Raw genomic sequence first — 55,881 nt, 5'->3', positions numbered from 1 at the left:
GCCACCGGAGTAACGGGAGTAACCGGAGTAACGGGAGTAACCGGAGTAACGGGAGCAACTGGAGTAACCGGAGTAACCGGAGCGACAGGAATAACGGGAGCCACCGGAGTAACGGGAGTAACCGGAGTAACGGGAGTAACCGGAGTAACGGGAGCAACTGGAGTAACCGGAGTAACAGGCGCCACCGGAGTAACAGGGGCTACCGGAGTAACCGGGGATACTGGGATAACGGGAGCCACCGGAGTAACGGGAGCAACTGGAGTAACCGGAGTAACCGGAGTAACAGGCGCAACCGGGATCACCGGAGCAGGCGCGATCATTCCTTATGCTTCAGGTCTTCCAACTGCCGTGACGACCATTGCCGGCGGATTAATCGGAACGGTGAGCCTTGTCGGGTTCGGCAATTCTGTGACGGGCGTCAATGTCGGAGGGGGAGGTGCAATTGATCTTACCGGGGCTGGAGGAACTCTGCTGAACTTTGCTTTTTCTGCTCCGAGAAGCGGAACCATTACATCAATTGCCGCTTATTTCAGTACAACCGCAGCATTGTCGCTTGTCGGCTCGACTGTTACGATAACCGCACAACTATACAGTTCTACTGTGCCGAACAATACGTTCACGCCGATCCCCGGAGCATCCGTCACTTTAGCTCCTCCCCTCACCGGCGTATTGTCAATCGGCAGCATCAGCAACGGAATCACGACAGGGCTGAACATTGCGGTAACTCCTCAAACCCGGCTGTTAATGGTATTCTCCGCCACTGCGACAGGCCTTTCGCTTATTAATACAGTGGCGGGATATGCAAGCGCGGGAGTTACAATTTCCTGATAGATTGCAGACTGACTTCGGTCAGTCTTTTTTATGTGTTATATCAATTGTGTAAAAGTAAATATATACCTATCATCACCTTTTTGGTAAGCCGCAAGAGAAAAAGATCACGAAAATTCTCAAAAATGAGAAATAAAGATTTGAAAAATGGTATGATTTTAGGAGGAAAGGACGGCTGGTGCTGTGTTGGAAGCGAAGCGGTTTTATGTCTCTCTGCAAATGAAAATCGCCGGATTAATTACGGCTTTATTAATACTTGTTATCGGAACGCTCACGGTTATATTTGCCTTTCAGCAATTAAAGGAAGGGCAGAAGCAGGCTGAACAGCTGGCGGTGCAAACGGCAAAAACCATTTCATATATGCCTCCCGTAAAAGAGGCGTTCCGGCTTGCGGATCAAGAGGCTTTTACAAAGTTAGACGTCATTGAACAAATGAAAGAACAGGCAGGCGCGCACGCCGTCTACATCACTGATCAAAAAGGGCATGTTGCATTTCATTCGGCTCGAAGCAGTATTCCGAAAGAAAATCAAAATCTGCAAAACAAAACCGTCATGTTCGGCGGGTCTCCGGTTTCCGACGGAATGAAGGCCGTCCGGGGAAGCGCCCCGGTTATTTTGGAGGAAAAAAATCATAACGAAGTCGTCGGAACGGTGACAGTCGAGTTTCTACAAGATGAGATAGAAAAAGATATGAAAGCGCATCTGCGGCATTTAGGCTATTTTGCATGTTTGGTGTTTCTTATCGGCATCGGGGGAGCGGCGGCGCTCGCAAAAAGCATCCGTAAAGATACACTCGGCCTTGAACCGCATGAAATTGCAGCGCTGTACAGGGAACGCAATGCGATGCTCCTTGCGATTAAAGAAGGGATTATCGCCGTAAACAAAGAAGGCGCGGTAACCATGATGAATTTATCTGCGGCTGATATGCTGAATCTTCCGGAACCGATGATCGGAAGGCATATAAAAGAAATCATGCCGGGCGCAAAGCTCATGCCGGTGTTGGCAGGGGGAGAAATACCGCCGAACGTGGAGGTGCGTGCCGGAGATAAAGTATTTATCTTAAATGTGAAAGAAATGAAGCAGACCGGACAAGTATACGGAGCGGTGATCAGCTTCCGCGAAAAAACGGAGCTCAAGAAACTGATCAACAAGCTGACTGAAATGAAAAAATACTCTGAGGATCTCCGGGCGCAAACGCATGAATTCTCGAATAAGCTTTACGCGATACTCGGTCTGTTAGAGCTGGGAGAATATAATGAAGCCATTGAACTGATAAAAGAAGAGTACGCCATCCAGAATGAACAGCATGAAATCCTCTTTCAAAACATTCATTCACAGCGGGTTCAGGCAATACTATTAGGAAAAATGGGAAAGGCGTCTGAGAAGAAAGTGAAGCTTTCAATAGATGAAAACAGCTTTTTAGAATCGCTGCCGGAGCATGTGGGTTCATCCCAGCTCATTACGATCATCGGAAATCTTATTGATAACGCTTTCGAAGCCGTCGCCGAAAAAGAGAAAAAAGAGGTATCCTTTTTCATGACCGATATCGGCAGGGATATCGTCATCGAAGTGGCGGACTCAGGAGACGGCGTGCCTCAGGAAAAAACAGAAACGATATTTGAAAAGGGCTACTCTTCAAAGGGGACAAGGAGAGGATACGGCTTAGCCAATCTGAAAGAAGCCGTCAGTGAATTGCAGGGATCGATAGAGATTTCGCAGCAAAAGAGCGGCGGTGCTGTATTTACGGTGTTTATACCGAAAGAAAGGCCAAAGGGGGAATCGGTGTGATTAACATCGCGATTGCAGAGGACGACTTTCGAATAGCGCAAATCCATGAAAAATTTATCGAACATCTTGATGGATTCAATGTCATCGGCAAAGCAATCAATGCCAAAGACACTATATCGCTGCTTGAGAAACGGCAGCCTGATCTGCTGCTTTTGGATATTTATATGCCGGATGAGCTGGGGACAGATCTGCTCCCGCTTATCCGCGGCCGTTTTCCTTCCGTTGATATCATCATTATTACGGCTTCTGCCGAAACAAGGCTGCTGCAGGAAGCGCTCAGATCAGGCGTTTCCCACTATGTCATAAAACCGGTGTCGGCACATAAATTTACAGAAGTGCTTTTGCAGTACCGTGAAAAAAGAGAATGGCTGCACTCACAGCCGGAGCTCAGCCAGTCTGTGATCGACATGTTTTTCGGAAGCGGTCAGAAAGAACAAAAACAGCACAATGATCTGCCGACAGGCATTAATTCGATTACGCTTCAAAAAATCAAAAACGCGCTCAGAACGGCCCAAAAAGGGATGACGGCTGAAGAACTGGGAGAAAAAATGGGCGCCTCCAGAACAACGGCGCGGCGCTACGCCGAGTTTCTCGTTTCTCGGGAAGAAGCGCTCGCTGAATTAGAGTACGGCATTATCGGCAGGCCGGAACGGAAATATTATTTAGCACATGAATAAGGGATGGGAGAAATGAAGCGGTTGGGAGTGCTTCTTGTCATGCTGGCGGCGCTGGTTTCTTTTGACGGACGGCAGATGGAGGGCTTCCGCTCAGCTGAAGGGCCGGTTGAAATTGTCGTCCCGGCAGCGCCTCAAGGGGGCTGGGACGTAACGGCAAAAGCTTTGCAATCGGTAATAGAGCGGAAGCAAATATTAGGCCGGCCCGTAAAGATCATCTATAAACCCGGCGGAGGCGGAGACAGCGGCTGGAAATATGTAAACGAACGAAAAACGGATGTCATCAGTATGAATTCAAGCCTGCTGTTAAGCAATGAAATTTTGGGACAAAGCCGGCTGAAGGCAGCTGATTTTACGCCTTTGGCCATTATCGCAAAAGAGTGGCAGACCGTCGCTCTTCCGAAGGATTCAAAGATAAAAAGCGGAAAGCGGCTGCTCGGCGATATTAAAGCAAATCCGGGCGGCATAAAAATCGGATTTGCGCCCGGCCTCGGAAATGATGACCAGCTCTCCTTTGCGAGAGCGGCGGAAATGGCCGGAATTTCTCCGTTTGATATCCGCTTTTTTCAATACGGAAGCAGCAATGAAGTCATTGAAGCTCTTATCAGTCACGAGATAGACGCCGCCTCAATGACCATTTCAGAAGCGAGAGACGCCTATCGGAAAGGGAAAATCACATTGGCGGCCGTTACGTCTGACAAAAGGCTCTCCGGCTTCAGCGATGTGCCGACATGGAAAGAGCAGGGGGTGCCGTTTGTCTTTGCGCACTGGAGAGGCATCATGGGGCCGAAAGACATGACCGAAGGCGAGATCGCCTATTGGGATCAGGCTTTGAAACAGATTACTTCATCCGCGGAGTGGAAGCAAATGTTGAAAAAACGGGATTGGGAGAGCTTTTATAAAAACAGCAGCGGCGCAAAACGCTTTTTAGAAGAGCAGACCGAGTTCTATAAAGAGATGATGAGCAGCGAAAAATAAGCCTTCCGCATATTTGCGGAAGGCTTTTGATTTATAAATGAACAAAATGAACGAAAAGGTTATAAAAAATTAAAAATCTTTAAAATCCAAAATATTTACTTCAATATCCAATTCTCATAAGATAGCAAAAAGGCGGATAAAGGGGATCGGGCCTTTAAAATGTAAGCGTATTCATAATAAGGGGGACATACTGTGTTAGCAATCTTAGGCTTTCTTATGATGCTTGTTTTTATGGTGCTGATTATGACAAAACGGCTTTCAGTGTTAACGGCGCTCGTATTAACGCCGATCGTGTTTGCGCTGATTGCCGGGTTTTCTTTTAACCGGGTCGGCGAGATGATGATCTCCGGCATTGAACAGGTGGCGCCGATCGCAGTGATGATTATGTTTGCGATTCTTTATTTCGGCATTATGATTGATACCGGTTTATTTGATCCGATGGTGTCGCGTATTTTAAAGCTGGTTAAAGGCGACCCCCTCAAAATTGTAGTCGGAACAGCCGTTTTGACCATGCTTGTCGCACTGGACGGAGACGGCTCGACGACGTATATGATTACGACAAGCGCAATGCTGCCTTTGTATATCATGCTCGGAATCCGTCCGATTATTTTAGCGGGAATCGCCGGGGTCGGCATGGGTATCATGAACACGATACCATGGGGCGGCGCGACGCCGCGTGCGGCGAGTGCGCTCGGCGTTGACCCGGCAGAGCTGACGGGGCCGATGCTGCCTGTCATTGCCAGCGGAATGGTGTGTATGATTGTGGTCGCTTATGTACTCGGAAGGATGGAAAGGAAACGGCTCGGGGTGATCGAATTAAAGCAGCCGTCCCATACAAATGAAACGGCTGCGGCTGCGGAAGATGAATGGAAGCGGCCGAAACTGTGGTGGTTCAATTTACTGTTAACGCTTTCTTTAGTGGGATTTTTAGTGTCAGGAAAAGTGAATTTAACCGTGCTGTTCATCATTGCGTTTTGTATCGCGCTGATTGTCAACTATCCGAAACTTAACGATCAAAGGGAGCGCATTTCAGCCCATTCGAGCAATGTGCTTGCGATCGGTTCGATGATTTTTGCCGCAGGCGTGTTTACCGGAATTTTAACGGGGACGAAGATGGTTGATGAAATGGCCATTTCCCTCGTATCGCTTATTCCGGAACAGATGGGAGGTTTTATTCCGGCGATTGTTGCCTTAACGAGCGGTATCTTTACGTTTCTGATGCCTAATGACGCCTATTTTTACGGCGTGCTGCCCATTTTATCTGAGACCGCCGTGGCGTACGGTGTAGATAAGGTGGAAATCGCCCGCGCTTCGATTATCGGCCAGCCGATTCATATGTTAAGCCCGCTCGTGCCGTCGACGCATTTATTAGTCGGGCTTGCCGGGGTCACCATTGATGAACACCAGAAATTTGCGATGAAATGGGCGGTTCTTGCCGTTATCGTCATGACGGCCTTTGCGCTCATCATCGGCGCAATCACGATTTTTTAACATAAAACACCCGGTTCGTCGCACACTAAAGGCATCAGAGGAGGTGCCATGATGAGTGATCCGTTTATGCCGCTTTTTTCAGTGAGAAGCGGCGCCGGTTTTAAAGCGGCGGACGGCGTTTACGGACTGACCGTGCAGATTGCGAATGTTTACTTTATCGAAAATCCCTCAGCTCCGCGGGAAATCATTCTGGTTGACGCGGGAATGCCTCAATCGTCGGAGATGATAACAGAAGAAATGAAACGCCGATTCAAAGAGGGGTATGAGCTGAAGGCGGTCATTTTGACACACGGTCATTTTGATCATGTCGGTGCGATTGAAGAACTGCTTGAGCTTTGGGATGTGCCGGTTTACATTCATGAAAAGGAGCTCCCGTACGTCACGGGGAAAGCGGATTATCCGCCTGCCAGGCCCGATGCGAAAAAAGGGCTTGTCGCAAAGCTGTCACCGCTGTTTCCGCGCCATACGATCCGCATTCCGTCCGTTCAGGCACTGCCTTCAGACGGTACCGTTCCGTTTCTTGAAGAATGGAAATGGGTGCATACGCCCGGTCACACACCCGGCCATATTTCATTATTCCGGGATAAAGACCGCGTGCTGCTTGCCGGTGATGCCGTGATCACTGTTGAACAGGAATCGCTTGCGGACGTTGTCATTCAAAAGCAAGAGCTTCACGGTCCGCCCGCCTATTTTACAGCGGATACGCAGACGGCGGCCGCATCCGTTCAGAAATTGGCGGAACTGGAGCCGGAAGCGCTTTTGACGGGTCACGGAATTCCGATGACGGGAAAAAACTACCGTGAGGATTTGCTTACACTGGCTGAAAAACTGCATTCCGTTTTGTGAAACACCTGCGAAAATCACAGGTGTTTTTTCTTTGCAGTTTCCAGTATGATACAAAAAAACCATTGTGTTCACACCTAAAAACGATACAATGGGAAACAGATGTAAATTGAAGGAGAGAGTTTTTTGAAACATACGGAAATACTTTGGGATGAGGCGAAGGATTTTATTGATGTCTGCTATCACGAACTCGGAATGGAATCGCAAATCAACGCGCGACTGCACGCGATAAAAGATGAGATAGAGCGGACGGGAAGTTACGTCCATACGGCGGAAGAGCTTGAACACGGGGCGAAAATGGCGTGGCGCAACAGCAACCGCTGTATCGGGCGTCTGTTCTGGCAATCGCTGAACGTCATTGACCGGCGCAATGTGAACACGAAAGAAGAGGTGCGTGACGCATTATTTGAACATATTGAAATCGCCACGAACGGCGGAAAAATTAAACCGACGATTACGATTTTCCCTCCTGAGAAGAATGGGGAGAAACAAGTGGAAATCTGGAATCACCAGCTCATCCGCTATGCGGGATATGAGACTGAAAAAGGAAGAGTCGGTGATCCGGCATCATATGAGCTGACGGCTGTCTGCGAAAAACTCGGCTGGCGCGGGAAGCGGACCGATTTTGATATTCTGCCGCTGCTTTTCCGAATGAAAGGGGACGGGCAGCCGGTCTGGTATGACCTGCCTCAGACGCTCGTGAAAGAAGTGCCGATCACCCATCCGGATATTGAAGAGTTTGCCGATTTAAATCTCAGATGGTACGGGGTTCCGATTATCGCCGATATGAGGCTTGAAATCGGCGGACTGTCGTACAACGCGGCGCCTTTTAACGGATGGTATATGGGAACCGAAATCGGCGCAAGGAATCTTGCTGACGAAAAGCGGTATGATATGCTCAAAAAAGCCGCTTCGGTCATGGGGATTTCCGCCAGCCTGAATACTGACCTGTGGAAAGATCAGGTGCTGGTGGAACTGAATAAGGCAGTGCTCTATTCATACAAAAAACACGGTGTCAGCATTGTCGATCACCATACGGCGGCGAATCAATTTAAACGCTTTGAAGAACAGGAACAAGACGCGGGCAGAAAGCTGACGGGCGACTGGACCTGGCTGATTCCGCCGATCTCGCCGGCTTCCACCCACATTTTCCATAAATCATATGACGATACGATTGTGAAGCCGAATTATTTTTATCAGGACAAGCCTTATCAGTAACTGATGGAAAAGGTGCGGTACCCTTTCAGACGGTGTGATTCTTCGATGGTTACGTTTGTGACATTTGAGAAGGGGCTGCCTTTTCTGACCGCTTCGGCAAATTGTTTTAACGACTCTTCAGGGCCTTCGGCAAGGATTTCCACCCGGCCGTCATCACGGTTTTTTACCCAGCCGGCTATCTTATATCTGTCGGCTTCCATCTGGACGAAGTAGCGAAAACCTACGCCCTGAACCCGGCCGTCTGCAATCATATGATACTGAAGCATGGAAAAACCACCTTTTTCTTACTATGATAAAGGAAAGATAGGATATTTCGCAAAGGATGTGAACGAGATGACGCAAGACTATTCTGTCTTATCTATCAATCTCGGAAAGCCCGCAATTCATGAATTTGCCGGCAGACAAATCAATTCAGGCATCATCAAGCGGCCCGCAGATTCTCCCGTCATGCTGTATAAAACCCATTTTGACGGGGACGGGCAGGCTGATCTGAAGCATCACGGAGGTCCCGATAAAGCGGTGTGCGTGTATCCCGCCGAGCATTATTCATATTGGGAAACAACGCTCGCGAGAAAACTTCCCGCCGCCGCGTTCGGAGAGAATGTAACGGTCAAAGGACTGGCCGAACAAGACGTGTGGATCGGCGACGTCTTTCAGCTGGGGGAAGCCGTCGTTCAAGTAAGCCAGCCGCGCCAGCCCTGCGTCAAACTCGCGCTCAAATATGGCATCAAAGATATGGTGCTCCGTGTACAGCAGACGGGATTTACCGGCTTTTATTTCAGGGTGCTTGAAGAAGGATATGTCGATCCGCGTCCCGTCCTCAAGCGTCTGTCGAGAGGCAAAGAAAGCATTTCCGTCTGGTATGCGAACGAAGTGAAATACCGTGATTCAGGCAATCTGTCAGCGATTGAAGAAATACTGCGGGAAGAAGCGCTGTCAGAAAGCTGGAGGGAGTCCTTCCTTAAAAAAAGGGACAGGCTCACTAATGTATAGAAAAAAAGCCGTGCTGCACTGACAGCACGGCTGATTTACGTTATGCTTGTTTCTTTGTTTCCAGCAGATTGGCAAGGAAGTACTTTTTGAAGCTTTGAAGCTTTCTTCCTTCATAGTGGGTAATTCCTTTTTTCTTTAACTCTTCTACATACCAGCCTTTACTGCCATAATGCATGTCAGAAAACTCCTTTCTCCGTTCTCCCCTGGGGAGAGTTTCTTCAGTTTTTGCCAAACTTTTGGCATTGTAACATCTATAAAAAGACGCTGAAAAGGGATAACGCAAAAACTGAGCCTTTCGATTCAGAGATGTAAAGCTTTCTTACATATATATGTAAAGGGCGGTCTTTTCATGCTTAATGGCCGGTTAATTTTAACAGCACCGTTCCGAGTGTCATGATTCCGAAAACGACGCCGAAATAAATCAGCATCCCCTTCTTTTTCTTCACCCCGTAAACGGTAAGAATGATGCTTTCAATAAAGAAAATAAACCCGAAGATAATAAACCACATGTTGAAAAATGGCTCCTTTCACAGACATATGTCCAGTGTAGCACAACTCTTATAACGGAGCATAAAAAAGCCGGGCACTGTATCAGTGTCCGGCAAGTTTGACGAGAAGCTGGGCCAAATGCTGTTTTTCATTGTCATCCGCAATGTCCCACAGTTCTTGTAAAAGTTTTTCTTCCGCATTGCGGGGCTCCTCGTGTTTGGCGAGATAGTCCCCGAGGATGGCGGCGCTTTTAATGATTTTGCTGTCATCCAGACCCAGTTTTTTTCCGGCGGAAATTTTCTGATGAAGGTACGCCTTAAATTCCTCGAAATCCTCTAAAATCTGCTGTTTCGTTACGCCGTGCATGGCGTGTATTTCGTTTTCGATTTTGATTTTTTCTTTATCTTTTTTCATGCGTCTCCCTCCTTCGGGTTAGTTGTTGTATACCTGTTCGGGAGGGAGATGAAACATTACAATGCAGTTAAAATAATCGGTTTGTCTTTTGTAATCACGATGGTGTGTTCCACTTGGGCGACAAGGCTTTTATCCGGGGTTTTATACGTCCAGCCGTCTCCCGCTTCTACAATCGTTTCCGCTTTCGTGGAAATAAACGGCTCAAGCGCGATCACGGTTCCGTTTTTAAACAGCGCGTTATCAAACGGATCGTAGTAATTCATGATGTGGTTCGGCGCTTCATGGAGGTTTCTGCCGATTCCGTGGCCCGTCAGCGTTTTAATGACGGTAAATCCGTTGGAGCGGGCCTCATGGTAGACGGCTCTGCCGATCTGGTTTTGACGTTTGCCGGCTTTTGCCTGATCCAATCCTTTCTGAAATGCGGATGCTGCGCAGTTACAAAGCTTTTGCAGACGTTCATCGCCTTCTCCGAGCACAAATGAAATGCCCGTATCGGAATAAAAACCGCCGAACTCCGCCGAAATATCGATATTGACAAGATCTCCGGCTTTTAAGATTTTAGAGGCGCTCGGAATGCCGTGAGCGACTTCGTCATTTACGCTGATGCATGTCACGCCCGGGAAATCGTATTCCTTCTCCGGAGCGGAAGCGGCTCCGTGCTCGTCAAGCACCGCCTTTCCGATCAGGTCAAGATCTTTCGTGCTCATGCCGGGCTCGGCTTTTTTCTTCATTTCTTCACGCGCCAGCGCGACGATTCTGCCGATTTTTTTAAGGCCTTCTAATTCTTGATCGTTCGTTACAATCATTGTCATTCCCGCTTTCTATTTTTAATCATCTGATTCAAGCTTACCACAACTGGTTTATAAATAGAAAACCAACAAGCCTTATGTGAATAAATGAAGGAAAATTGGTATAGATCACTAGATAACTTATGTGGTATATTTAAGAAAAAAGAAGGGGGATGGGTAAAATGCTTCAATTTTTGCAAAAACTCGGAAAGTCTTTTATGCTTCCGATTGCCGTTCTGCCCGCCGTTGGTATTATTTTGGCCATCGGCAGAGAGGACTTATTAAATATTCCGTTCATTTACGCGGCGGGGACCGCGGTATTTGATCATCTGCCGCTGATTTTCGCGATCGGAATCGCGATCGGGATTTCCAAAGACAGCAACGGGGCCGCCGCTCTGTCGGGAGCCATTTCTTATATCATGCTGGACGCGGCTGTAAAATCAATCAATTCGACAAATAATATGGCCGTTTTCGGAGGGATTATCGCGGGGTTAATTGCGGGATACACGTATAACCGCTTTAAGGATACGAAGCTGCCCGAATATCTCGGGTTTTTCAGCGGGCGCAGGCTCGTTCCGATTGTAACGGCGCTGATTACCATTATTTTGGCGGGGATCTTCGGATTTGTGTGGCCGCCGATTCAGTCGGTGATTACGTCCTTCGGGGAATGGATGATCGGGCTTGGCGGGATCGGCGCCGGGATTTACGGGATTTTTAACCGGCTTTTGATTCCATTCGGTCTTCATCATGTGCTGAATAATATTTTTTGGTTCCAGTTTGGCGATTTTCACGGAAAAACGGGAGATCTGGCCCGCTTCTTTGCGAAGGATCCGACGGCGGGGACTTATATGACGGGATTCTTCCCGATTATGATGTTCGGGCTTCCGGCCGCATGTCTGGCAATGATTGCCGCGGCTAAGCCAAGTAAGCGCAAAGCGACGGCCGGAATGATGATCGGTCTCGCGCTGACGGCATTTATTACCGGAATTACAGAGCCGATTGAATTTGCATTTATGTTTTTATCACCGCTTTTGTACGGGGTTCATGCTATATTAACCGGGTTCTCTTTATTTATCGTGAATGTTCTCGGAATCAGGTCGGGTTTTTCATTCTCGGCGGGGGCGATCGATTATCTCCTCAGCTACGGCATTGCCGAAAAACCGCTTTTGCTGCTCGTTGTCGGGCTTTGTTATGCGGTGATCTATTTTGTCGTCTTCTACATGCTCATCAAAACGTTAAACTTGAAAACACCGGGACGGGAAGATGATGAGGAAGAGGAAGAAGTGCTTAGTGAAGATACGGCCGGTTCCGTCGAAGAACATGCCATGCTCAAGGGGCTCGGCGGCAGGCAAAACCTCGAAACGATTGATCACTGTGCGACCCGCCTCAGGCTGACCGTGCAGGATACGTCTCTCATTAATGAGGCGGCGCTTAAAAAAGCGGGAGCAAAAGGGGTTATCAAAACGGGGAATAAAACGGCGCAGGTCATTATCGGGCCGAACGTCGAATTTGTTGCGGAAGAGCTGAGAGAAGCCGTCCGCCTTGACGATCAGAAGCAGACTTGAAAAATCCGGATCACCTATGTGATCCGGATTTTTTTGAACATATATCAAGTTTCACATAATGTACAAAAAACAATGTTTTCTTCTATGTTAAGATTCATGTAGAACAAGTATGGAGATGATGTAAGGTGACATGGATTGCAGTTGTTTCAATTGTTGTCATAAGCCTGATTAAGATTGTGCTGACATGCCTTCCTACCGGAGCGGTGGAATGGATCCTCCGCAAGTTTGAAACCCATTCAAAGCTCAGTGACGAGTCCGCTGCCGTTTCCCTCGGCGGAAAACGTCTGGAAGGCGAAGACAAACGACGGGTGATTGATGATTTTAACGAAGCCGTGTTTATCGAACGGCATTATATATACCCAGGGGATGAAGAGCGTTATCTTCATCCGCAAAACGGAGCCGATCCGCTTGTCATTAAGACGAGAAAAGGAAAAAAAGATGTGACGGTGTTTGTATACAGCTACGAAGATCATGTAGATGTCGTCAAACAGCAGAAAAAGAAAGTCGTCGCTTATTCAGTTCTTTCCGACAGCCTGCAAAAGCGCACTATGGCCGCCGCCGGGAGCTGAACATAAAAAAGCCAGATCATATCAATGATCTGGCTTTTGTTTATTCTTTTTGATCGTCTGCTGAGGAATCTTCACGCTTCGTATAATCGAATTGTGACGGATCCACTTTCTTGAAGCCTTTCGGCTGATAGAAACGAAGCAGATCGCCGTTGATGATCTTATCAGACATTTCAAGCTCAGTCTTGACGAGAGAGTCTTCTTTTTTGTCGACTTCTGAATCATCTAAAAGTCTTCCGGTTTTCGTATCGTAATACTTGCCGGACACTTTCGTATAGTTCGGCGAGATGAAGTCTCCGTTACGGAACGGAATGACTTCTCTGTGCTCTTTCGATAAGATATCAGAACCTGACATGAGATAATCTTTCGTATCGACGCCGAGCAGATGAAGAACGGTCGGCGCGACATCGACTTCACCGGCAAATTTATGATTGCGGCCGCCTTTCACGCCGGGAGCGTGGATAAAGAGCGGCACCCGCTGAAGCTGGGCATTGTCGTATTCAGTGATCTCATCTTTGCCGAGCACTTTCGCCATCGCTTTATTATGGTTTTCGGAGATGCCGTAGTGGTCTCCGTACATCACGATAATCGACTTATCGTACAGGCCGTCTTTTTTCAGGTCATTAAAGAACTGTTCAATTGATTCATCCAGATAGTTCGCGGACTGGAAGTAATTATTGACGACTGAATCGCCAAAGTCTCCCGCCGGGAAGTCCGTGTCTTCTTTATCCATTCCGAACGGGAAGTGGTTGGACAGCGTAATGAACTTCGTATAGAACGGCTGCGGCAGGCTCTTTAAGAGCGGCATGGATTCTTTGAAATACGGTTTGTCTTTCATGCCGTAATTTTTCGTGTTTTCTTCGCTCATGTCATAATAAGCGGAATCGAAAAACTTATCGATGCCTTCCGATTTGTACATTTCGTTACGGTTCCAGAAAGTCTGCGTATTTCCGTGGAAAGCGGCAGACGTGTACTTTTTGCCTTTTAAGATCGCAGGAACGGACTGCAGCGTGTTTTGCGCTTTATTGACGAAAACCGAACCTTGCGAAAGCGGGTACAGAGAGTTCTCCATCATAAATTCCGCATCAGATGTTTTACCTTGTCCCGTTTGGTGGAAAAAGTTATCAAAGTAGAATGTTTGATTATCGTGCGCCAGTTTGTTTAAAAACGGCGTCACTTCCTTGCCGTTAATTTTGTAATCAATGATAAAGGACTGCAGAGACTCTAATGAGACGTAGATGACGTTTTTTCCTTCGGCTTTTCCGAAGTAGACGTTATTCGGCACGTCATAGTTGGCCTTCATATAGTTTTCCACATCCGTTACATCGCTTGAATCGGCAAGCGCGCGCTGGCTGTTTGATTTCACATTCTGCACGGCATCGTAAATCGTAAAGTTGTACGTGCCCAGGTATTTCACCAGATAGTTTCGGTCAAATGAGCGTGTCAAAAGCTCAGGACGGTCTGATTCCGCGACGGCGAGGTTGATCAGGAACACAAGCACGGCGGAAGCCAAAACGATTCTGAATGATTTCTTCGCCGGTTTTTCAGCCGGTTTTTTCATCTTAAGGGCCAAAATAATCAAAATGACGGTATCCAGGAAGTAGAAGGCGTCTGTCCATCTCATTAACGAGAACGCGCTGTCTCCGAGCTGGCCGCCGTTTGTCTTTGCCTGCATCATGACCGGGATGGTAATGAAATCATTAAAGAATCTATAATAGACGATGTTTGCAAAAAGCAAAAAAGACAATAAAAAATGAATCACAATAATGGCTGTCTGCTGTAATTTTTTCTTGAAAAGAAGCCCAAATCCAAGAAAGAACAAGCTGGAGCTCAGCGGATTCACAAAAAGCAATATTTTCTGGATCGTGTTGTCTATGCCGAGGTTAAAGTTTAAAATATAAGCGACATATGTTTTCACCCACAATAACACGACCGCTATCAAGAAGAAGGCAAGTCCTCTTTCTTTTATAAATGTTTTCATTGTTACACTCCTTTTTTCCGATCACGGTTTAAACGGAACGATAGAAAAAACGAACGTAATCAATATACCATGAAACCAGCAAATAGAAAAGGTGGAAAAGGCTCATCGGAAAAAGGGCGAAAAACGCTGTCGCAACGGCGGTTCATCTGTTGAATGACAGCTTTAAAAAACACAAATGGCACAAACTGGGATGTGAATTTCCGTATGATCACACCCGGTTCTATTGAAAAAAGAGGTGAACAGTGATGGATATTGCCCATATCGTGGCTGAAGATAAAATCAAGCGCGCCATTAAGGATGGAGAGTTCGCCGGCATCAATGGAATGGGAAAGCCCCTGCCGAAATGGGAAAGCCCCTGCCGAAAGACGATGCCGCACATCTTCCGGAGTCGCTCAGAATGGGCTACCGCATATTAAAAAACGCCGGGATCGCCGAGGATGAGGGCGCGCTGAAGAAAGAGCTGATGACGCTCGATTATTTGATCGCCAAGTGCCGCAATGAACAGGAGCGGGATCACCTGCGGAACAAACGGACGGAAAAACAAGTCAGACTCGACAAACTGACCGAGGAGAAAGCCATGTTCTCAAAACCCGCATCTTCTCATTATAAGGAGAAAGTGTACAGACGGCTGGGCCGCCCGTAAGCCGGCTCTTTAGATTTTTTTCTGAAAAGGAATGTGCTCCATAAGGCGCGGGTAGGAAATGTGGAGCAGGCCGTTTACGCACTGCGCCTGTAACAGGTGCGGCTCAGCCGGTTCAGGAAGCTCAATCGTCTCATCGATTTCCCCGTAATACCGGTTTTGGCAGACGCCCATGTTCTTCGGAAAAAGGGGTGTTATGTTTCCTCTTATATGCAGCCGTGTTCTTGACAGCAGCCTCAATGTCAATTCTTCTTCGTAAACGCCGGGCATTTCCACAATGACAAATGTGTGCTGTTCATCCTGATAAATATCATAAGTCAGGGTGTTTTTTTGTAAGGAGAAAAAATCTTCGGGAGATTTCCGTTTCAGGACATTGGTCCAAAAGTCGCTGGGCTTGTGCTCGTTCGTAATCTCAAGCCACTTTCTCATTTTTTCGATATCCACTTCGGCAGAACCTCCCTATATTTGATTTGCGATCGGCATTGACGGGTTGGCGATCTGATCCTGATCGCTCACGTCAGGGTCAAGATGGCCCGAATTCAAACATCCGGCGGCCGGCGAAAAATCCCCTAAAGAAAAGTTCGCGCCGACAAATTTGCTGTTGGCGGTGTGGCTGTTTTGTACGGTCTGACCGATATCGACGTTTCCGTTTTGCGTTGCTCCGTTTACTTTTATATTGACGACGTTAATTTGGTAAGGCATTCATAAAAACCCCTTTAATCTATAATGGGCGGCACCGGCGTAATATTTGCGGTATCTGCGGTTCCGATGGCTGTCTGGTCGTTGACATCAGGATCATTTAACAAGTTCTCCATCATCGATTCTATAGGTGACGTATCGCCGAATGAAGAGTTCAGTCCTTGTGATTTGTTATTTGTGGTGGGACTGTTGTATGCCGCTTCCCCAATCGTAATAGATCCGTTGCCAGAAATACTGTTAATCTTCAAATAGTACAGGTTGATAACAGTGGATGGCATCTCTTCACACCTCTTTAACTTAGTTGTACAGTACTGTATGCTTTTTGTGCTCCTGTTGTGAATTTCGCCCGGACATGTTCCCGACCAAACAAGAAGTCAAGGCCCGGTTCCGGCGGGGCTTTTTTTGTTTCAGGGTCTTTCGCAGTATATTTGTGATGAAAGCGCTATAAAAATAGATTGACGACATGTATATACATCATTACAATAGAGTCGTAAACATGTATATACAAGTTTTTTTGAGACAAAATGAAAACGGTTACGGAGGGGTTGGCATGGGTGAGTTTAACCGGGCTGCGCGGCAGATCGCTGAAGCTGTCGGCGGAATTGAAAATATTGAGGCGGCGACTCATTGTGTGACGCGTTTGCGGTTTGCATTAATAGATGAAACCAAGGTAAACCAAAAAATGCTTGATGCAATAGACATTGTCAAAGGATCTTTTGCGGTAAACGGGCAGTTTCAAGTCGTGATCGGGCAGGGGACGGTCAACAAAGTATATGCGGAATTAGTGAAGGAAACGGGGATGGGTGAAGCGTCCAAGGATGACGTGAAGAAGGCGGCAGCGCAAAAAATGAATCCTTTGCAGAGTGCTGTGAAAACGCTTGCGGACATCTTTATTCCGATCTTGCCGGCGATCGTTACGGCCGGGCTTTTAATGGGTCTGAACAATATCTTAACGGCGGAAGGCATTTTCTACAGCACGAAATCGATTGTCCAAGTGTATCCGCAATGGGCGGATCTTGCCAATATGATTAATCTGATCGCAGGGACGGCCTTCGCTTTTCTGCCGGCTTTAATCGGCTGGTCGGCAGTGAAGCGGTTCGGAGGAAGCCCGCTTTTGGGCATCGTGCTCGGGCTGATGCTGGTGCATCCTGATCTGTTAAACGCATGGGGCTACGGGGCCGCCGAGCAGAGCGGCGATATTCCGGTGTGGAACCTGTTCGGCCTTGAGGTGCAGAAAGTCGGGTATCAAGGTCAGGTGCTTCCGATTCTGCTGGCGTCTTATTTACTTGCCAGGCTTGAGCTCTTTTTGACGAAACGGACGCCGGAGGGCATTCAGCTGTTGGTCGTCGCGCCGGTGACGCTTTTGGTCATCGGTTTTCTATCCTTTGTTATCATCGGTCCGATGACCTTTGCGATCGGTAACGCGCTGACGGCGGGATTGATTGCCGTTTTCGGCCAATTCTCCGCCATCGGAGGCCTGCTGTACGGAGGGCTGTATTCGGCGCTTGTGATCACGGGGATGCATCATACGTTTCTCGCGGTCGATCTTCAATTAATCGGATCAAAGCTCGGCGGCACATTTTTATGGCCGATGCTCGCATTGTCAAATATCGCTCAAGGATCGGCGGCTCTGGCCATGATGCTGATTACAAAAGATAAAAAACAGCGGGGGCTTTCACTGACGGCCGGCATTTCCGCATATTTGGGCATTACAGAGCCGGCGATTTTCGGCGTGAATCTGCGTTACAAATTTCCGTTTGTGATCGCCATGATCAGTTCGGGGATCGCGGGGATGTTCATCTCCGTCAAAGGCGTTCTCGCAAGCTCGGTCGGAGTCGGCGGCGTGCCGGGGATCTTCTCCATTATGAGCCGGTACTGGGGTCCGTTTGCGATCGGAATGCTGATCGTGCTGATTCTCCCGTTTGCGGGAACATACGGGTATGCGCGGCTGAAACGGCAAAAATAGAAAACCTGCGGGGCGCCTTCTAACAGGCTGTCCCTTTTCCCTTTCCATTCAAAACAATACAGGCGGTGAAGAAAAATGAAAACAGACAGCACACCATGGTGGAAAAAGGCAGCGGTATATCAAATTTATCCGAAGAGCTTTAATGATACGACGGGAAACGGGATCGGTGATCTGAACGGTATTATCGAGAAGCTTGATTATTTGCAGAAGCTTTTGATTGATGTCATTTGGCTTACGCCGATTTACGATTCGCCGCAGAATGACAACGGTTATGACATTCGCGATTACTGCACCATTTATGAAGAATACGGAACGATGGAGGATTTTGAACGCCTTCTTGATGAAGCGCACAAAAGAGGAATCAAGGTCGTCATGGATCTTGTCGTAAACCATACATCAGTCGAGCATCAGTGGTTCAAAGAAGCGGTTTCGTCACCCGACAGTCCGTATCGGGATTTTTACATTTGGAAAGACGGAAAGGAAGACGGCCGGGCGCCGAACAACTGGGAATCAAAATTCGGCGGTTCCGCTTGGGAGCTCGACCCGGCGTCAGGCCAGCACTATCTGCATTTATTCGATGTGTCGCAGGCCGATTTGAACTGGGAAAATGAAGAGATGAGAAAACAGGTTTACGACATGATGCATTTTTGGTTCCGAAAAGGGATCGACGGCTTCCGGCTGGATGTGATCAACCTCATTTCTAAAGACCAATCGTTTCCTGATGCCGAGGATGGCCGTGACGGGCGCCCTTATTATACGGACGGGCCGCGCGTGCACGAATTTCTTCATGAGATGAACCGGGAAGTGTTTTCGAAATATGACAGCATGACGGTCGGTGAAATGTCTTCGACAACGGCGGACCACTGCATCCGGTACACAAACCCTGAAAATAAAGAACTCGATATGACCTTTAACTTTCATCATTTAAAAGTGGATTATCCGAATGGTGAAAAATGGGCGCTCGCTCCGTTTGATTTTCTGAAGCTGAAACGGATTTTAGCGTTTTGGCAGACGGAGATGCAAAACGGCGGAGGCTGGAACGCATTATTCTGGTGCAACCATGACCAGCCGCGGGCCGTATCCAGATACGGAGACGATGGCGTATACCGGACGAAATCAGCCAAAATGCTGGCGGCGGCCATTCATATGATGCAGGGCACGCCTTACATTTATCAAGGTGAGGAGATCGGCATGGGCAATCCGAAGTTCGATGACATCGGCTCATACCGCGATGTCGAATCACTGAACATTTACAAAAAGATGAAGGAAGAAGGCGTGTCAGAAAAAGACATTATCGCCATTTTAAAAGAGAAATCAAGAGACAATGCAAGAACCCCCGTTCAATGGAACAGCGGACCGCACGGCGGCTTCACGACGGGAACGCCTTGGATTCCGGCGGCGGATGATTATCGGGACATTAACGCGGAAGCGGCTTTGCGGGACCCGGATTCAATTTTCTACCATTATCAGAAGCTCATCAAGCTCAGAAAGGAATATGACATCGTGACTGAAGGAACGTTTGAGCTGCTTGCTGAAGATGATCCGGCGGTTCTGGCGTACGTCAGACACGGCAAGGATGAAAAACTTCTGTGCATCAACAACTTCTACGGGAAAGAAGCGGACTTTACGGTTCCGCTTAAAGACACGGACGGCTGGCGGTTTACGATGCTGCTGACGAATGATGAACCGAGGGAAGGGCGGCCGGAACGATTGACGCTCCGTCCGTATGAATCGATCGTTTATCATCTGACAAAAGCGTGATACACTAATCTGGGTGGTCATGAATGAAAGTGAATAAATATATCACAATCTATAAAGATATGGTGCGGCAGATTGAAAGCGGCCAGCGGAAGGCTGAAGACGTTCTTCCGTCTGAAAATGATTTGTGCGATCAATACGGCACATCACGAGAAACCGTCCGTAAAGCGCTCAATATGCTGGCGCAAAACGGCTACATCCAGAAAATCAAAGGCAAAGGCTCCGTCATATTAGACAGAGAAAAAATGCGCTTTCCCGTCTCAGGCCTGATCAGCTTCAAGGAGCTTTCGGAAACGCTCGGAAAAGAGACGAGAACGGAGGTTCACCGTCTCGGGCTGATCCTGCCTCCCTCAGAAGCCGCAAAAGAGCTTGGTACAGAAGCGGATGAAAAGGTGTGGGAAGTCGTCAGATCAAGACGGATTGACGGAGAACATATTATTTTGGACAAGGATTACTTTGTGAAAAAACATGTGCCTCAATTGACCAAGGCGATTTGTGAAGATTCGATCTATGAGTATCTCGAAGGAGAGCTCGGCCTGTCCATCAGCTACGCGCAAAAGGAAATTGTCGTGGAGCCGGCGGGGGAGGAAGACCGGAAGTATTTGGATCTCAGCGGGTTCAGCCATATGGCGGTCGTGAAAAACCGCGTCTTTTTGGAGGATACCAGACTCTTCCAATATACGGAAAGCCGGCACAGGCTCGATAAATTCCGTTTCGTCGACTTTGCGAGAAGAGAAAAATAAAAACGGACTGCCGCGGCAGCCCGTTTTTTTTGTCAGTATCAAAATGAATACTATCCAACAAAAATGTGCGTACTGGTACTTTCAAAAATAATGGCTACAATAGTACATAACGAGATGAAAAGGAGAGATCATGAATGTCAGATAAAAAACAGCAGATCATCGAAGCGTATCAATTCAGACACGCCACAAAGGAATTTGATCCTGAGAAAAAAATTTCAGAAAGCGATTTTGAATTCATTTTAGAAACGGGAAGATTATCCCCAAGCTCACTCGGTTTGGAGCCTTGGAAATTTGTCGTCGTTCAAAATCCGGAGCTTCGTGAAAAACTCCGCGAGTTCACATGGGGGGCGCAAAAGCAGCTGCCGACCGCAAGCCATTTCGTACTTCTGCTTGCCCGGACGGCAAAGGATATCCGTTTTGACGCCGACTATGTCAAAAACCACTTGCGGGAAGTCAAAAAAATGCCGGAAGATATGTATGAAGGCTATATCAGCAAAACGGAAGACTTCCAGAAAAATGATTTCAATCTGCTTGAATCAGATCGCGCGCTGTTTGACTGGGCATCCAAACAGACTTACATCGCCCTCGGCAATATGATGACAGCCGCTGCGCAGATCGGCATCGATTCCTGCCCTGTTGAAGGCTTCAACTACAAAGAAATCCACCGGATTCTTGAAGAAGAAGGGCTTCTGGAAAACGGAAGTTTCGACATCTCTGTCATGGCCGCATTCGGCTACCGTGTCAGAGAACCGCGCCCGAAAACAAGATCTGCCTCAAAAGACGTTGTAAAGTGGGTATAAGATAAAAAAAGCTGCCGGGCGTGTCCCGGCAGCTTTTACTGTTTATTTGGTTTTGCTAAAAAACAGGCGGTGATCCAGGACGTAACGGGAATGATGATGCCGATCCCGATTCCGGCGCAGAGAATGGTGACGGCTTCCGCACTGAATACTTTTGAATTCACTATTTTTTCAGCTGAGTATGATAAGTCTTTAAACCAGATAATTAAAGCCAAATAGCTGCCGAAAAAAGCAAAGAATAACGTATTCGTATTCGTTCCTAAAATATCTCTCCCGATGCTTAATCCGAATGTGTACAGTTCTTTTCTGCTCATGGACGGATTATGACTGTAAATTTCCCGCATGGGTGAAGTAATGGAAATCGCGACATCGGTAATCGCTCCAATCGTGCCCATGATGATCATAGCTGCGGTAACCTTCACAAAATCCACCCCGACAAACAGTGTGAATATGCCGATATCCCCCAATTCTTCTTCACCGAATCCCTGAATCGAAGTATGTTTTGTTACGGACATAATAAAAAACAGCAGCAATGCAATGGTCAGCATTGCAGAAATAAAGGCGGTTACGGTTTTGACGTTTCCTCCATTAATATAAAAAAGAGTAATGCTGCAAATCACGGCGGAAGAGAGCAATGTTAAAACAATCGGATTGATATGCGGGTCTGTCATGAAAATAATGGTGAGAAAGAGAACACCGAAATTTAAGAATAACGCAATAAAAGACCTCGCTCCTTTTTTTCCGCCGATGATGACCATTAATAGAAATAAAATCGCCGCGAGAATTACGATGACATTCATGAGCTTGCCTTCTTTCGTTTAATAAAAAAGACAGAAGCATACAGACTGGCGGGGATGGTCAATACAATTCCGATCCCTCCGGCCAATGCTCTGGCTATTTCCAAGGAAATGTTCATAGAAAGAGTGAATCCTATCGGGGAATCATTTTTCAAATACAAAAGCATCATCGGAATAGAGCCGCTTATATAAGCAAAAAACAGAATGTTGGTCATCGCCCCCATGATGTCTTTTCCGATCTCCATCCCGGAACGTCTGAGAGCTTGTAATGAGATACCCTTGTTTTCTTCATATAATCCGAAGACAGATGATGTCATGGTAATGGCTACATCCATGACCGCTCCCAGTGATCCGATAAATACCCCGGCCATGAACACCGTGTGATAAGGGCGGGTTAAATACTGCATTTCCTCATATCTGAGACCTTTCTCTCCGGTTGCCAGCATCACAAGATACGTAATCAGCAGGGAAACGAAAGTGCCTGCGAGCGTCGCGGCAATGGCAGCGTATGTTTTCGCGTGAAAACCGCTGACAAGCAGCAATGAGATGACAGTAAAGATGAGAATACAGATACCGCAGATGAAAATTAACCCTATATTAGGATGCTTCCTGTACAAATCTAATGCAAACGACAGTAAAACGGCGTTAAACATCAGGCTGACGATCGAAAAGAAGCCTTGTTTTTTGCCGACGATAAGCAAGGTGAAGATGAAAACCCAAGCGATCAGCAAAAGCTGTTTATCCCGTTTTTTATCTATAATGCTTCCCGATATATCCTTGTTTGATGGTTTCCCTTTATCAATAGAAACGAATACTTCATCGCCAATCGAATATTTCTGATCATTCGCTCCGGATGATGAATACTGATTGGACAAATGAATGAGCTGTCCTTTCTGACTGCCGTTTTCAAGTCTGGCAGTGATCGTCTGATTGAAAATCTTATCTTTGTTTTTATGCATGTCCTGTACGTCAGACTGATGTTCCAATGTTGTTTTCGTCACTTTGGCAATCGGCCGCTCATAAAAAGAAGCGTTGTGAGTGACGAAAATGAGCGAGCTGATAAAACAGAGCGCTGTTATCACGTAAAACAGCTTTTTCCTGTAAGACATGCGGTTTCGTTTGTGTCCTGTTATCTTCAAAAAAAGTCCTCCAAACAGGCGGCGCCGTATGAAAGAGAGGCCCTGCCGTGAAGTGTTAGACGATGCGGATGCAGTCTTTCGCAAATAACGTTCATATTTTATCACTCGGCCGTACGGCTGTCGACTCAGAGGGGGACCGGCAGAAAAAGCTCTCCTGATATCAGATCAGGAGAGCTTTTGGGATGAAACGCCCGTTAAAAGCGGTCTTTTTATGCTTCGTTCACTTTTTTTGTTTTTCTTCTTTGGTACAGATACAGTGCCGTTCCGAGCGCGCTGATGAGTAACCCGGCAAGAAGGATGGAATACATCGTTGTGGCCGTATCAGGAAGCAGGCCGCCCGGCGATACTCCGTCCTGCGCAGGGCCGGATGACGGTTTTTGTCCGCTTGGCTGCTTTCCGGAGCCTTGGTCTCCGCTTGGCGGCGGCGCGCTCTTCGTGTTTGCGTTTAATATGGTGTATTCACTGAAATGATTTGTATAGCCCGTGACGAGATCGTGTGAAACCGAACCGTTGTCTGTTTTTGTATAGACGTTCTTTTTCCGGTCTACATGGTAAATGCCGGGCTGCTTCGCCTTTTTCGTATTCTCAATGCGCAGGGTGAGCTTTACCGGCGCTTTAAATGTTTTGATGTCTTTGTTTTTCTGCTTCATTGTAAAGTCGTATACATTTGAAAGCGCCCCGCTTACTTTTCCTTTCGGCGTCACGCCGAATCGTGTATCAGCTGAAGCAGCGTTTGCCATCGGCATTTTCATGCTGAACTTGTCATGCAGGATCGTAAGGGAAGAATCCGATGTTCTGTCCTTTAACAGGCCGATTTGTTTTTTGGTCACGCTGAGATCAATCGGCTTTTTGGCGCCGTCATTCTTATCGTAATACACGATCGGCGTGTTTGCGTTTTTGGCATAGGCGGCAAATGCGCTGTCATCTTCAAGCGTCCACGAACCGTTTTTTTGTTTCGTCGGCAGGTACACTTCCTGCACGCGGCCGTCAACTTTCGGTTCCACCGCTTTTCCCGCTTTTTCAAGCTGCTCGGTGAAGACCTCATAGTCGACAAAGCCAAGGTCTTCTTTATGGGACGCTTCGTTAAAGACGGAATATCCGTCTCCGCCTTCACCGACAAAGTTACTGGTGGCGACTCTGTATGTCTTCTTATCAGAAATCGGCTTTACGCTGCCGTCATCCTGTACGGCCGCAGCTTGAAGAACGCGGTGTCCCGGCTTTTTATTCAGTGTAAACGTGTATGTTAAACCGGCAACTTGAGGGAAGGCGCCGCCTTGAGCCTCAATTCCGCTTAACCCTTGTTCCAAGGCTTGTTTGATCTGTTTTCCGGTTAAATCCGCGACGTAAAGCGTGTTGCCGAACGGCATCACATTCAGCACATCGCCGAGTGTGATGTCTCCTTTATCAATGCCCGCGCGGATGCCGCCCCCGTTTGTGATCGCGATTTGGGCGCCGGCCGCTTCCTTCGCTTTTTGCAGCATGCCGTCCGCGATGAAGTTTCCGAGATTGGTTTCTTTGGAGCGGACATGCTCGCGCTGGCCGTCAAGTGCGACCTTCGTTGAGCCGACTTTTTCATTTTTGACTGAGACGAGCTCTTTTTTAAACGGATCAAGCTCTTTTTTCAGATCCGGGTCTTCTTTCGTCTGCTCGTTCACCGGAATCGCCTGAAGAGAGGATTGTTCCGGCAGGACGACGCCGTTTTTGTCAAATGCGAGATCGACACGGCCTAAATATTCGCCGTATTCTTTTGCCTGGGCGACGATGGTCGGCTCTTCGTTTTTGACAACTTCCATTTTATCTACAAGCGTATGCGTATGTCCGCCGACGATCAAGTCGATGCCTTTTACCTTTTTGGCAAGATCGAGATCACGCTGATGCCCGATATGGGTCAGGGCGATAATTTTATTGACATGTTCCTTGTTCTGTATTTCTTTTACCGTATCTTGTGCGGATTGGAAGGCATCATGAAAGACAATGCTTTTTCCCGGGCTTGATGTGACGGACGTATCTTCTGTCGTTAAGCCGAATACGGCGACTTTTTCTCCGTTTACATCAAGCAGAATGTATGGATAGATGCCTGCTTTTTTCTTTTTCCCTGCAGTAAATGTGTCTGCTTTTTTCATGAATGGTCTGAGTTTTGACTCTTTGGACACATCGACATTTGAGCTGACGAGCGGAAAGTCAGGCGCTTGAAAATTGTATTTTCCGGACGGGTCAGCCGCGCTACCGTTCCCGCTCAGGAAGCTGGCGAGAGCACCCGGTCCTTTATCAAACTCATGGTTTCCGAAGGTCATTGCGTCGTAGCCCATGCTGTTCATCAATTTTAAATCAGCCAGCCCCTGCCACTTTGTGAAATAGAGATCGCCTGAGAAAACGTCTCCCGCATCCAGCAAAATGCTGCGGTCGGTTTCGCTTCTGATTTCTTTGATTTTCGTCATCCGCCTCGCCGCGTTATCAAGGTGGGCGTGCGTGTCGTTTGTATGCATAACGGTGAGTTTCCATGCGTCATCTTTCGGCGGATCTGTGCCCGGTTCATCATCTTTGAATTGGAGCTTGTACTGTCCGTAGCCCGCGTTTTGTGATTCACTGATATAGGCGACGTCATCTGCGCGGTCGGCAAACGGCTTTGCGGCCAAGGAAGATTCAAATGTCAGGTTTGTCCCTTTGACCGGAAGGATGGACCAGTTATGATCAGCCTGCGGATTAATCGTTTTCTGCTGGATGATGTAATCCATTAAGACCTGCCTGTTCTCATCGGCAGAAGAGTATACGATTTTATCATTGCTTAAGTGAGGGAATCCTCCGCCGCCTGAAGCGCGGTAATTATTTGTGACGATCAGAAATTCCTGCTTGGCGCTGACGGGCTTTCCTTGATAAGAAAGGTTGACGATCCGGCTTGCATCGGGATGAATGACTGTTCCGTTTTCGTTGTATTTCGCCGGTTTTGTGACATCGACCTGATAGGTGACACCGTCAATGACATCAAAATTGTATGAGCGGTAGGCGTCATTTAAAAGCGCTTGGCTGCCGCCTTTTGCCTGATCGATCTGATTAAATTGCCCCGCGGACATTTCGAGCCAGTCTTTCACTTCGCTTCCGTTCAGCTTGACGATCTGAACCGTGTTGTCATACAGGTACAAATCGCCGATGTTTTTGATGGCGAGGTCGCCAGCGGAAATGTTTGTATAGTAGTTTGAGCCGTTCCGCCCGCCGGCTTTAAACGGGGCGCCCGCCGAGAGGATAGGCAGATCTTTGTATTCCGTATCCTTCATCTTATTTTCGGCGTACCATTTTTGCGCATCCGTTACGATTTGAATGGACGGATCATCTTTGACTTGGGCGAAGAAACTGTTGATATCGGCTTTTGTCTGGCCGACGGGTTCTCTGATGTATTTCAAAGTGCCTTCGTGCGCTTTTTTGACGGTATTGACGACGGTTGCGTTTTCCGAAGTCACATTGCCGGCAATCGGCTCGATGCTGCCTTTTGCATCTTCCACATGCCACGCGCTGTCTGTTTTTTCAAGCCTAAGGTCGATGACGCCCGCATATTTGCCCCAGCTGCTTGACATAACAACGGGGATGCCGTTAATCGTGCCTTTATCGACGTCGAATTGAGCAGCGCCTTTGTATTCGGCATCAGGGAAAAGCCCGTGCTGATGGCCGGATACGATCGCGTCAATTCCGCTGACTTTCGTTGCCAGGTCAAAAACGGCGTTTTCCGCTCCGGAAGACTGCGCTTTTTTTTCGATACCGCTGTGGGCGAGGGCGATGACGATATCGGCTCCTTCAGCTTTCATTTTCGGAACGGTTTTCTTTGCGGATTCCACAATGTCCTCGACCTGAACGCGGCCTTCGAGATTTTTCTTATCCCACGTCATGATCTGAGGAGGAACAAAGCCGATGTAGCCGACTTTTAGCTGATGCTTGCCGCCGTTTTCATCCGTGACGGTTTTGTCTTTTATGACATAAGGCGTATAACGGTTTTCGCCGCTTACTGTTTTCACATTAGCATTAACGATCGGATAATCAGCGCCTTTGATTGTCCCGTCCAGGAATTCAAGCCCGTAATTAAATTCGTGATTGCCGAGTGTTCCTGCGTCATAATGCAGACTGTTCATCACTTCAATGATCGGATGGGTCTTTGCGCCTGAAATGATATCATTTTTCTCATATTTTACGGCGTATTCTCCGAGGGGATTGCCCTGAATCAGATCTCCGTTATCGACAAGCAGCGTATTCGGGTTTTCGCGCCTGTGCTTCTCAATAAGCTGAGCCGTTCGGGCCAGCCCGAATTCCGTTGTCGGTTTGTCGCTGTAGTAATCGTAGTCCATCATGTTAGCGTGAACGTCAGTTGTGGCTAAAATGCTGAGATTCACACTGGAGGATTTGTTTTTTTCTGCTTTAATGGGTGTGATTGGGAGGATTAGACTAAGTATCATAACTAGGGGCAGCAGAATACGGAGTGTCTTATTGACGCTGCATCGTCTTTTCTGTATTCTCACCTGTTCTCCACCTTTCAACAAATTTTGTCATGCAGTACCATTGTAAGAATATTTTGTGAAAGTTTGTATAGATTTCATGATGATTCTTGTAAAAAGATAAAAAATGAGGATAATGACCTATGTAAAACAGGCGGGCGGTAAACGCGTTACCTATGTTTGATGTTAGTGTGGCTGGGGTACATGGATTTATGTAGACTTCATCAAGCAGGAGGTAGTAACTATGGGTAAAAAAATTGCAGTTGTATTAACGGATTACTTTGAGGATGTCGAGTATACTGAACCTGCGAAAGCTTTTAAAGATGCGGGTCATGAATTAACCGTAATTGAACAGGAGAAAGGAAAAACAGTCAAAGGCAAACAAGGGGAAGCGGAAGTGAAAGTGGACGCGTCCATCGATGATGTGAATCCGAAAGACTTTGACGCATTGCTGATCCCGGGCGGATTCTCTCCTGACATGCTGCGTGCGGATGACCGTTTCGTCCAATTTGCCAAAGCGTTTATGGATGATAAAAAACCGGTGTTCGCTATCTGCCACGGACCGCAGCTTCTCATCAACGCGAGAGCATTGGACGGGCGCAAAGCGACAGGGTTTACATCAATCCGAATCGACATGGAAAACGCGGGCGCGAATGTTGTGGATGAAGAAGTCGTCGTCTGCCAGAACCAGTTGGTCACAAGCCGCACACCGGATGACATTCCGGCATTCAACCGCGAATCATTAAAACTGCTTGCGTAATATAAAAGCGGAGCGCCGTATCAGGCGTTCCGCTTTTTTTGTGAAGATTCCCGGATGACCAGCTCAGGCGCCAGAATAATGCGTTGTTTTTTGTGCTGGGCATTGGTGATTTTATGATGCAGCAATTGAGCCGCTTCTTTTCCCGACTGCCGCGGAAAGGAAGAAACGGTTGTAAGCGGGGGATAAGAAATTTCAGCTTCCGGCACGTTATCAAAGCCGACAATGTCAATATCTTCGCCCGGAACGAGCCCGGCTTTTCTGATCCCTTGCATGACGCCGAACGCGACCAAATCACTGAAGCAGAAAATCGCGGTCGGGCGCTCAGACCGGCGGAGGAGCTCCGTCACGGCCTCACAGCCTGCTTCGCGGGTCGGCGCGCTGTCAATGACATATTCATTTTTCACTTCCAGATCCGCTTCACGGAGCGCTTTTTTAAACCCTTTCATACGCTTCGTCCATGTTGATGAGTGCTTCACGCCGCCCAGAAACGCAATCTCCTGATGGCCTTTCTCAATGAAATGACGCACTGCCTTATAAGTGCCTTCTTCATAATCGGCTCCGACAAAATCACAGTCTGCATCGGCAATCTCCCTGACGGCGAGCACGACCGGAATGTCAAGCTGCTCAAGACGGGAAAGGGTTTCCTCAGCCGCACCTGAAACCGGACACAAAATCAATCCGCCGACCCTGTGCTCCAGCATGGTCGAAATCAGCTGCTCCTGTTTGGCGACGGAATCAAATGTCGTGCCTAACAGCACCGTTAATCCGACTTCCTCAAGCGTATTCTGAACGCCGATCAGAAACTCCGAGAAAAACGTATTGGAAATGTCAGTGATAATCAATCCTACCGTTGTGGACGTCTGTGATCGTAAATTCGCGGCGACCCGATCATATACGTACCCCAGCTCCCGCATGGATTGCAGCACTTTCTCACGGGTCGCTTCGGAAATTCGGGGATTGTTGCGGACAATTAATGAAGCGGTGGATGTTGAGACGCCGGCATGTTCGGCGACCTGCTGCAATGTCACCCGGCGTTTTTTTTGCTGTTTCATACGTCGCATTCCTCACTTGGTTTTTATTCGTTACATCCATTATAAGCGTTTTGGCGCATGAGAAGAAAGAGAGAGGAGGGGGAAAAAGATAAAGCGCCGGAAGACGGATTGTCCTTCGGCGCTTCTGTCACAATAGGTTATTCAAACATTTGCTCTTTAATATACTGAACCGGCATTTCACGGCCTGTCCAATATTCAAACGCCATGGCGCCCTGCCAAAGCATCATGCCGAGACCGTTAATGGTTTTGCAGCCGGCCGCTTGAGCTTGTTCAAGCAATTTCGACGTAACGGGGTTGTAAACGACGTCTGTCACAATCAAATCCGGACGGAGCATGGATGTATCTTCAATAACGCTCAAGCCTTCAAGCGGTTTCATGCCGACACCTGTTCCGTTTGTGAAAATATCGCTTGAAGCGATTTCAGCACGCAGCGCATCTTGATCTTCGAGCGGGAAGACTTTCGCTTTACAAGAAGATCCCTTCATTTCTTCATTGATGATGCGGACATTTTCTTCCGCTTTTTCGAAAAACGCGTCATTGCGGGCGAAAATAGAGATTTCTCCGAGGCCTTCCAATGCGGATTGAATCGCTATCGGAGTGGCGGCCCCGCCGGAACCGACCAGCGTCATTTTTTTCCCTGTGATATCGATGCCGTGTTCTTTTAAGTTGCGGACGTATCCCATACCGTCAGTGGAGTGTCCGATCAGTCTGCCGTTTTCATTAACGACTGTATTTACCGCGCCGGTGAATTTCGCTGAATCCGCGAGTTCATCGAGATAAGGGAGAATGTTCATCTTGTTCGGCATCGAGACATTGAAGCCTCTGACGTTTAAGGCACGCATTCCCGTTACCACATCTTCCAGCTGTTCATTGCCGACTTCAAACGCGAGGTAAGCGTAGTTCAATCCTAATTTTTTAAACGCCAGGTTGTGCATCGCCGGAGATAAAGAGTGTCCGATCGGTGTCGCGAATAATCCGATAAGCTGAGTTTTTCCGTTAATCCGTCCTAATTCTTTCTTCATGATGTATTCCTCCGTTAGTCCATTCATTTGTTTTTCAACCCGCTTTGAGGGCAGAAAAACGCTGATTACATATGTTTATTTAAAATGCTGAGTACGCTGCGCAATTCCTCAACGGGAATCTGCCCGGGCGCTGATGCTTCTTTGCCCGCGCCGAACGTGCACGCCGAGCCGAAGACTTCGCCGGCCAGGCGGCTGATCAGGCCTGTTCCCGCCATTGACATCGTGATGATCGGCCGGTCCGCGTATTGTGTTTTCATCGTGTGAGTGGCATCCAATAAGACGAAAACATCTTCAGTGCTTTGCGGCATCACCGCGATTTTCGGAATGTGCGCGCCGTACGCCTGCATGTTCCGCAGCCGGGAAATGATTTCTTCTTTTTTCGGTGTCTGATGAAAATCATGATTGGACATGACGACATATACGCCGTTATCTTCAGCGGTTTTCACAATGGATTTGACTTCCGCTTCTCCCGTAAACAGCTCAACGTCTGCAAGGTCAATGTGTTTTGTTTCGATGGCGGTTTTAAGCAATTCAATGTAAAAGCGGTCATCAATAACTTTATTTCCGCCTTCTTTATGGGTTCTGAATGTGAAAAGCAGCGGTGTTGCGCCTGCGGCTTTCCGCAGCTTTTCAAGCATGCCTTTTACGGCGTCCAGGCTGTCAACATGCTCGTATACATCCGCCCGCCACTCAATGATATCCGGGCGAAGCCCGTTGACGGCTTCAATTTCTTCGAGCAGTTCTTTCTCTCCGGCCGCCATCAGCGGCACAATGATCTTCGGAAGCCCTTCGCCGATGACCGTGTTTCTGATCGTGATAGAATGCATGATAAATCCTCTCCCTTAAAAAATAGTCAGGCTTTCATCACTTGCTTAAAGCGGATTCCGATAAACAATGCGAGAAGGGCGCTGACGGCCGCAATTCCGATATCAAGCAGAAAACAGGCGTCAGGCCGGCGGCTTTGGATATCGCTCCCGTTACAAGCGGAATGACAATAAAAGATAAGCTTGATGCTATATTAACAAAAGATGTGATCGTACCTTTATTTTTAGGGAATAAAACAGCCATAACCGTCATCGCCAATTGCAGAATGCCCGCAGTTGAAAGTCCGATGACAAAGGAACTGATGACTGATACGGCCGGCTGATGAATGAAAATCAGAGCAAGCAGCGCGATTGCCGCGATTACAGGGTACAGCACCATTACCGTAATCGGCTGAATCACTCTGTTTAACAGCACAGCCAGCAATAACACGGACACAAGCGCCCCGATGCTGTAATAGCTCAACAATTTGACGGCCTGCACCTCAGGCATGCCCAAAACGGATTGCCCGAACTTAGGAAGCCATACTTGAACGAGCATAAACAGCGCCGTTGATGAAAAGCCTAACAATATAATGGCAAGGCCTTCGCGCCATATCGACGGCTGTGATGTGAACGCGTCATCAGACGGAGAGGCTTCCGTCCGGCCGCCGTCTTCTTTTTGCTTATGATTCGGAAACGGAACTTTCAACAGGAAAAAGCCGTTCAGGAAGAAAATAATGCCCGGTACGAAAAACGTCCAGCCGTAAAACAAATGCCTGTCCGCAATAAACGCGATAAAAAACGGAAGCACTGTCGCGCCGATGGATACAAACGCTTTGATTAACACGGTTGCAGAGCTTGCGTTTTTCGGAAATCCTTCAATAAGCGCCGGATATGTCCCGGAATCCAAAAAGGAATTGGCGATCCCGGCGAAAATGGCGAAGATAAACGCGGCCGTATAGTTTGTCGAAAGCGGAATTCCGATTAAGAAAATCAGATACAGAAAGGCGCCCGACACGATAAACGGCCGTCTCCCGAATGTATCCGAAAGCTTCCCGGCAAACAGAAGCGAAATCAGCTTCCCGATCCCGATGGCGGAGACCAAATAGCTGACTCCGGCTGCGGAAGTATGAAGCTGTTTTGATAATGCCTCCATATTGGATGCGATAATAATATTGATCATGCCCAGCAGGAAATAGTTAATATAAAGACCCGCTGCCATTTTGGTGTATATGTTTTTCATGATGACATCCCCTAATGCGGTTAATAAAGAATTAAATTATTTTTTTAATTGATAAAAGCACAGCACCATTCCCCTTTATTGAACCACTGCCTTTCTTTGAAAACTGTTTGATAAAACGGTTGCATAGACAAACTTGAATAACGCTGATATCACAATGAGTATATCGTTCTACTAAACAAAAAAAGATAAGCAGCCCGCTCATTTAGTATATCGTTCTACCAAGTTCATAGTTACTATACTCCTTCTTTTTATATGTGTCAAACCGATGAACTTTTATTTTTTACTTTTTTAAATCAAAAAAGACCCGCCGTTTTTCGGCAGGTCTGACATGGGTTTATTTTCTGAGAGAGGCGAGCTCCTCGGCAATGGCCTGCATTTCACTCGGGCTGAATGATGCTTTTTTCATGACCATTTGATGAAGGTATGTAAGATCTTCTATTTTTTCATCACTGAAATCTTCCGCTCTGATGACGCCGACATTGAGCATGTTGAGCTTTTGCGAAATGTCTTCAATCATTTTGTTTAACGTTTCTGTTTGTTGGCTCGGCAAATTCATGCATCCTTTCATGACCGTTTTCGTACCCTTTATTCTAACAGAATTCATTTAGAATAAAAGCTTATTTCCACAGCCGCAGAAAAATTGCTAAGATGTTGATAAGGTTTTTGATCCTCAAAATGCGGGGAAAGAATAGGGAGGTTATCGATATGATACATGTGCTGTTTGTCTGTCTGGGAAATATTTGCCGGTCGCCTATGGCAGAGGCGGTATTTTCTGATATGGTGAAGAAAAACGGGCTGAACGGGCAGATTAACATTGATTCAGCGGGAATCGGCGCCTGGCATGCGGGAAATCCGCCGCATGAAGGGACAAAGGAGATCCTGAAGAAGAAAGGGATCAGCGCAAGCGGCATCACGGCGAGGCAGGTCCGTGAGTCTGATCTGACCGATTTTGATTACGTCATTGCGATGGATGCAGAAAATATCGGACATCTGCGCAGCATGGCAGGTTATAAAAAAGCGGCGCCGCGTATTGCAAGGCTGCTTGATTATGTACCGGAGTCGGACCTTGCCGACGTTCCCGATCCGTATTATACCGGAAATTTCAGCGAGGTGTACGCTTTGGTCGAGTCCGGGTGCCGTCATTTGCTGGAGACAATAAAGAAAGACCATCATTTATAAGGGGGATTGACCGATGAAGCAGACACGCATCATGGCAAAAGCGATTCTGATCGGCGCTGCCGCCGGCGGAGCACTGTCCTTATTACATAAGCCGACGAGAGAGGCATGTTTCCGGAACATGGACGCGTACAGGCGGCGTACGGCATTTTACCGAAAACATCCTGAAGCCCTGAAACAGCAGGCTTCTGCAAAACTGGATCAAGTGAAAAGCCTCGCCAATACCGTATCGGACGATCTGAGTTTTTTAAACGGGCAGATCACCAAGCTGAAGCAGACGACGCCGCAGGTCATTGACCTGTTAAAAGAAACGAAGGAGCATTTTTCGAAAAACGATCATTGAGGTGGGATGTCATGAGTTTTATAAAGGAGCTGTTTGCAAGGTTTTCTCTGCATGAAGGACAAAGTAAATCGGCGGAGCTGGCGTATTTTTTCCTGCTGTCATTGTTTCCGTTAATGATTTTCATGCTGACGCTCACCGCCTATCTTCCCATATCGGCAGAAGACGTGCTCGGGGCGGTCGATCAATACGCGCCCGACAGCGCCATGTCCATGGTGAAATCCATAACGGAGCAAACGCTGAACAAGCGCAGCGGTGGACTTTTGTCATTCGGGATTATCGCCGTCATCTGGTCGGCTTCGAATGGTATGAACGCGATTGTCAGAGCATTTAACCATGCCTACGAAGTCGAGGAAAACCGCTCATTTATCATCATTCGCCTGACCTCAATTTTTTTAACCATTGCGATGGTGGTTACGATATTAATCGCATTGCTTCTGCCGGTGTTCGGCAGAGAAATCGGAATGCTGGCCGCGGATTTTATCGGCGCCTCCGGCCTGTTTTTGCAGGTGTGGTCGGTTGTCCGCTGGGGTATCAGTCCGCTTATCCTGTTAATCGTGTTTACCGCGCTTTACATTTTCGCGCCGAATAAAAAGCTTTCCCTCCGTTTTGTGCTGCCGGGAGCCGTATTCGCGGCAGCCGGCTGGATTATCGTCAGTATGCTGTTCTCATTTTACGTCGGCACCTTTGCCAACTACAGCGCCACATACGGGAGCATCGGGGGAATTATCGTCCTGATGATCTGGTTTTACCTTACGGGAACCCTGCTGATTTTAGGAGGAGAAATCAACGCGCTTTTACATAAACGTAAAAAGCTTCCTGATGAAAATCCGTACCGCGGGAGCAAGCTATAGAGGAACGGATGACGTTCAAGCTGAAAAACGGAGGGAATCGGCTATGACCAAGCATACGAAAAAAGGCGGAAGCCATAATAAACAAAACTCAAAAAACGGCCCGAAGAATAAAACAAGCGGAAGCGCCAACGGGCAGAACGGATACCACTAGAAAGAAGCCGCCTGGCTCAGATCAGGCGGCTTTTTTATGTGGCCGGAAAAGAATGGGATTCGGAAGCGGGGCTGTGCTTTGTTTTCCCGAAGACGAGCGCAAGCCAAATACAGACCAGAATCACCGTAATAAAGTAAAACAAGTTGGCGCTTTCAAACCGCTGCATATACCAGCCGCCCGCCACCGGGCCGATCATGCTTCCGAGGCTGAAGGAAATGCCGCAGAGCAGGTTGCCCGCCGGCAGCAGATGGGACGGCAGCAGATCGCTCATATAGCTGATGCCGAGGGAAAACATACTGCCGACCGCCATCCCCGCCGTGAAAAAGCAGCAGCCGATGACAGAAGGCGACGGAAACAGTCCGGCCGTCAAAAAGCAAAGGGCACCCGTTAATAAGATGACGAGCAGAACACGTTTTCTCCCGAATCGATCGCTTAATAAACCGAGAGGGAACTGGAATACAATACTTCCGATGGCAAAAGCGGGCAATATCAGCGCGACGGCATCAACGGATATGCCTAAACGAAGGGCGTACACGGGAAAGCTTCCGTTCAGCGCCGTTTCTAAAAAACCGTACCCGAAAGCCGGGAGAAAAGCGACCCAGCCGAAAAGAAGGGCGCGGTAAAACCGTTTTGCGCTGTTGTCCCCGGATGTTTCATCCGGACCTTGCGCCGGGTACTCGTTACGTAAGGCAAACACAAACAGCCAGGCACAAAGACTGATACATCCGGATACGATAAACGGAAGGGACGGACTTGTTTTCACAAGAGGGACCATGAAAGGGCCGACAGCGAATCCAAGCCCGAAGGACAGTCCGTACAGCGAAATGTTTCTTCCTCTGTTTCGGGGCGTTGACTTTGAAGTCACCCACGTTTGGGTTGAAAAATGCAGCATATGATCCCCGATTCCGATAAGCAGCCGAAGAAAAAACCATAACCATATGGATTGAAGCCAAATAAAACTGAATAAGCTGATGATAACAAGAAATCCGCCCATGACCATCAGAGGTTTGAATCCGAGCTTGCGCAGCGGGGCCTCCATAAACGGCGACGCCAGAAGCACGCCGATATAAAGGCCGGTTGCGTGAAGTCCGTTTATGGCTGCGGATTCTCCGTTCGTTTCAAAAATGACGGAGATCACCGGCAGAAGCATGCCTTGGGAAAATCCGGAGATGGAAACAAGCAGAACCAAAATAAAGAAGTACAGTCGGGACATCGCGTATTTCTCCTTCTTCAGTATCTTTCTTGATCGTACACGGATTTTCCGCGTCCGGCAACCTGAAAATGCCAATTCGGGCTGCCGAGGAAGTGTAATTGAGGGAGTTTTTGAGAAGGATATAAAAAGACTTATTCGAAAAAAGGAGCCAGGCAGATATGAATCGGATTTTTTTCTTTACGGCTGCGGCGGGAGTTCCGCTTTCAGTCATCGGCGGCCTGATGCACTGGCCGTCAGCGGTTTTGTTTATTATTTATTGCTTGACGATTATTGCGCTTGCAAGTTATATGGGGAGAGCGACTGAATCTCTTGCCATTATCGCGGGACCGCGGATCGGCGGCCTGCTGAATGCCACGTTCGGCAATGCGGTAGAGCTGATTATATCGATTTTCGCCTTAAAAGAAGGGCTGACGGGCATCGTGCTTGCTTCACTGACCGGTTCGGTGCTCGGCAATCTTCTGCTCGTCGCAGGATTGTCGTTTTTTATCGGCGGTTTGAAATACAAGCGGCAGGAATTCAATATTCATGATGCACGGCATAATTCAGGCCTGCTGATTTTTGCCATTATCGTAGCTTTTGTCATTCCCGAAGTATTTTCCATGGATATGGGGGAGAAAAGCAAGCTAAATTTGAGTGTCGGCATCAGCATTATCATGATCCTTTTGTACGTGGCGGCTCTTTATTTCAAGCTCGTCACCCACCGCGGTGTTTATCAGCCGAATCAGCCGGAGGCAAAGAAAGAAGAGGAGCAGCCTGAGTGGTCAGGGAAAAGAGCGACGGCCGTCTTATTTATTTCAACTATTATTGTCGCCTACATATCTGAAAACCTTGTCCATACGTTTCATGCGGTGGCTGAACAGTTCGGCTGGAGCGAGCTGTTTATCGGGGTGATTATCGTCGCAATTGTCGGAAATGCCGCAGAGCATGCGTCGGCGATTATTATGGCGTACAAAGACAAGATGGATGTCGCCGTTGAAATCGCGGTAGGTTCGACTTTGCAGATCGCCATGTTTGTAGCCCCGGTTCTTGTGATCTGTTCCATCTTTTTTCCGGTCAATATGCCGCTTGTATTCACATTGCCCGAGCTTGTGGCGATGATATCATCCGTCCTTTTGATGACGATGATTTCAAATGACGGTGATTCGAACTGGTTTGAAGGGGCTACGCTCCTTGCCGCTTATGTCATTATGGCGATCGGTTTTTTCCTGCTTTAACCTGTAAAAAATGCGGATAACAACGATTGCGGAGGAAAAGACTAAAGGAAAATGCTATAGAAAGAGTGATATGATGAGAAAGCTGTTTCATGCCACACTGATTCTGCTGTTATCCTTTAGTTTTTTCGCAATGCCGTCTGCCGGTGCAAAGAAACCGTTTAAGGTTCCCAACTCTGTCGTAAGCATTTCAAAGGAAAATACGTATCCGAATGCTTCACAGGACCAGCCGATGCTTCAGCCGAGCAAACTGGCAAAGGAATTGTTAGATACATCCGAGATCAACATCGAAAATCCGCATCTGATAAAGATGCTGAATGAATCCTCGGTTTCCGGTTCACCGCTTGCCATCGGATATCGGGCGACAATATTTCTCGGGAAATGGGCGCTCGGCTATCAATCGAACGAAACGGTCGCCAACTGGGAATATAAAAAAATTAACACAAACAGAGCGGATAACCGGGGCGGACAGCAAACCGCGGTTATCTCATACGCCCAAGAACAGCAATACAAAATCAAAGGCGGGCTCACAGCGAAGGTGCCGAACGCAGAAGACGTAAAAAGTATGATGATGCAAAAAGCGATGAAGAAAACAAAACTGCCGCTCGCTTTTGAAACGGTTATCGGCGCAGGCACAAAACGCGATCAAACCTACAAAATTTCTCCGCAGCGGCTCGGCTACCTGCACGCCTACGCTCCGGCCGTTAATGAAAAAGGAAAAGTAACATACGGTGAAGTGTATTTGGTGCTGAAAGGAAGCAAGCGGAAACTTGTCGTCAAAAATGTGACTTCGCAAGGAATCGGGGCTTGGATTCCGGTTCAGGATCACGTCACATTCGGTTTTCAAATGACAGCGCAGCCGAGATAAATAAAAAAAGCTGATTCCGGTTCGGGAATCAGCTTTTTTGTGTATGATACATTTCCTCAAGCAATTGCACATTGTTGTTGTACAGCTCCCGGGCAAGAACGCGTCTCACCGCAAGGCTCGCCGAGAAGTATTCTTTATCTTGAACCATGCCTTTGACGGTAAATTCAATGCCTCTCGTCAATTTGTTCAGGCTCATGATTCCATGCACTTGAAACGGCTCCGTCGCATTGAGAAATTCATCCCGCTTCAGTGAATCGCGAAGCTCATCATTGAGCATGTCGCAGGCTTTTTCTAAGACGGCATATACCCGCTCGGGATCTTCCTTGTAACTGATCACGACGGACTCGGTAATCCGCATAAAATCAATGTTATAGTTTTGAAGCTGTCTGACCTCACCGTTTGAAATGGTAAGCAGCTTGCCGGTCCACTCACGGATCTGAAGGGAACGGAGCCCGATTTCTTCGACTGTGCCGTTGAACAGATTGTTAATCGTCACGTAATCGCCTTTATGAAGCTGGCGTTCGTATATCAAAAAGACACCGGCCAATATGTCCTTGATTAACGATTGGGCGCCGAAACCGATGACGATACCGGCAACACCCGCCCCGGCTAAAATTCGGCCGAAATCATGAACGAATAACGAAATGACGTAAAAGATAAAACCGATCGTCGCCGTATACTGGGTGATGGATCGGACGAGGCTTTCAATCGTTTTCCCTTTCCGTTCCTCCAAGAAATCTATGCGTTTAAATAACACCTGGACAAAGCGGTTGATCAGAAAAACACCGGCGTAAAGCACGAGAGCGACGATGATGATCTCAACCACTTTGCTTTTCAAAATATCCGTAATTGTCGTTTCCATCTTCTGTTAACCTCTGGCTTTTCGTAATGAAAAATCCGTGTCCTGATAATAACTGTTTTTGACAAGGACGTTCGGTCCGAGGCACCGGACGTTTGTGCAGCGGCAGTTCAGCTCTTTGCTCAGCTTCGTCTGTCTCCACTTGTCATATGCATCGGGAAGGCTGTCTGTTTTAATATTGCCGAGCGGCGGTGTATCGCCGAAATCCGTGACAATGATATTTCCGTCAAAAATGTTCACATTCAGGCGGGAGCGGCCGTCAGGGTCGTTTCGCACCGTAACGTTTTTCGCTTCCCGCAGGCGGCGGAGGAGCTTCTGGTCTTCTTCATCAGGGCTGCATGCGTAAAACGGGAGCGTGCCGAACAGCATCCATGTCTCTTCATCGCGAATGTCGAGCAGATGATGAATGGCCTGTCTCATGTCCTTCAGGCTGAGTGATTCAAGCGCGCTGGCGAAATCACTCGGATACATCGGATGGACTTCGTGCCGCTGGCATTTCATTTCTTCCGTAATCTGCCGGTGAATATGTTCAATATGCGGCAGCGTGCGTTTGTTCAGCATCGTTTCCGCTGAAACCATTACGCCTGCTTCGACCAGCGTGCGGCTGTTTTCAATCATTTTGTCAAAATAGCGCGCCCGCTGTTCAAATGTCGGTTTCTTCTCCATCATCGCAAATCCGATATCGGCAAAGTCCTCGACCGTTCCCCAGTTGTGGGAAATGTGAAGAACGTCCAAATAAGGAATAATCCGTTCGTAGCGCCCGATATCAAGCGTCAGGTTTGAATTGATCTGTGTCCGCACGCCGCGTTCATGCGCATATTTTAAAAGCGGGACGACGTATTCCTTTACCGATTTCAGCGAAAGCATCGGTTCGCCGCCCGTAATGCTGATCGAGCGCAACAGAGGAATTTCATCAAGCCGCTTTAATAAAAGGTCGATCGGCAGCGCATTCGGGTCTTTCGGCTGGAGCGTGTACCCGACGGCGCAGTGCTCGCATCTCATATTGCACAAAGTCGTCGTTGTGAATTCAACGTTCGTCAGTTTCATATCTCCATACTGGTCGACATCCATGTACGCTTCCCAAGGATCGTACTCCGGTGTGATCGGACGCAGTGTTGTGTTTTGTGTCATGACTATCTAACTCCTTTATAAATGGGGCATACTAACGTCTGCCAACTGTTAATTTTAGACCTGATCTGCCAAGATCGCAAGTAGCGGAACCATTGAAAAACGCCAAAAAATACGCTACCATTATAAAAAATGAATGGAGTGGAAGTATGGGGAATGCAGTAAACAGCAAAGATCAGCAGCTCGATTACTTAAAGAACAGACTCGATATGTTTATGAATGTCATTGATTCATTAGACCCTGAATCAACGGACGTTGAAGATATAGACCGGCTCATCGGCATGCTTGATGATCTGGAAGCAAAATACGAACGCTTTAAAAAGGATTGGGAATAACCCCCGGCGGATGCCGGGGTTTTTCTTTTTCCATAATGCGGCTGTATAAAAGGGCAGGGCCAACTGCAAAATAAGGAAAAATGCAGAAGGAGTGCTGGTCATGAAATGGTTTTGTTCAATTTGCTGCATGGCCGTTTTACTTGCGGGAGGCATCAACAGCGCAGAAGCCGTGCCGAATGAACGGATAAACTGGGGATTTAAACGCAGCGTCAATCATCAGCCGCCGGATGCCGGCAGACAGCTGGACAATCTGGTCAAAAAATATGATGCCTTTTATTTGGGCAATACGAAAGAAAAGACCATCTATTTAACGTTTGATAACGGATATGAAAATGGGTACACCCCGAAAGTGCTTGATGTGTTAAAAAAACATCACGTCACGGGCACTTTTTTTGTCACGGGTCATTTTGTGAAAGAGCAGCCTGATTTGATTAAACGGATGTCAAAGGAAGGCCATATCATCGGCAATCATTCTTTTCATCATCCTGATCTGACGACAAAAACGGGCGATCAGATTCAGGACGAACTCGATTCCGTCACGGAAGCTGTGTACAACATTACCGGAAAGCGGGACAATCTGTATCTCCGTCCGCCGCGCGGCGTATTCAGCGAATATGTCCTCAAAGAAACGAAGCGCCTCGGCTACCAAACCGTTTTCTGGTCCGTCGCATTTGTCGACTGGAAGGTTAACGAGCAAAAAGGGAAACAATACGCCTATGATCACATGATAAAGCAGGCGCATCCCGGCGCGATCTACCTTCTTCACACCGTTTCAAAGGACAATTCAGAAGCTCTGGACGATGCCATTACCGATTTGAAAAAAGAAGGCTACACGTTTAAAAGCATTGATGACCTGATGTTTGAGAAAGAAATGAAGCTGCCGCGCCTGTAGAAAACACCTCTCCTGGTAATGGAGAGGTGTTTTGTTATTTGACACATTTAATCAGTGCCGCCCAATCCAGATCCCCGAAGCCTTGTGCGATCCCGCTTTCAAAATGGCTCTTGGCCAGCTCGGCAAGAGGGAGTTTTGCGGAAACCTGTTCAGCGGCGGCGAGCGCCAGATTGGTATCTTTCAGCCCTAAAGACATTTTGAAACCGGCAGGCTCAAATTTCTGCTCGGCCATGATGGTTCCGTAATTTTGATAGACGGGAGAGCCAAAGAGCGCATTGGCGATTTCTAAAAATTGTTTTTGTTCTAAACCGAACTTCTCCATCATTAAGAATGATTCAGATAACGCCTCCAGCATAGAAACGAGCAAGAAATTGACGCTGATTTTCGCGGCATTGGCCGTTTTTGTTTCTTCACCCGTATCAAATACTTGCTGACTCAGGATGTTAAGCAGCGGTTCGGCCTTTTTCTTCGCTTCTGCCGGTCCGGCTGTGATGATGCGAAGCTCGGCCTTCTCGGCGGCATCGGGGCGGCCGAGGACGGGAGCGGCAATAAAGGACTGCCCTCTGCCCGAATGTGCGGCGGAGAGCTGTTCTGACAGCGCCGTACTGATCGTGCTCATTGAAATATGAATGCCGTTTTCAGATAACCCGGCAATAATGCCGCAAGCTCCGAACGTCACGCCTGTTACGGCTTCATCGTCTGACAGCATTGAAAGCACGATGTCCGCATGTTCAGCTGCCTGGCGGGGCGTTTCGGCATATTCGGCCCCTTTATCCAGCAGGTCAGCCGCTTTTTCTTTCGTCCGGTTATATACAGTCAGGCTGTATCCGGCTTTCATGATATTTTCGGCGATGGGGCGGCCCATATTGCCGAGTCCGACGATGGCGATCTTCATTTGACAGTCCCTCCAATGTAATGTTTTCCGCTATTATACATGCGAAATGGTTATTCTGCTGGGTACAGGATTGCCACTTTCAGTTCAGGTTCTGAAGACCATCCGGAGTCTGAGGCGGCTTTCCCCTTATAAAATCCGCTAAACCGCGTTTTGATGATTGTTTTTGAACGGGGTTTTACAGTGAACGTTTTTGATTTGAATGTGACGTCCTTTATGTTTTCTGATAAATCCGGCGTGACAGAAATGGTTTGTTCCCCTTTTCCATAATGATTGATATAAAGCGTGCAGCTCATGCCCGCTCTTTTTCGCTCAATCAGATGGCTGCATTCGCTGCGGTGCTTCAAATATTCGACAGCCTCTTTTTCGGGCGCGAACTGTTTTAAGGAAAAAGCGGCATATTCGGTGGCAGGACTGATACCGGAAGCGACCCCCATACTGAGAAAGATCAGAAACAGCCCCGCCGCGGGAAGCGTCCGCCTGAACGCGGCGGCACACCAGATTAACGCCGCAAAGTAAAGGACGACCCCGGGAATGACGGAGATATGGGCTCCGTCTTCAGACCAGGAAGAAAAGCCGAGCGACTCAAAGATGTAATCAGACACCGTACAGCCGTTATACAGCGGGGCAATGGACATGACACTGAATAGCAGGAGGACAGAAGAAATGATTTTGTGAGAAAAGATGGTAACGGCGCACACCTCTTTACGTTTTTTTCCAACATATCATGTTTTCTCAAAAAAAAGAACAGCCGGCAGCCGTTCTTACTTGAAAATATTAAACCAGCCTTTGCGGGCGAACCAAAACAGCATGGCGGCCACAAGAACGGCCATGACGCCCAAAACGATAAAATACCCGTATTTCCAATGAAGCTCAGGCATGTTATCGAAATTCATGCCGTAAACCCCCGCGATGAACGTCAGCGGGATAAAAATGGTCGAGACGATGGTTAATGTCATCATAATGGCGTTCATCCGGTTTGAATTCAGCGTCACATAGCTGTCCCGCAAATCTGACGTCATATCACGGTTTGACTCGATCAGCTCGGCCAGTTTTAACAGGTGGTCATAAATATCGCTGAAATACGCCTTCGTTTCACGGCTTTCTTTTACATGGTCAAGGCTCAAAATCCGGTACATTAAATCGCGCATCGGAATGATCGTCCGTCTCAGGTTCAAAAGATCAGTCCGCAATTCAAACACTTCATTCATTAAAGTGCCGTAAGATTTATGTGTTCTGCTGTCTTCAATTTCATTCAGCCGGTCTTCTATTTTGTACAGTACGGGGAAATATTCATCGACAAGCTGATCCATAATCATATAAGTGATGTGCCCCGGCCCTTTTTTGGCTAACCCCGGAGAAGCGAAAAACCGTTCTCTCACCCTTGAGACGCCGGGCGATTCGTGCAAATGGAAGCTGACGATGAAACGGTCGGACTGAAAAATGTCCACCTCTTCCATTTCCAGTGTATCCGGGTTCAAGGCGTGGAGCACATAAAAACGGTAGCCGTCATAATGGTCGATTTTCGGCCGCTGCATGTGCTGAAAGCAATCCTCGATCGCAAGCGGATGAAAGTGAAAATAATCCCGCAGCAGCTCGGTTTCATGCATCTCAGCGCCGAAAAAATCGATCCAGTACCATGCGATGTCCGGTTGTTCTGTACGTGATAGGGGGATATTATCTAATATCTCATTATGTGTTGTGATTGCGGTTATATGTATCATAAACAACCCTCCGCCTGCCATTATATCATGCGGCGTTATGAAGAAAAGTATACGAATTGCCGCCCGCCCGCTTCATGATATACTTGGACAAAAAGGGGTGGAGCATATGTGGAAGGAAACGGTTTCGGTCACGCCGCCGTATCATTTTGATAAAGTCCTTGAGAGGCTGTCGCTCGATCCGCTGAATGCGGTCGATCTTCATGCAAGATCAATCAAAGTGCCGCTCAGAACACGGGACGGCAACCTGTCCGTCATCACGGTTCAAGCGGAAGGCACCGCCGCAGACCCGGTCTTCCTCGTCAGCGGAGAAAGTGACCGCGAGGAGATGATTGAACGGATCAAACACATTTTTCAATGGGAACAGCCCCTTCAGCCTGTGCTTGATCATTTCTCAAAAACAAATCTGTCGGCGCTTTTTGAGGAGCATGCGGGAACCCCGCTCGTCTTGGAATATGACGTCTACAACTGTCTCATGAAATGCATCATCCACCAGCAGCTCAACCTGTCTTTCGCATTTACCTTAACGGAACGGTTCGTCCATGCCTTCGGTGAACAAAAAGACGGCGTCTGGTGCTATCCCGAACCGAAAACGATCGCGGCGCTTGATTATCAGGACTTGCGGGAGCTCCAGTTCAGCATGAGAAAAGCGGAATATGCGATTGACATTTCACGGATGATTGCAGACGGAGCGCTCAATCTGGCGGAACTTACCCATTTATCGGATGAAGACATTATGAAAAAGCTGATCACCATCAGAGGCATCGGCCCGTGGACCGTCCAAAACGTGCTCATGTTCGGCCTCGGCCGCCCGAATCTGTTTCCTTTGGCGGATATCGGCCTGCAAAATGCCATCAAACGCCGCTTCGCCCTTGAGGATAAACCGTCAAAAGACGTGATGCTTCAGGTAAGCAGCGAATGGGCGCCGTATTTAAGCTATGCGTCCTTGTATTTGTGGAGAAGTATTGAATGAAAAACCGCTTTGAGGATTTTTGGAAACTTCCAGTGAAAAACATGAAGGAACAGCCGGCTGCATGTTATACTGAAAAGATGTGATATTTCAAATCAGCCGTTTTCCCAGGAGAAAGGCTTTATATAGAAACGGAGAGAAAAAAACGTGAATCAACATCAAAAAAAGGCGCCTGCCGAATTGAAAATCGGGCAGACATTTCCGCTGACCATCAAACGTCTCGGCATTAACGGAGAGGGCGTCGGCTATTTTAAGAAAAAAGTTGTCTTCGTTCCCGGCGCTCTGCCCGGGGAAGAAGTCGTTGCCGAAGCGACAAATGTGCAGCCGAAATTTTCAGAAGCACGCGTCAAAAAAATCCGCAAGCCGTCTGAACACCGCGTCACGCCGCCATGCCCGGTCTACGACCAGTGCGGCGGCTGTCAGCTTCAGCATCTGGCATACACCCAGCAGCTTCGCGAAAAACGCGACATTGTCATTCAGTCTCTGGAACGTCATACGAGATTCAATGTCGAAGAAATGAACATTAAAGATACGATCGGAATGGACAACCCTTGGAATTACCGGAACAAAAGCCAGTTCCAAGTCGGACGCTCGCAAAGCGGCAGCATCATTGCCGGCTTATACGGACTTGATTCCCATAAAATCGTCCCGATTAAGGAATGCATTGTCCAGCATCCGGCGACAAACAAAACAACGGGTATCGTCCGCCGTATTTTGGAAAAACACAACGTATCCGTTTATAACGAACGGACCAAAAAAGGCGATGTCCGCACCATCGTGACGAGAGTCGGTTTTGAAACAGGCGAAGTGCAGGTCGTGCTTGTCACCGCGAAAGAGACACTGCCGAATAAAGATGAGATCGTCAAAGCCATTCAGAACCGGCTGCCGGAAGTGAAATCGATTATTCAAAACGTCAATGGCGCGCGCACATCCGTCATTTTCGGTGACAAAACAAAAGCGCTGGCCGGAAGCCATGCCATTCAAGAAGTGCTCGGTGACGTGTCATTTGAACTGAGCGCCCGCGCCTTCTTCCAGCTCAACCCTGAGCAGACGGTCAAGCTGTATGACGAAGTGAAACAAGCGGCTCAGCTGACAGGAAAAGAAAAAGTCGTAGACGCGTATTGCGGCGTCGGTACGATCGGCATGTGGGTTTCAAGCGGCGCAAAAGAGATCCGCGGCATGGACGTCATTAAAGAATCAATTGACGATGCGAAGAAAAACGCCAAAAAACACGGCATCAAAAATGCGGCATATGTCACAGGAACAGCCGAACACTGGCTCCCGAAATGGACGAAAGAAGGCTTCCGTCCTGACGTGGTCATCGTCGACCCGCCGAGAACGGGCTGTGACAGAACATTTTTAGATACCATCAAAAAAGTAAAACCGAAACGCTTCGTCTACGTATCCTGCAATCCTTCCACACTGGCGAAAGACTTGCAGACGCTGTCGAAGGACTATCGCGTCGAATATATTCAGCCTGTGGATATGTTTCCGCAGACGGCTCATGTGGAAGCCGTGGCGAAGCTTGTGTTGAAATCGTCTAACTAAAAAGAACATTTCCCAGTCATAAAATAGTTTACCTATTAAGACCTGGATTTCGGTAAAATAAACAATACCGATTTCCGGGTCTTTTTCATGTGCAGACCTTGTCCTGACTGTCTTTTCTCGAAGATCATTATTTTAACTGATGAAAATATTTGGAAAAACGTGAGATAAGCGAATGAAAACAGCTAATTTTGAACAGAAAAAGTATGAAAATGGGGGTTTGGGAGGAAAAGTCTAATATAAGTTAAAAAGAATTTATGTTTGCTGCAGTTTATTTGTAACTCCATCTTACAATTCTTTGTCTCTCTGACACTTTCTCGTTCTCTCAGCTAAAAAGACGGGGTCAAAGTTGTGTAAGGATGGGAAAAAGATGAACGAAGCTTTTTCTCAAAACCAATATCATTTCGAAGACCGGATCTAAATAGAGCCGGTCTTTTTTGTTTTAGAGGATCCAAGCCTGTCCTTATAAGGTTTTTGCGGTTTCCTGGTACCTTTTCAGTATTATGACTCTCAAGAACCGTAGGATTCCCTCTTTGAAACTTTAATATAATTTTATGGAAATTTACTTGTCTTTTTCCACAAACTATATTATAGTAAAAATGTCACTGCCTCATTATTACTTAAATGTTATTTTTTGTTTTTAATGATATGAATCTTTTCCACCAATTTTATCTTAAACTGATCTTTTTTTCAAATAATTTATGAGGTGATAATCATTATGAAAAATTTAATTTCAGGCTATACTGCTTATACTTCTCCAGTAGAAGTTCAAAAAAGTGCTAACGAGGAAAATCAACTAGGTAATGTTGGTACTTCGCTCTCTCTGTCTGTCTCAGTTTCATACTCTGTATCATGGAGTTGGTCCGTTAGTTTTTAATTTCTTAGTTAATATGATAAAGAGAGTGTTAATCAAACCTATAATTCATTAATAGAATCATAGGTTAAACACTACATACATTTTAGTAAATGAGGCGGTGATCATATGAATGAGTATAGTATTTATAAGAAATTTCTATATTTGTTAAATGATAAAAAGGATTGTGTGTATCAGGAAGCAGCGAAACTGGTATCTCCAATAAAAAAAGAAACTGAAATAAGAGCTTTGTCGGACATTATTAAAGGCCTGAAATTAGGTTCAGTACGATACACTTATGACGAGAAGAATAATGTAATAAAAATATCTGATCAACAGATATGCGGTGAAATAAAGTTAAAAACTGATTCCGATGGATTTCTGGATAAAATGTTGATTATTCCTCATACACCAGATATTTCAAATGTTAAATCTCTTAAGGATGCTTTCCTGAAATTAGATGCTTCATTTAAAATAATATTTTCTCATAATGGGGAAAAGGAGTCCTTTGTAAATGGAGAGCAGAAAAACTTTGCAATTGCTTCTTTGGTGAAGATTGCTATAACAAATGCAGTTTATGAAGCTGTAAATGAAAAAGTAATAGATTTAGATTCAAAAATAGAAATATTCTCCGAGGACTTAAGTGTCCTTACTGCAGGATTATCAGAAAAAGATGTAGGAAGACATTACAGCATAAAGGAATTATTATCATTAATGCTGCTTGTCTCAGACAATAGTGCAATGGATATTTTACTGAGAGTCATTGGAAAAGACAGAATTAGGAACTCTTTAAAAGATATAGCCTCTGAAAATCATATAACACTCTCCAATCCTAATATCAACCCTACAAAAGAAATCTTTGGAGATGCATGGTGCTACGATCATTCACCGGAATCCACATGGAGGGATAGGGCTCTTAAAAATGTAGCTTGGGTAAAAGGTCTTGATTACTTTATCTCTTTAGAAATGATAGTGATACTAGTTAATAAAATTATCAAAAACGACTGGGTGCCTTGGGATGAACTAAAGCAAACACCTGTCATAATATATAAAGGTGGTTCAGCTCCGGGAGTATTATCAGCATTGTGGTCAACTCGTCATATTGAAGAAGGGGAATTATCTTTAGTTTTTTCACTGAATAGGACATATCCTTTAACAATAATTGAAGAACTATACATATTTGAATGCGCTAATAAACTTCTTACGAACATTGGAATGCTTAATATATCAGAAATGAGGGTGTGAGAGATGGAACTAATAGGAAGTGGACGTAATGTATCATATAAAGAGATTCATAATAATAAGTATTTTTTTAAAAAAAAATTACTTGGACAAAAAGAGGATGTTTCCAGAAGGTACAATAACCTACTAAAATGGGATAGAGTGCTAGAAGGGGCGATTGATGTTAATTCATTAAGAATAACAAATTCAGATTCAAATGATTTTACCCTTCAGTACGAGTGGATTGAAAATGCTGAATCATTACAAGGTCTGCTTTCCGAAGCAGTTGATAACATGGATGAGTTAGTAAATAAAGCAGCCGTTATATTGGCGAAAATACATTTGCTTCCTGATGAAAAGAATGGAAGTGAAATTCATAGACAAAACTGGTACAGACCTGTTTTAGCTTTAGAGATAGAAGAATATGCGAACTGCACAGGAGCAGAATTAGAGCTTTTTTCACTTCTCCAACATGATGATGAATTGCTTAATGCTTTATTTAATCATTACAATGACAAAGAAAATATGATGGGGATGTGTCACGGGGATATACGGTTAGATCAATTTCTGTATGATGGTGAGAAAGTATGGATAATAGATTTTGAAGAATTTCATTACGGTGATATATTAAGAGATTTAGCAGGACTCATAGGTTGTATTTTCTTTGAGGCATTATTGAAAACATTTTCTTCAAGTATACAGGATTCTTCTGAGCCGAAAGAGATCGATAAAGATTTTGTCGAAAGGGGTAAAACTTATTTAGACAACTGTGAATCCGTTATGCATTCTGCTTTTAAGGCTTATCAAGACACAGTTAGCTACAAAGTAGATAAAAAAAGGCTGGTAATTAATATAGGCTGGTTTGTGATAGAGCGTATTATGAGCAGAGCGAAATTTTCATTTCGTTTATCGGCTATGGATAAAGCAATATTAGGAGTTGGCAGACAGGCTATCCTGTATCCGGAATACATGCAAGATCTTTTTGATACTAAGTGATCTGATTTAAAAGATAGAGGTGAATAAGATGAAAACCGATACAAATTCGATTAATGAATTATATAATTTAATCTCCCTTAAGCCTGATCTGGATACTATTATAATTAAGGGCGAAAAGTATTCTGAAGTACTTAAGAAACCCAAAAGTCAACTTGTTCAATGGTTATATTGTACATTGCATACTGGTAATTTATCATTGATGGATAACATAGAAAGATATCACAGTTCTAACTTAGATGATATGATTTCTAACAGTGTGAAAGATCCAACATTGTTAGTTCCTGCGAAAGATGTTAAAATAAAGGATGTCTCTTTAGTTGAAGTGGATGGGGTTAGAATAAATAGTAAACTTAATTCTGAGGGTACTGTATGTTTGCCATGTTTTCGTCCTAACTTAACTCCCGGTTTCTTTATGTTTGTACATACTAAGTCTGGGCGGCACGGCCAGTCTGTTAAACGTCACTATATAGCTGCTGATCATCCGAATTATGCCATTTCGGTTTGGAGTAAATCAATAACAAAATTAGTAAAAGAAAAATTAAGTTTTTCAGGGAAGATTTTATCAAACACATCAAGTTACCCAAGAAATGATGCTATTGTTTTTTATAGCAGTGAGGATTCTGATAAGGTTGAAAAAATATTAACCGATATAGTTGTTGAACATCCAAATAAAGAAATGCCAGGTTCCCTGCTTTACAAAAAGATTGCTTATAATTTATATACAGCTGAAGAACCAATTGTTAAAAACGGCGTACAGCAAAGTTTCGGTGAGAATAGATGCAGTGCAATCGCTGATGCAATTCAAGACCATTTTGTCACAAATGTAGATTTTAAATTACTTTTAAAGCAAAGGTTAAAAGCATATCACATTGATCCGGAAGACTTGTCAAAAAACATTCTTTATTCCAATTCTTGATAATCGATTGTTGACAAACTCACCTTTGAGATATCATATATTTGCGACCTTTATTGAAGTTTGATTTTTAAAGCATGTGTCGGCTCTATTAACATTTGAGTAACTTCTAAGTTATTTGTTCTTGAAAAAGCCCCGGCCAGGGGCTGTTTAACAATTTGGGCTTTACACCTGCCGCATAGCTATCATACAAATGCCTTGGAAGTTATTTCAGAACACAACTAGCTATATTCAAAAACGTATGGTTCCAAAGGTGGAAATAGTATTTCTATCAAGATTGCTTATAGGTAGGTTTAAAGTATAACCAATATACTTTAATTAATATTACACTAAAAGAGAAATATATATCTTAAGTGTAGCTGCAACTTATGTCGTTAAAATGTTATAACAATCGGTTTATATATCATAGGCGTCCCTTTTTCTTGATACAGTGTTTACCCCAAGGGCTAAGAGTTATGAAGTGCACCCCATTTGCTGAGGTTAATGGATATTATTTGTCAAAGGAAGTTGGATATGGAAGTAAAAATAATTATACCTATCATAGTGCTGATTCTAATCTACTTTTATTTTTGTTTTAGTGATTTAATTAAAATTAACAAGACGAATTTATTCTCTAAATGGGTTTGGGCGATTATTTGTTGTATATCAATTCCATTAGGGGGGGTCATATACTTTATTTGGGGGCGCGGAGGTTTAGGAAATGAAAACAGATGAAATTATAAAAATTGAGAACTTGACTGTTTCTTTTGGCGATTTTACCGCATTAAATAATATTTCCTGCTCCATAAATGAAAATTCGGGAGTAGTAGGCTTAATAGGGCCCAATGGTGCGGGTAAAACAACATTAATAAACACTATTCTAGGACAAGTGAAAATTTCAAATGGGAATGTCTTTTGTGATCATAACGACATTGCTTACTGCCCTGATATGCCTTCATTTGAACCATATCTAACTGCTGAAGAAGTTTTAGAACAATCATTGAGGCTTAAACGCAAAAATATTAAAAAGAATAGTGAAAATATTGACACTATATTAAGTTCTGTTGGATTAAAAGACGCTAAAAACAGATTTGTCGGATCATTTTCTAGAGGGATGAAACAACGACTTGGTATTGCTTCTGCAATTATACTAGAACCTAAATTAATTTTCTTAGATGAACCAACAAGTGCTTTGGATCCGTTTGGAAAAGCAGATATACTTTCTTTAATCTCTAATATTGCTCAAAGCTTTACAATAGTTATTTCGAGCCATTCATTAAATGATATAGAGAAGATTGCTGATACACTCTTAGTGCTTAATAAAGGAAATTTATTATTTAGCGGCAAGTTAATAGATTTTTTAAGTGAAGGCAGTTTGTATGCAGAGGTTGAGATTAAAGATTCCACTTCATTAGATTATGTTCTAAGTTATTTTAGAGATAATGGAGTAGATGTGTTTACAGAGTCACAGAATCCAAGAGTTATAAAGTTCCCGAAAGAGTATTTCTCGTCTGTACTGTCTATATCAGCTAACATATCACAATACATACAATCATGCAGCAATAAAAAAATGAGTTTGGATGATGCTTTTTCAAATTTGGTACGGTCATTTAAAATATCTTAGGAGTGATTTTAATTTTTAGGATTGAATTTCTACATTGGCTAAGAAGTAAAAGAATGTTGGTATTAATAGGTGTATTTATATTCTCAGCTCTAACCTCTCCATTGTTTACATACTATGCAGGCGATATTATTGGTAATTTAAGTGGATCTAATGATGCTAAATTGATATTGCCAGACCCGCATTGGCATGAATTAATTGCTTCTTATTTTAAAAATTCCTCCCAACTGGTTATGTTAATTTGTGCTTATCTGGTTGCCGATATGTGTGCGTTCGGTAAAGATAAATCTTTACAGCATTTTTATAAAAGCCGTGGTGAAAATGCCTGGATAGTGTTTTGGCCTAAAGTACTAGTAAGTGTAGCAATTACTTTTATTGGTACGGTAGTTGGGAGTATTTTTGCTTCATATGAAACCTGGGTCTTCTTTGATGATTTGGATTTTGGAAACCTTATTGCTGCATTTGCACTTCAAATATTTGGGTTTTTGCTCTTCATAATTGTTAGTGCCACAATTTCAATATGGCTTAATTCACCATTTGTATCAGCATTAATAGTAACAATGATTGTTTTCATATCCAGTTTTTTGAAGGATGTTCATCAATTTAACAATTGGTCCCCGACTACTTTTCTCTCACCAACGGATGTTTTAAAAAATGGAATTGAGTTCGATGCGTTTGGTTATTCAATGATCATTAGTATTTTAACACTTATAATTTGTCTAGTATTCATCTATATAAGACCACTTAGATATAAGAATAGATAAATAATGAAAACAAAATAATTGCTTACTTGAGAAGATCGATAGGAGTGCAAATTTAATGATAGCAGAAGTGATTAACTTAAGTAAAAAGATGAATGATCGTGAAATTATTAAAGACTTATCTTTTAATGTAGAAACGGGACATACTTTTGCAATTCTAGGTCCTAATGGTGCTGGTAAAACTACTACAGTACGTTTACTTACCGGCCTGTTATCTCCCACGAACGGAACAATTAAGTTGTTTAATGAACCCCTTACCCAGAAGAATAGTGCAGCATTGAGAAATAGGATTGGTGTTCAAAGTGATGGTAATTTATATGAAAACCTTACTCTTGTTGAAAACTTAAATATTTGGGGAAAGTTTTATGGCATGAGCGCAAATGATAGAAAGAGAAGGATTAAAGAATTACTTAAGGTTTTTGAGTTAACGGATCGTTCCAGATCTAAGTTAGGTACTTTTAGTAAAGGGATGAAACAGAAGGCAGCTTTGGCTCGAGCTATGCTGCATAAACCTGAACTATTAATACTGGATGAACCCACTTCAGGACTTGATCCAGTGACGTCTGAAAATCTAACAGAACATCTTCGAGAGATGGTTAAAAATGATGGTACATCAATTATAATATGTACTCATCAATTACAAGGGTTAGAAGAATTAGCAGATGATATTGGTATTATTCAAGACGGGTGTTTTAAAACATCAGGATCTGTAGAAGACGTGTTAAAGGAAGAATGGCCTTATTTCGAATTTGATATTAAATCTTCGCCCATCGAGAAAACAATCAGCACAAGCAAGACATTTGGTAAAGCAGAGCAGAGACATAATAATGGCCAAACATATGTCCGTGTACGTTTGAATCGAGCAGATGATATCGCTTTATTAATCAGGCAATTGATTTTAGAAGATATTAAAGTATATTCAGTTGCAGAAGTGCAGCATACAATTAAGGAATTATATTTTAATAAGATAGGTGAATTGCAGTCATGATTAGAAATCGTAACGTAACCAATTTAATCAATAAGGACTTATTAGAAATCAAGAATGATAAGGCAGCAATAGCTTCCCTTTTGGTTGTTCCATTTATATTCAGTGTAATATTACCATTAGTTGTCCTTTTGGGCGGCACAAGTAGTATACCTACCACTTCTATAGGCGGAATAAGCGTATTTCTTGAAAGGTTGCCAAAAGAAATGGTGCTTCAGCAAGGGATAAATCAGGAAAAATCAGCTGCATATGCGGTATTAATGTATTTTTTCAAACCTTTATTTCTCTTGATTCCAGTTATCATTTCGACAGTCATAGCTAGTTCAAGTTTTGTTGGCGAAAAAGAAAACAAAACTGTTGAAGGTTTATTATATACACCTTTAACTAATAAAGAACTAATGCTTGGAAAGATTCTTGCCTCTGCTATACCTTCCATGATTATTACATGGTTATCAATGATTGTATATGGAGTTATTTTAGATACGTTTGGTTTTTATGTCTTTGGTGAAATGATATTTCCTGATATAAACTGGTTAATTATTGGGCTCATCTTAGATCCATTAATAGTCTTTTTAGCTATTTCATTAATCATTACAGTTTCTCAACGTGTAAAGACAAGTAAATCGGCACAATCTGTTTCCGTAGTTATGGCATTACCTATTATGGGTCTTATTATATCTCAAGCAGCAGGTGCCATGCTATTTGGTATTAAAATTTCATTATTATTGTCATTAGTGTTAATAATAATTGACATCGTCGTATTTTTTATTATTTCCAAAAGATTTAATAGAGAGAAGTTTATTATGAGAATATAGAACATTACAAAATAATCTAATGCCGGGCGGGACAAAAATGAAAACTTTATCATTAATTAATACTAATTTAGTTTCAGATTCTGATATCCAATTATTGTCACCAGTAAATCTGACGGGTACTGATTTACATTTCGGAATAGTGGAGGTTGACGAGCCACATTTTGATCCAAACCATGAAGATAACCGAAACTTTGTACTAGTTAAAGTAGATGCGTTTTCATGTAATTATAGAGACAAAGCATTAATATTAAAATCAGCTTTGAAGATGGCTGGAAGTACAGGAATAGATTCACTTCCTTTTGCTTTCTTTGGTTCAGATTTTGTCGGCAGAATCATAAAAAAAGGTACTGATGTAGATCACTTTGATATAGGAGACAGAGTTATCCCTGATTGTGCTTATCCTGAACCGCCATTCCCTGGTGTTGCACCAGGCGTTGTAACTAACGAAGCATCGAAAGGATGGTTAAGATTACACAAATCTAAGCTGGTAAGTATCCCCGATTTTATGGATGATGATATTGCAGCTTCCTATTCTATAGGAGGACAGACCTCCACAAGTATGATAAGGAAGACAGGTGTTCAAAAAGGTGAGAAAGCACTTGTTCTAAGTTCACGGTCTAATACTTCAATGTTTATTTTAAATGGTTTAATCTCAAAGGGTATTGAGGCAACAGCGCTCACGACATCAGACTGGACAGAAGATGAGAAAAGACTCATTTCTCCTACAAGATTATTTAAAATAGAAAGAGGAGCGGCTGACTGGTCTAAATATTCTGATTTGGGTAAATTTGATGTGATCTTTGATCCTTATTTTGATTTACATCTTATTAAAGCAATTGATCTATTAGAACAAGGCGGACGTTATATTACATGTGGATATAAAAATCAACATCCGCATTTTGTTGAAGCTAGTGACAAGAAGACTGATTCAGAACGAATACACCAAAGTATGCTTACTCTAACAATTAATAATTTATCAATTATAGGTAATTGTATCGGCACATCAGAAGATCTAAATAAGTCTATAGAAAAATTTGATCCGAATAAATTTATTGTTCCAGTTGATAAT

Annotated in this window: 55 protein-coding genes and 2 pseudogenes (1 of these 57 cut by a window edge); 34 read left to right on the top strand and 23 right to left on the bottom strand. The window is 45.4% G+C overall.

Annotation, left to right across the window (positions count from 1 at the left end; all coding sequences use genetic code 11):
* From G9F48_RS19800 to nosA, 7 genes are all read left to right on the top strand, one after another.
* Positions 1–828 (top strand): exosporium glycoprotein BclB-related protein (locus tag G9F48_RS19800; RefSeq protein WP_274596865.1); only part of this gene is annotated, 828 nt, incomplete at its 5' end.
* 183 nt (positions 829–1,011) lie between these two features.
* On the top strand, positions 1,012–2,616 hold the full coding sequence (locus G9F48_RS15680) for a sensor histidine kinase (protein ID WP_025650266.1): 1,605 nt from the start codon (positions 1,012–1,014) through the stop codon (positions 2,614–2,616).
* Complete coding sequence (locus G9F48_RS15675; protein ID WP_046559422.1) at positions 2,613–3,293, top strand: response regulator; 681 nt, start codon at positions 2,613–2,615, stop codon at positions 3,291–3,293. Before G9F48_RS15680 ends, G9F48_RS15675 begins: the two co-directional genes overlap by 4 nt.
* Positions 3,294–3,305: 12 nt before the next feature.
* Positions 3,306–4,268: a tripartite tricarboxylate transporter substrate binding protein gene (locus tag G9F48_RS15670; protein ID WP_032868872.1), complete on the top strand. Its 963-nt coding sequence runs from the start codon at positions 3,306–3,308 to the stop codon at positions 4,266–4,268.
* Positions 4,269–4,460: 192 nt separating this feature from the next.
* Positions 4,461–5,759: a citrate:proton symporter gene (locus G9F48_RS15665; RefSeq protein WP_003155615.1), complete on the top strand. Its 1,299-nt coding sequence runs from the start codon at positions 4,461–4,463 to the stop codon at positions 5,757–5,759.
* 51 nt (positions 5,760–5,810) lie between these two features.
* Positions 5,811–6,605: an MBL fold metallo-hydrolase gene (locus G9F48_RS15660; RefSeq protein WP_165409759.1), complete on the top strand. Its 795-nt coding sequence runs from the start codon at positions 5,811–5,813 to the stop codon at positions 6,603–6,605.
* Positions 6,606–6,728: 123 nt separating this feature from the next.
* On the top strand, positions 6,729–7,820 hold the full coding sequence (gene nosA / locus G9F48_RS15655; protein ID WP_102421965.1) for a nitric oxide synthase: 1,092 nt from the start codon (positions 6,729–6,731) through the stop codon (positions 7,818–7,820).
* Here the strand turns inward: nosA and G9F48_RS15650 are convergent.
* The gene (locus tag G9F48_RS15650) at positions 7,814–8,086 is read right to left on the bottom strand and encodes an acylphosphatase (protein ID WP_165409758.1); all 273 of its coding nucleotides are present in this window, start codon (positions 8,084–8,086) and stop codon (positions 7,814–7,816) included. The genes nosA and G9F48_RS15650 overlap by 7 nt on opposite strands.
* A 67-nt stretch (positions 8,087–8,153) precedes the next feature.
* On the opposite strand from G9F48_RS15650, the gene G9F48_RS15645 reads away from it, so the two are divergent.
* Positions 8,154–8,813 carry an MOSC domain-containing protein gene (locus G9F48_RS15645; RefSeq protein WP_015239385.1) on the top strand — a complete coding sequence of 220 codons (660 nt, stop codon included), beginning with the start codon at positions 8,154–8,156 and terminating at the stop codon, positions 8,811–8,813.
* Positions 8,814–8,853: 40 nt separating this feature from the next.
* Here the strand turns inward: G9F48_RS15645 and G9F48_RS15640 are convergent, their stop codons facing one another.
* From G9F48_RS15640 to map, 4 genes are all read right to left on the bottom strand, one after another.
* Positions 8,854–8,988, bottom strand: a complete 135-nt coding sequence (locus G9F48_RS15640; RefSeq protein ID WP_003155609.1) for a YflJ family protein — start codon at positions 8,986–8,988, stop codon at positions 8,854–8,856.
* A 178-nt stretch (positions 8,989–9,166) separates the two neighbouring features.
* Complete coding sequence (locus tag G9F48_RS15635) at positions 9,167–9,322, bottom strand: hypothetical protein (RefSeq protein ID WP_003155608.1); 156 nt, start codon at positions 9,320–9,322, stop codon at positions 9,167–9,169.
* Positions 9,323–9,404: 82 nt separating this feature from the next.
* On the bottom strand, positions 9,405–9,716 hold the full coding sequence (locus G9F48_RS15630; RefSeq protein ID WP_003155607.1) for a DUF3243 domain-containing protein: 312 nt from the start codon (positions 9,714–9,716) through the stop codon (positions 9,405–9,407).
* A 56-nt stretch (positions 9,717–9,772) separates the two neighbouring features.
* Positions 9,773–10,522, bottom strand: coding sequence for a type I methionyl aminopeptidase (gene map, locus G9F48_RS15625; protein ID WP_003155605.1), 750 nt, complete (start codon positions 10,520–10,522; stop codon positions 9,773–9,775).
* 164 nt (positions 10,523–10,686) lie between these two features.
* On the opposite strand from map, the gene nagE reads away from it, so the two are divergent.
* Both nagE and G9F48_RS15615 read left to right on the top strand, forming a co-directional pair.
* Positions 10,687–12,069: an N-acetylglucosamine-specific PTS transporter subunit IIBC gene (gene nagE, locus G9F48_RS15620; protein WP_012117066.1), complete on the top strand. Its 1,383-nt coding sequence runs from the start codon at positions 10,687–10,689 to the stop codon at positions 12,067–12,069.
* A 125-nt stretch (positions 12,070–12,194) separates the two neighbouring features.
* A complete protein-coding gene (locus G9F48_RS15615; RefSeq protein WP_003155601.1) occupies positions 12,195–12,638 on the top strand; it encodes a YfmQ family protein in 444 nt (147 codons plus the stop codon).
* Positions 12,639–12,678: 40 nt separating this feature from the next.
* On the opposite strand, the gene G9F48_RS15610 is transcribed toward G9F48_RS15615, so the two are convergent.
* Positions 12,679–14,616, bottom strand: coding sequence for an LTA synthase family protein (locus G9F48_RS15610; protein WP_003155599.1), 1,938 nt, complete (start codon positions 14,614–14,616; stop codon positions 12,679–12,681).
* Positions 14,617–14,861: 245 nt separating this feature from the next.
* Here G9F48_RS15610 and G9F48_RS15605 point away from each other — a divergent pair.
* Positions 14,862–15,259 (top strand): annotated as a pseudogene (locus G9F48_RS15605) (DnaJ family domain-containing protein).
* Between the two features lie 9 nt (positions 15,260–15,268).
* On the opposite strand, the gene G9F48_RS15600 reads toward G9F48_RS15605, so the two are convergent.
* From G9F48_RS15600 to G9F48_RS15590, 3 genes are read right to left on the bottom strand one after another with little or no spacing between them, the layout of a single operon-like run.
* On the bottom strand, positions 15,269–15,700 hold the full coding sequence (locus G9F48_RS15600; RefSeq protein ID WP_003155596.1) for an Hsp20/alpha crystallin family protein: 432 nt from the start codon (positions 15,698–15,700) through the stop codon (positions 15,269–15,271).
* Positions 15,701–15,715: 15 nt separating this feature from the next.
* Positions 15,716–15,958, bottom strand: coding sequence for a spore germination protein (locus G9F48_RS15595; protein ID WP_003155595.1), 243 nt, complete (start codon positions 15,956–15,958; stop codon positions 15,716–15,718).
* Positions 15,959–15,972: 14 nt separating this feature from the next.
* On the bottom strand, positions 15,973–16,233 hold the full coding sequence (locus G9F48_RS15590; RefSeq protein WP_007408496.1) for a spore germination protein: 261 nt from the start codon (positions 16,231–16,233) through the stop codon (positions 15,973–15,975).
* Between the two features lie 272 nt (positions 16,234–16,505).
* Between G9F48_RS15590 and treP the strand changes: the two genes are divergently transcribed.
* The 4 genes from treP (at position 16,506) to G9F48_RS15570 (ending at position 21,222) form a co-directional block, all read left to right on the top strand.
* Positions 16,506–17,921, top strand: coding sequence for a PTS system trehalose-specific EIIBC component (gene treP / locus G9F48_RS15585; RefSeq protein ID WP_165409757.1), 1,416 nt, complete (start codon positions 16,506–16,508; stop codon positions 17,919–17,921).
* A 75-nt stretch (positions 17,922–17,996) separates the two neighbouring features.
* Entirely contained in the window at positions 17,997–19,682 is a 1,686-nt protein-coding gene (gene treC, locus G9F48_RS15580) for an alpha,alpha-phosphotrehalase (protein WP_165409756.1), read from the top strand.
* A gap of 23 nt (positions 19,683–19,705) precedes the next feature.
* On the top strand, positions 19,706–20,422 hold the full coding sequence (treR, locus tag G9F48_RS15575; RefSeq protein WP_165409755.1) for a trehalose operon repressor: 717 nt from the start codon (positions 19,706–19,708) through the stop codon (positions 20,420–20,422).
* 134 nt (positions 20,423–20,556) lie between these two features.
* On the top strand, positions 20,557–21,222 hold the full coding sequence (locus G9F48_RS15570) for an NAD(P)H-dependent oxidoreductase (RefSeq protein ID WP_003155588.1): 666 nt from the start codon (positions 20,557–20,559) through the stop codon (positions 21,220–21,222).
* A 35-nt stretch (positions 21,223–21,257) separates the two neighbouring features.
* Here the strand turns inward: G9F48_RS15570 and G9F48_RS15565 are convergent, their stop codons facing one another.
* The 3 genes from G9F48_RS15565 to G9F48_RS15555 form a co-directional block, all read right to left on the bottom strand.
* Positions 21,258–22,019 (bottom strand): YibE/F family protein, encoded by a 762-nt coding sequence (locus G9F48_RS15565; RefSeq protein ID WP_165409754.1) that lies wholly within the window; start codon positions 22,017–22,019, stop codon positions 21,258–21,260.
* Positions 22,016–23,155 (bottom strand): YibE/F family protein, encoded by a 1,140-nt coding sequence (locus G9F48_RS15560; RefSeq protein ID WP_165409753.1) that lies wholly within the window; start codon positions 23,153–23,155, stop codon positions 22,016–22,018. The genes G9F48_RS15565 and G9F48_RS15560 overlap by 4 nt, the downstream gene beginning before the upstream one ends.
* A gap of 209 nt (positions 23,156–23,364) precedes the next feature.
* Positions 23,365–27,657: a multifunctional 2',3'-cyclic-nucleotide 2'-phosphodiesterase/3'-nucleotidase/5'-nucleotidase gene (locus G9F48_RS15555; RefSeq protein WP_165409752.1), complete on the bottom strand. Its 4,293-nt coding sequence runs from the start codon at positions 27,655–27,657 to the stop codon at positions 23,365–23,367.
* 220 nt (positions 27,658–27,877) lie between these two features.
* Between G9F48_RS15555 and G9F48_RS15550 the strand changes: the two genes are divergently transcribed.
* Entirely contained in the window at positions 27,878–28,393 is a 516-nt protein-coding gene (locus G9F48_RS15550; RefSeq protein WP_060562234.1) for a type 1 glutamine amidotransferase domain-containing protein, read from the top strand.
* 20 nt (positions 28,394–28,413) lie between these two features.
* Here the strand turns inward: G9F48_RS15550 and G9F48_RS15545 are convergent, their stop codons facing one another.
* The 5 genes and pseudogenes from G9F48_RS15545 to G9F48_RS15525 all read right to left on the bottom strand — a co-directional run bounded on the left by G9F48_RS15545 (position 28,414) and on the right by G9F48_RS15525 (position 33,063).
* A complete protein-coding gene (locus G9F48_RS15545) occupies positions 28,414–29,445 on the bottom strand; it encodes a LacI family DNA-binding transcriptional regulator (RefSeq protein ID WP_153986651.1) in 1,032 nt (343 codons plus the stop codon).
* 137 nt (positions 29,446–29,582) lie between these two features.
* A complete protein-coding gene (locus G9F48_RS15540; RefSeq protein ID WP_024085012.1) occupies positions 29,583–30,467 on the bottom strand; it encodes a shikimate dehydrogenase in 885 nt (294 codons plus the stop codon).
* Positions 30,468–30,532: 65 nt separating this feature from the next.
* Positions 30,533–31,294, bottom strand: coding sequence for a type I 3-dehydroquinate dehydratase (gene aroD / locus G9F48_RS15535; protein WP_165409751.1), 762 nt, complete (start codon positions 31,292–31,294; stop codon positions 30,533–30,535).
* 26 nt (positions 31,295–31,320) lie between these two features.
* A pseudogene (locus tag G9F48_RS15530) lies at positions 31,321–32,513 on the bottom strand (MFS transporter).
* A gap of 334 nt (positions 32,514–32,847) precedes the next feature.
* The gene (locus G9F48_RS15525) at positions 32,848–33,063 is read right to left on the bottom strand and encodes a DUF1128 domain-containing protein (RefSeq protein WP_003155571.1); all 216 of its coding nucleotides are present in this window, start codon (positions 33,061–33,063) and stop codon (positions 32,848–32,850) included.
* Positions 33,064–33,218: 155 nt separating this feature from the next.
* Between G9F48_RS15525 and G9F48_RS15520 the strand changes: the two genes are divergently transcribed.
* From G9F48_RS15520 to G9F48_RS15510, 3 genes are read left to right on the top strand one after another with little or no spacing between them, the layout of a single operon-like run.
* A complete protein-coding gene (locus G9F48_RS15520) occupies positions 33,219–33,692 on the top strand; it encodes a low molecular weight protein-tyrosine-phosphatase (RefSeq protein ID WP_012117078.1) in 474 nt (157 codons plus the stop codon).
* A gap of 13 nt (positions 33,693–33,705) precedes the next feature.
* On the top strand, positions 33,706–34,032 hold the full coding sequence (locus tag G9F48_RS15515; RefSeq protein ID WP_104843179.1) for a hypothetical protein: 327 nt from the start codon (positions 33,706–33,708) through the stop codon (positions 34,030–34,032).
* Positions 34,033–34,043: 11 nt separating this feature from the next.
* The gene (locus G9F48_RS15510; protein WP_033574984.1) at positions 34,044–34,883 is read left to right on the top strand and encodes a YihY family inner membrane protein; all 840 of its coding nucleotides are present in this window, start codon (positions 34,044–34,046) and stop codon (positions 34,881–34,883) included.
* 185 nt (positions 34,884–35,068) lie between these two features.
* On the opposite strand, the gene G9F48_RS15505 is transcribed toward G9F48_RS15510, so the two are convergent.
* Positions 35,069–36,247, bottom strand: a complete 1,179-nt coding sequence (locus G9F48_RS15505; protein WP_014304624.1) for an MFS transporter — start codon at positions 36,245–36,247, stop codon at positions 35,069–35,071.
* Positions 36,248–36,405: 158 nt separating this feature from the next.
* On the opposite strand from G9F48_RS15505, the gene cax reads away from it, so the two are divergent.
* Together cax and G9F48_RS15495 are read left to right on the top strand one after the other, a co-directional pair.
* Entirely contained in the window at positions 36,406–37,461 is a 1,056-nt protein-coding gene (gene cax, locus G9F48_RS15500) for a calcium/proton exchanger (protein ID WP_156736084.1), read from the top strand.
* Between the two features lie 70 nt (positions 37,462–37,531).
* The gene (locus G9F48_RS15495; protein WP_088005349.1) at positions 37,532–38,326 is read left to right on the top strand and encodes a YfkD famly protein; all 795 of its coding nucleotides are present in this window, start codon (positions 37,532–37,534) and stop codon (positions 38,324–38,326) included.
* Positions 38,327–38,354: 28 nt separating this feature from the next.
* On the opposite strand, the gene G9F48_RS15490 is transcribed toward G9F48_RS15495, so the two are convergent.
* Together G9F48_RS15490 and yfkAB are read right to left on the bottom strand one after the other, a co-directional pair.
* A complete protein-coding gene (locus G9F48_RS15490; RefSeq protein ID WP_015388541.1) occupies positions 38,355–39,188 on the bottom strand; it encodes a mechanosensitive ion channel family protein in 834 nt (277 codons plus the stop codon).
* 6 nt (positions 39,189–39,194) lie between these two features.
* The gene (gene yfkAB, locus G9F48_RS15485; RefSeq protein WP_033574988.1) at positions 39,195–40,316 is read right to left on the bottom strand and encodes a radical SAM/CxCxxxxC motif protein YfkAB; all 1,122 of its coding nucleotides are present in this window, start codon (positions 40,314–40,316) and stop codon (positions 39,195–39,197) included.
* Positions 40,317–40,462: 146 nt separating this feature from the next.
* Between yfkAB and G9F48_RS15480 the strand changes: the two genes are divergently transcribed.
* Positions 40,463–40,648, top strand: a complete 186-nt coding sequence (locus G9F48_RS15480; protein WP_003155558.1) for an SE1561 family protein — start codon at positions 40,463–40,465, stop codon at positions 40,646–40,648.
* 100 nt (positions 40,649–40,748) lie between these two features.
* Entirely contained in the window at positions 40,749–41,540 is a 792-nt protein-coding gene (pdaA, locus tag G9F48_RS15475; RefSeq protein WP_003155556.1) for a delta-lactam-biosynthetic de-N-acetylase, read from the top strand.
* A gap of 34 nt (positions 41,541–41,574) precedes the next feature.
* Here the strand turns inward: pdaA and G9F48_RS15470 are convergent, their stop codons facing one another.
* From G9F48_RS15470 to corA, 3 genes are all read right to left on the bottom strand, one after another.
* Positions 41,575–42,435, bottom strand: coding sequence for an NAD(P)-dependent oxidoreductase (locus G9F48_RS15470; protein ID WP_165409750.1), 861 nt, complete (start codon positions 42,433–42,435; stop codon positions 41,575–41,577).
* A gap of 50 nt (positions 42,436–42,485) precedes the next feature.
* Entirely contained in the window at positions 42,486–43,133 is a 648-nt protein-coding gene (locus tag G9F48_RS15465; RefSeq protein ID WP_165409749.1) for a hypothetical protein, read from the bottom strand.
* A gap of 63 nt (positions 43,134–43,196) precedes the next feature.
* Positions 43,197–44,156, bottom strand: a complete 960-nt coding sequence (gene corA, locus G9F48_RS15460; protein WP_003155549.1) for a magnesium/cobalt transporter CorA — start codon at positions 44,154–44,156, stop codon at positions 43,197–43,199.
* Positions 44,157–44,262: 106 nt separating this feature from the next.
* Here corA and G9F48_RS15455 point away from each other — a divergent pair, with 106 nt between their 5' ends.
* The 11 genes from G9F48_RS15455 to G9F48_RS15410 all read left to right on the top strand — a co-directional run.
* The gene (locus G9F48_RS15455) at positions 44,263–45,126 is read left to right on the top strand and encodes a DNA-3-methyladenine glycosylase family protein (RefSeq protein ID WP_156736090.1); all 864 of its coding nucleotides are present in this window, start codon (positions 44,263–44,265) and stop codon (positions 45,124–45,126) included.
* Positions 45,127–45,270: 144 nt separating this feature from the next.
* The gene (gene rlmD / locus G9F48_RS15450; RefSeq protein ID WP_007408520.1) at positions 45,271–46,671 is read left to right on the top strand and encodes a 23S rRNA (uracil(1939)-C(5))-methyltransferase RlmD; all 1,401 of its coding nucleotides are present in this window, start codon (positions 45,271–45,273) and stop codon (positions 46,669–46,671) included.
* 715 nt (positions 46,672–47,386) lie between these two features.
* Complete coding sequence (locus G9F48_RS20090) at positions 47,387–47,545, top strand: LxmA leader domain family RiPP (protein ID WP_198408421.1); 159 nt, start codon at positions 47,387–47,389, stop codon at positions 47,543–47,545.
* Positions 47,546–47,650: 105 nt separating this feature from the next.
* Positions 47,651–48,766, top strand: coding sequence for a serine hydrolase (locus tag G9F48_RS15445; protein WP_165409748.1), 1,116 nt, complete (start codon positions 47,651–47,653; stop codon positions 48,764–48,766).
* Between the two features lie 3 nt (positions 48,767–48,769).
* Positions 48,770–49,738, top strand: coding sequence for a phosphotransferase (locus G9F48_RS15440; RefSeq protein ID WP_165409747.1), 969 nt, complete (start codon positions 48,770–48,772; stop codon positions 49,736–49,738).
* Positions 49,739–49,766: 28 nt separating this feature from the next.
* A complete protein-coding gene (locus tag G9F48_RS15435; protein WP_165409746.1) occupies positions 49,767–50,654 on the top strand; it encodes a T3SS effector HopA1 family protein in 888 nt (295 codons plus the stop codon).
* 697 nt (positions 50,655–51,351) lie between these two features.
* Positions 51,352–52,254, top strand: a complete 903-nt coding sequence (locus G9F48_RS15430; protein WP_014304633.1) for an ABC transporter ATP-binding protein — start codon at positions 51,352–51,354, stop codon at positions 52,252–52,254.
* 53 nt (positions 52,255–52,307) lie between these two features.
* On the top strand, positions 52,308–53,015 hold the full coding sequence (locus G9F48_RS15425; protein WP_165409745.1) for a hypothetical protein: 708 nt from the start codon (positions 52,308–52,310) through the stop codon (positions 53,013–53,015).
* A 55-nt stretch (positions 53,016–53,070) separates the two neighbouring features.
* On the top strand, positions 53,071–54,000 hold the full coding sequence (locus G9F48_RS15420; RefSeq protein ID WP_102421914.1) for an ABC transporter ATP-binding protein: 930 nt from the start codon (positions 53,071–53,073) through the stop codon (positions 53,998–54,000).
* Positions 53,997–54,812: an ABC transporter permease subunit gene (locus G9F48_RS15415; RefSeq protein WP_165409744.1), complete on the top strand. Its 816-nt coding sequence runs from the start codon at positions 53,997–53,999 to the stop codon at positions 54,810–54,812. The genes G9F48_RS15420 and G9F48_RS15415 overlap by 4 nt, the downstream gene beginning before the upstream one ends.
* Before the next feature lie 37 nt (positions 54,813–54,849).
* Positions 54,850–55,881 carry the 5' portion of a quinone oxidoreductase family protein gene (locus tag G9F48_RS15410; protein ID WP_165409743.1) on the top strand. 90 nt of this gene lie beyond the right edge of the window, so 1,032 of the gene's 1,122 nt are visible here — the first part of the coding sequence; its start codon is at positions 54,850–54,852; its stop codon lies beyond the right edge, outside the window.

The sequence above is a fragment of the Bacillus sp. EKM420B genome (genome assembly GCF_011065565.1).
Taxonomy (GTDB): domain Bacteria; phylum Bacillota; class Bacilli; order Bacillales; family Bacillaceae; genus Bacillus; species Bacillus velezensis.
This window is presented reverse-complemented; position numbering and strand designations above follow the sequence as displayed.

What these genes read in the sequence shown, in the direction of transcription:
- G9F48_RS15445 (WP_165409748.1), top strand. Translation starts at nt 47,651, where the DNA reads ATGAATGAGTATAGTATTTATAAGAAATTTCTATATTTGTTAAATGAT.
- G9F48_RS15420 (WP_102421914.1), top strand. Translation starts at nt 53,071, where the DNA reads ATGATAGCAGAAGTGATTAACTTAAGTAAAAAGATGAATGATCGTGAA.
- G9F48_RS15480 (WP_003155558.1), top strand. Translation starts at nt 40,463, where the DNA reads ATGGGGAATGCAGTAAACAGCAAAGATCAGCAGCTCGATTACTTAAAG.
- G9F48_RS15610 (WP_003155599.1), bottom strand. Translation starts at nt 14,616, where the DNA reads ATGAAAACATTTATAAAAGAAAGAGGACTTGCCTTCTTCTTGATAGCG.
- G9F48_RS15640 (WP_003155609.1), bottom strand. Translation starts at nt 8,988, where the DNA reads ATGCATTATGGCAGTAAAGGCTGGTATGTAGAAGAGTTAAAGAAAAAA.
- treP (WP_165409757.1), top strand. Translation starts at nt 16,506, where the DNA reads ATGGGTGAGTTTAACCGGGCTGCGCGGCAGATCGCTGAAGCTGTCGGC.
- G9F48_RS15645 (WP_015239385.1), top strand. Translation starts at nt 8,154, where the DNA reads ATGACGCAAGACTATTCTGTCTTATCTATCAATCTCGGAAAGCCCGCA.
- corA (WP_003155549.1), bottom strand. Translation starts at nt 44,156, where the DNA reads ATGATACATATAACCGCAATCACAACACATAATGAGATATTAGATAAT.
- yfkAB (WP_033574988.1), bottom strand. Translation starts at nt 40,316, where the DNA reads ATGACACAAAACACAACACTGCGTCCGATCACACCGGAGTACGATCCT.
- G9F48_RS15660 (WP_165409759.1), top strand. Translation starts at nt 5,811, where the DNA reads ATGAGTGATCCGTTTATGCCGCTTTTTTCAGTGAGAAGCGGCGCCGGT.
- G9F48_RS15425 (WP_165409745.1), top strand. Translation starts at nt 52,308, where the DNA reads ATGTTGGTATTAATAGGTGTATTTATATTCTCAGCTCTAACCTCTCCA.
- G9F48_RS20090 (WP_198408421.1), top strand. Translation starts at nt 47,387, where the DNA reads ATGAAAAATTTAATTTCAGGCTATACTGCTTATACTTCTCCAGTAGAA.
- G9F48_RS15630 (WP_003155607.1), bottom strand. Translation starts at nt 9,716, where the DNA reads ATGAAAAAAGATAAAGAAAAAATCAAAATCGAAAACGAAATACACGCC.
- G9F48_RS15520 (WP_012117078.1), top strand. Translation starts at nt 33,219, where the DNA reads ATGATACATGTGCTGTTTGTCTGTCTGGGAAATATTTGCCGGTCGCCT.
- G9F48_RS15515 (WP_104843179.1), top strand. Translation starts at nt 33,706, where the DNA reads ATGAAGCAGACACGCATCATGGCAAAAGCGATTCTGATCGGCGCTGCC.
- G9F48_RS15570 (WP_003155588.1), top strand. Translation starts at nt 20,557, where the DNA reads ATGTCAGATAAAAAACAGCAGATCATCGAAGCGTATCAATTCAGACAC.
- G9F48_RS15510 (WP_033574984.1), top strand. Translation starts at nt 34,044, where the DNA reads ATGAGTTTTATAAAGGAGCTGTTTGCAAGGTTTTCTCTGCATGAAGGA.
- G9F48_RS15455 (WP_156736090.1), top strand. Translation starts at nt 44,263, where the DNA reads ATGTGGAAGGAAACGGTTTCGGTCACGCCGCCGTATCATTTTGATAAA.
- G9F48_RS15495 (WP_088005349.1), top strand. Translation starts at nt 37,532, where the DNA reads ATGATGAGAAAGCTGTTTCATGCCACACTGATTCTGCTGTTATCCTTT.
- G9F48_RS15415 (WP_165409744.1), top strand. Translation starts at nt 53,997, where the DNA reads ATGATTAGAAATCGTAACGTAACCAATTTAATCAATAAGGACTTATTA.
- G9F48_RS15670 (WP_032868872.1), top strand. Translation starts at nt 3,306, where the DNA reads ATGAAGCGGTTGGGAGTGCTTCTTGTCATGCTGGCGGCGCTGGTTTCT.
- G9F48_RS15440 (WP_165409747.1), top strand. Translation starts at nt 48,770, where the DNA reads ATGGAACTAATAGGAAGTGGACGTAATGTATCATATAAAGAGATTCAT.
- G9F48_RS15435 (WP_165409746.1), top strand. Translation starts at nt 49,767, where the DNA reads ATGAAAACCGATACAAATTCGATTAATGAATTATATAATTTAATCTCC.
- G9F48_RS15565 (WP_165409754.1), bottom strand. Translation starts at nt 22,019, where the DNA reads ATGAATGTCATCGTAATTCTCGCGGCGATTTTATTTCTATTAATGGTC.
- aroD (WP_165409751.1), bottom strand. Translation starts at nt 31,294, where the DNA reads ATGCATTCTATCACGATCAGAAACACGGTCATCGGCGAAGGGCTTCCG.
- nagE (WP_012117066.1), top strand. Translation starts at nt 10,687, where the DNA reads ATGCTTCAATTTTTGCAAAAACTCGGAAAGTCTTTTATGCTTCCGATT.
- G9F48_RS15545 (WP_153986651.1), bottom strand. Translation starts at nt 29,445, where the DNA reads ATGAAACAGCAAAAAAAACGCCGGGTGACATTGCAGCAGGTCGCCGAA.
- map (WP_003155605.1), bottom strand. Translation starts at nt 10,522, where the DNA reads ATGATTGTAACGAACGATCAAGAATTAGAAGGCCTTAAAAAAATCGGC.
- G9F48_RS15595 (WP_003155595.1), bottom strand. Translation starts at nt 15,958, where the DNA reads ATGCCTTACCAAATTAACGTCGTCAATATAAAAGTAAACGGAGCAACG.
- G9F48_RS15470 (WP_165409750.1), bottom strand. Translation starts at nt 42,435, where the DNA reads ATGAAGATCGCCATCGTCGGACTCGGCAATATGGGCCGCCCCATCGCC.
- G9F48_RS15590 (WP_007408496.1), bottom strand. Translation starts at nt 16,233, where the DNA reads ATGCCATCCACTGTTATCAACCTGTACTATTTGAAGATTAACAGTATT.
- treC (WP_165409756.1), top strand. Translation starts at nt 17,997, where the DNA reads ATGAAAACAGACAGCACACCATGGTGGAAAAAGGCAGCGGTATATCAA.
- pdaA (WP_003155556.1), top strand. Translation starts at nt 40,749, where the DNA reads ATGAAATGGTTTTGTTCAATTTGCTGCATGGCCGTTTTACTTGCGGGA.
- G9F48_RS15490 (WP_015388541.1), bottom strand. Translation starts at nt 39,188, where the DNA reads ATGGAAACGACAATTACGGATATTTTGAAAAGCAAAGTGGTTGAGATC.
- G9F48_RS15505 (WP_014304624.1), bottom strand. Translation starts at nt 36,247, where the DNA reads ATGTCCCGACTGTACTTCTTTATTTTGGTTCTGCTTGTTTCCATCTCC.
- G9F48_RS15430 (WP_014304633.1), top strand. Translation starts at nt 51,352, where the DNA reads ATGAAAACAGATGAAATTATAAAAATTGAGAACTTGACTGTTTCTTTT.
- G9F48_RS15635 (WP_003155608.1), bottom strand. Translation starts at nt 9,322, where the DNA reads ATGTGGTTTATTATCTTCGGGTTTATTTTCTTTATTGAAAGCATCATT.
- cax (WP_156736084.1), top strand. Translation starts at nt 36,406, where the DNA reads ATGAATCGGATTTTTTTCTTTACGGCTGCGGCGGGAGTTCCGCTTTCA.
- treR (WP_165409755.1), top strand. Translation starts at nt 19,706, where the DNA reads ATGAAAGTGAATAAATATATCACAATCTATAAAGATATGGTGCGGCAG.
- G9F48_RS15650 (WP_165409758.1), bottom strand. Translation starts at nt 8,086, where the DNA reads ATGCTTCAGTATCATATGATTGCAGACGGCCGGGTTCAGGGCGTAGGT.
- G9F48_RS15540 (WP_024085012.1), bottom strand. Translation starts at nt 30,467, where the DNA reads ATGAAGAAAGAATTAGGACGGATTAACGGAAAAACTCAGCTTATCGGA.
- G9F48_RS15550 (WP_060562234.1), top strand. Translation starts at nt 27,878, where the DNA reads ATGGGTAAAAAAATTGCAGTTGTATTAACGGATTACTTTGAGGATGTC.